The organism is Ruegeria sp. BF10 (assembly GCF_056538725.1).
The window spans coordinates 173,015-230,685 of sequence record NZ_JBQFTR010000002.1 but is presented as its reverse complement, the minus strand read 5'-3'; the positions used below and the strand labels follow the sequence as shown (position 1 = coordinate 230,685).

Annotated in this window: 45 protein-coding genes, 1 tRNA gene and 1 pseudogene (2 of these 47 running past the window's edge); 19 read left to right on the top strand and 28 right to left on the bottom strand. The window is 56.8% G+C overall.

Annotated features, from left to right (window positions below; translation table 11 throughout):
• Window positions 1-904, bottom strand: a pseudogene (locus tag ACR0DJ_RS10830) (GH1 family beta-glucosidase) (its annotated part extends 398 nt beyond the left edge of the window); the annotation flags it as partial.
• Window positions 905-906: 2 nt separating this feature from the next.
• A complete protein-coding gene (locus ACR0DJ_RS10825) occupies window positions 907-1,938 on the bottom strand; it encodes a LacI family DNA-binding transcriptional regulator (RefSeq protein WP_425079639.1) in 1,032 nt (343 codons plus the stop codon).
• A 220-nt stretch (window positions 1,939-2,158) separates the two neighbouring features.
• On the opposite strand from ACR0DJ_RS10825, the gene ACR0DJ_RS10820 reads away from it, so the two are divergent.
• From ACR0DJ_RS10820 to ACR0DJ_RS10755, 14 genes are all read left to right on the top strand, one after another.
• Window positions 2,159-3,517 carry an ABC transporter substrate-binding protein gene (locus ACR0DJ_RS10820; protein WP_257600998.1) on the top strand — a complete coding sequence of 453 codons (1,359 nt, stop codon included), beginning with the start codon at window positions 2,159-2,161 and terminating at the stop codon, window positions 3,515-3,517.
• Between the two features lie 55 nt (window positions 3,518-3,572).
• Window positions 3,573-4,580 carry a carbohydrate ABC transporter permease gene (locus ACR0DJ_RS10815; RefSeq protein ID WP_480684927.1) on the top strand — a complete coding sequence of 336 codons (1,008 nt, stop codon included), beginning with the start codon at window positions 3,573-3,575 and terminating at the stop codon, window positions 4,578-4,580.
• 3 nt (window positions 4,581-4,583) lie between these two features.
• The gene (locus tag ACR0DJ_RS10810) at window positions 4,584-5,732 is read left to right on the top strand and encodes a carbohydrate ABC transporter permease (RefSeq protein WP_152460245.1); all 1,149 of its coding nucleotides are present in this window, start codon (window positions 4,584-4,586) and stop codon (window positions 5,730-5,732) included.
• 9 nt (window positions 5,733-5,741) lie between these two features.
• A complete protein-coding gene (locus tag ACR0DJ_RS10805) occupies window positions 5,742-7,397 on the top strand; it encodes an alpha-glucosidase (RefSeq protein ID WP_480684926.1) in 1,656 nt (551 codons plus the stop codon).
• A 3-nt stretch (window positions 7,398-7,400) separates the two neighbouring features.
• Window positions 7,401-8,483 (top strand): ABC transporter ATP-binding protein, encoded by a 1,083-nt coding sequence (locus tag ACR0DJ_RS10800; protein ID WP_480684925.1) that lies wholly within the window; start codon window positions 7,401-7,403, stop codon window positions 8,481-8,483.
• A 71-nt stretch (window positions 8,484-8,554) separates the two neighbouring features.
• Entirely contained in the window at window positions 8,555-9,304 is a 750-nt protein-coding gene (locus tag ACR0DJ_RS10795; RefSeq protein ID WP_480684924.1) for a sugar phosphate isomerase/epimerase family protein, read from the top strand.
• Entirely contained in the window at window positions 9,304-10,350 is a 1,047-nt protein-coding gene (locus tag ACR0DJ_RS10790; protein ID WP_480684923.1) for a LacI family DNA-binding transcriptional regulator, read from the top strand. Before ACR0DJ_RS10795 ends, ACR0DJ_RS10790 begins: the two co-directional genes overlap by 1 nt.
• Before the next feature lie 22 nt (window positions 10,351-10,372).
• On the top strand, window positions 10,373-11,122 hold the full coding sequence (locus tag ACR0DJ_RS10785; RefSeq protein ID WP_257600993.1) for a basic amino acid ABC transporter substrate-binding protein: 750 nt from the start codon (window positions 10,373-10,375) through the stop codon (window positions 11,120-11,122).
• A gap of 64 nt (window positions 11,123-11,186) precedes the next feature.
• Window positions 11,187-12,833, top strand: a complete 1,647-nt coding sequence (locus ACR0DJ_RS10780) for an amino acid ABC transporter permease (protein ID WP_425079634.1) — start codon at window positions 11,187-11,189, stop codon at window positions 12,831-12,833.
• On the top strand, window positions 12,830-14,794 hold the full coding sequence (locus tag ACR0DJ_RS10775) for a beta-galactosidase (protein ID WP_480684922.1): 1,965 nt from the start codon (window positions 12,830-12,832) through the stop codon (window positions 14,792-14,794). The genes ACR0DJ_RS10780 and ACR0DJ_RS10775 overlap by 4 nt, the downstream gene beginning before the upstream one ends.
• 146 nt (window positions 14,795-14,940) lie before the next feature.
• Window positions 14,941-16,065, top strand: coding sequence for an extracellular solute-binding protein (locus ACR0DJ_RS10770; protein ID WP_170345339.1), 1,125 nt, complete (start codon window positions 14,941-14,943; stop codon window positions 16,063-16,065).
• A 116-nt stretch (window positions 16,066-16,181) separates the two neighbouring features.
• The gene (locus tag ACR0DJ_RS10765) at window positions 16,182-17,294 is read left to right on the top strand and encodes an ABC transporter ATP-binding protein (RefSeq protein WP_170345340.1); all 1,113 of its coding nucleotides are present in this window, start codon (window positions 16,182-16,184) and stop codon (window positions 17,292-17,294) included.
• 12 nt (window positions 17,295-17,306) lie between these two features.
• Window positions 17,307-18,227, top strand: coding sequence for an ABC transporter permease (locus ACR0DJ_RS10760; RefSeq protein WP_171615186.1), 921 nt, complete (start codon window positions 17,307-17,309; stop codon window positions 18,225-18,227).
• Window positions 18,224-19,495: an ABC transporter permease gene (locus ACR0DJ_RS10755; RefSeq protein WP_170345342.1), complete on the top strand. Its 1,272-nt coding sequence runs from the start codon at window positions 18,224-18,226 to the stop codon at window positions 19,493-19,495. Before ACR0DJ_RS10760 ends, ACR0DJ_RS10755 begins: the two co-directional genes overlap by 4 nt.
• 40 nt (window positions 19,496-19,535) lie before the next feature.
• Here the strand turns inward: ACR0DJ_RS10755 and ACR0DJ_RS10750 are convergent, their stop codons facing one another.
• From ACR0DJ_RS10750 to ACR0DJ_RS10705, 10 genes are all read right to left on the bottom strand, one after another.
• Window positions 19,536-21,452, bottom strand: coding sequence for a beta-galactosidase (locus ACR0DJ_RS10750; protein WP_480684919.1), 1,917 nt, complete (start codon window positions 21,450-21,452; stop codon window positions 19,536-19,538).
• On the bottom strand, window positions 21,449-22,309 hold the full coding sequence (locus ACR0DJ_RS10745; protein WP_480684918.1) for an SMP-30/gluconolactonase/LRE family protein: 861 nt from the start codon (window positions 22,307-22,309) through the stop codon (window positions 21,449-21,451). Before ACR0DJ_RS10745 ends, ACR0DJ_RS10750 begins: the two co-directional genes overlap by 4 nt.
• Window positions 22,306-22,911, bottom strand: coding sequence for a 2-dehydro-3-deoxy-6-phosphogalactonate aldolase (locus tag ACR0DJ_RS10740; protein WP_480684917.1), 606 nt, complete (start codon window positions 22,909-22,911; stop codon window positions 22,306-22,308). The genes ACR0DJ_RS10745 and ACR0DJ_RS10740 overlap by 4 nt, the downstream gene beginning before the upstream one ends.
• Window positions 22,908-23,801 carry a 2-dehydro-3-deoxygalactonokinase gene (locus tag ACR0DJ_RS10735; RefSeq protein ID WP_170345346.1) on the bottom strand — a complete coding sequence of 298 codons (894 nt, stop codon included), beginning with the start codon at window positions 23,799-23,801 and terminating at the stop codon, window positions 22,908-22,910. The genes ACR0DJ_RS10740 and ACR0DJ_RS10735 overlap by 4 nt, the downstream gene beginning before the upstream one ends.
• 4 nt (window positions 23,802-23,805) lie before the next feature.
• Window positions 23,806-24,570 (bottom strand): SDR family NAD(P)-dependent oxidoreductase, encoded by a 765-nt coding sequence (locus tag ACR0DJ_RS10730; protein ID WP_425079626.1) that lies wholly within the window; start codon window positions 24,568-24,570, stop codon window positions 23,806-23,808.
• Window positions 24,570-26,276 (bottom strand): IlvD/Edd family dehydratase, encoded by a 1,707-nt coding sequence (locus ACR0DJ_RS10725; protein WP_170345348.1) that lies wholly within the window; start codon window positions 26,274-26,276, stop codon window positions 24,570-24,572. Before ACR0DJ_RS10725 ends, ACR0DJ_RS10730 begins: the two co-directional genes overlap by 1 nt.
• A gap of 58 nt (window positions 26,277-26,334) precedes the next feature.
• Window positions 26,335-27,675, bottom strand: coding sequence for an alpha-galactosidase (gene melA, locus ACR0DJ_RS10720; protein WP_480684916.1), 1,341 nt, complete (start codon window positions 27,673-27,675; stop codon window positions 26,335-26,337).
• Window positions 27,672-28,520, bottom strand: coding sequence for a carbohydrate ABC transporter permease (locus ACR0DJ_RS10715; RefSeq protein WP_170345350.1), 849 nt, complete (start codon window positions 28,518-28,520; stop codon window positions 27,672-27,674). Before ACR0DJ_RS10715 ends, melA begins: the two co-directional genes overlap by 4 nt.
• A 1-nt stretch (window position 28,521) precedes the next feature.
• On the bottom strand, window positions 28,522-29,448 hold the full coding sequence (locus ACR0DJ_RS10710) for a carbohydrate ABC transporter permease (RefSeq protein WP_171119269.1): 927 nt from the start codon (window positions 29,446-29,448) through the stop codon (window positions 28,522-28,524).
• Between the two features lie 92 nt (window positions 29,449-29,540).
• The gene (locus ACR0DJ_RS10705) at window positions 29,541-30,800 is read right to left on the bottom strand and encodes an ABC transporter substrate-binding protein (protein WP_480684914.1); all 1,260 of its coding nucleotides are present in this window, start codon (window positions 30,798-30,800) and stop codon (window positions 29,541-29,543) included.
• Between the two features lie 141 nt (window positions 30,801-30,941).
• On the opposite strand from ACR0DJ_RS10705, the gene ACR0DJ_RS10700 reads away from it, so the two are divergent.
• The 3 genes from ACR0DJ_RS10700 (at window position 30,942) to ACR0DJ_RS10690 (ending at window position 35,334) form a co-directional block, all read left to right on the top strand.
• Complete coding sequence (locus tag ACR0DJ_RS10700) at window positions 30,942-31,748, top strand: IclR family transcriptional regulator (RefSeq protein ID WP_257600981.1); 807 nt, start codon at window positions 30,942-30,944, stop codon at window positions 31,746-31,748.
• The gene (locus ACR0DJ_RS10695; protein ID WP_170345354.1) at window positions 31,745-32,803 is read left to right on the top strand and encodes an ABC transporter ATP-binding protein; all 1,059 of its coding nucleotides are present in this window, start codon (window positions 31,745-31,747) and stop codon (window positions 32,801-32,803) included. Before ACR0DJ_RS10700 ends, ACR0DJ_RS10695 begins: the two co-directional genes overlap by 4 nt.
• 317 nt (window positions 32,804-33,120) lie before the next feature.
• Window positions 33,121-35,334, top strand: coding sequence for an NADP-dependent isocitrate dehydrogenase (locus ACR0DJ_RS10690; RefSeq protein ID WP_170345355.1), 2,214 nt, complete (start codon window positions 33,121-33,123; stop codon window positions 35,332-35,334).
• A 574-nt stretch (window positions 35,335-35,908) separates the two neighbouring features.
• On the opposite strand, the gene ACR0DJ_RS10685 is transcribed toward ACR0DJ_RS10690, so the two are convergent.
• The 13 genes from ACR0DJ_RS10685 to ACR0DJ_RS10625 form a co-directional block, all read right to left on the bottom strand.
• Complete coding sequence (locus ACR0DJ_RS10685) at window positions 35,909-36,943, bottom strand: glycosyltransferase family 2 protein (protein WP_480685235.1); 1,035 nt, start codon at window positions 36,941-36,943, stop codon at window positions 35,909-35,911.
• A gap of 194 nt (window positions 36,944-37,137) precedes the next feature.
• Entirely contained in the window at window positions 37,138-38,247 is a 1,110-nt protein-coding gene (locus ACR0DJ_RS10680; RefSeq protein WP_152460270.1) for a LysM peptidoglycan-binding domain-containing protein, read from the bottom strand.
• Between the two features lie 44 nt (window positions 38,248-38,291).
• Window positions 38,292-39,554, bottom strand: a complete 1,263-nt coding sequence (locus tag ACR0DJ_RS10675; RefSeq protein WP_480684913.1) for a substrate-binding periplasmic protein — start codon at window positions 39,552-39,554, stop codon at window positions 38,292-38,294.
• Between the two features lie 21 nt (window positions 39,555-39,575).
• Window positions 39,576-40,358 (bottom strand): PP2C family protein-serine/threonine phosphatase, encoded by a 783-nt coding sequence (locus tag ACR0DJ_RS10670; RefSeq protein ID WP_480684912.1) that lies wholly within the window; start codon window positions 40,356-40,358, stop codon window positions 39,576-39,578.
• 3 nt (window positions 40,359-40,361) lie between these two features.
• Window positions 40,362-41,402, bottom strand: coding sequence for an FHA domain-containing protein (locus tag ACR0DJ_RS10665; protein ID WP_480684910.1), 1,041 nt, complete (start codon window positions 41,400-41,402; stop codon window positions 40,362-40,364).
• A gap of 201 nt (window positions 41,403-41,603) precedes the next feature.
• Complete coding sequence (locus tag ACR0DJ_RS10660) at window positions 41,604-43,784, bottom strand: serine/threonine-protein kinase (RefSeq protein WP_480684908.1); 2,181 nt, start codon at window positions 43,782-43,784, stop codon at window positions 41,604-41,606.
• A gap of 341 nt (window positions 43,785-44,125) precedes the next feature.
• On the bottom strand, window positions 44,126-45,412 hold the full coding sequence (locus ACR0DJ_RS10655; protein WP_480684906.1) for a dynamin family protein: 1,287 nt from the start codon (window positions 45,410-45,412) through the stop codon (window positions 44,126-44,128).
• Entirely contained in the window at window positions 45,409-47,451 is a 2,043-nt protein-coding gene (locus ACR0DJ_RS10650; RefSeq protein ID WP_480684905.1) for a dynamin family protein, read from the bottom strand. The genes ACR0DJ_RS10655 and ACR0DJ_RS10650 overlap by 4 nt, the downstream gene beginning before the upstream one ends.
• Window positions 47,452-47,519: 68 nt before the next feature.
• Window positions 47,520-48,392: a hypothetical protein gene (locus tag ACR0DJ_RS10645; protein WP_480684904.1), complete on the bottom strand. Its 873-nt coding sequence runs from the start codon at window positions 48,390-48,392 to the stop codon at window positions 47,520-47,522.
• A gap of 23 nt (window positions 48,393-48,415) precedes the next feature.
• Window positions 48,416-48,817, bottom strand: a complete 402-nt coding sequence (locus ACR0DJ_RS10640; RefSeq protein ID WP_170345364.1) for a hypothetical protein — start codon at window positions 48,815-48,817, stop codon at window positions 48,416-48,418.
• Window positions 48,818-48,869: 52 nt separating this feature from the next.
• Entirely contained in the window at window positions 48,870-50,621 is a 1,752-nt protein-coding gene (locus ACR0DJ_RS10635) for a dynamin family protein (protein WP_480684902.1), read from the bottom strand.
• Window positions 50,622-50,629: 8 nt separating this feature from the next.
• Complete coding sequence (locus tag ACR0DJ_RS10630; RefSeq protein WP_480684900.1) at window positions 50,630-52,642, bottom strand: dynamin family protein; 2,013 nt, start codon at window positions 52,640-52,642, stop codon at window positions 50,630-50,632.
• A gap of 2 nt (window positions 52,643-52,644) precedes the next feature.
• Window positions 52,645-53,166, bottom strand: a complete 522-nt coding sequence (locus tag ACR0DJ_RS10625; RefSeq protein WP_254439997.1) for a hypothetical protein — start codon at window positions 53,164-53,166, stop codon at window positions 52,645-52,647.
• Window positions 53,167-53,897: 731 nt separating this feature from the next.
• Here ACR0DJ_RS10625 and ACR0DJ_RS10620 point away from each other — a divergent pair.
• Window positions 53,898-53,982 (top strand) — tRNA-Leu (locus tag ACR0DJ_RS10620).
• A gap of 316 nt (window positions 53,983-54,298) precedes the next feature.
• Window positions 54,299-55,090 (top strand): inositol monophosphatase family protein, encoded by a 792-nt coding sequence (locus ACR0DJ_RS10615; protein ID WP_480684898.1) that lies wholly within the window; start codon window positions 54,299-54,301, stop codon window positions 55,088-55,090.
• A 3-nt stretch (window positions 55,091-55,093) separates the two neighbouring features.
• Here ACR0DJ_RS10615 and ACR0DJ_RS10610 read toward each other — a convergent pair whose 3' ends face one another.
• The 3 genes in view from ACR0DJ_RS10610 to ACR0DJ_RS10600 are tightly spaced (each overlapping or abutting the next) and all read right to left on the bottom strand, a layout consistent with a single transcriptional unit that may run on beyond the window.
• Complete coding sequence (locus tag ACR0DJ_RS10610) at window positions 55,094-55,660, bottom strand: histidine phosphatase family protein (protein ID WP_480684896.1); 567 nt, start codon at window positions 55,658-55,660, stop codon at window positions 55,094-55,096.
• Window positions 55,661-56,731, bottom strand: a complete 1,071-nt coding sequence (locus tag ACR0DJ_RS10605) for an ABC transporter ATP-binding protein (RefSeq protein WP_257600966.1) — start codon at window positions 56,729-56,731, stop codon at window positions 55,661-55,663.
• A protein-coding gene (locus ACR0DJ_RS10600; protein WP_480684895.1) for an ABC transporter permease crosses the window boundary here: on the bottom strand, window positions 56,728-57,671 show its 3' end. The gene runs 1,273 nt beyond the window's last position; 944 of the gene's 2,217 nt are visible here — the last part of the coding sequence; its start codon lies beyond the right edge, outside the window — the gene reads right to left on this strand; the stop codon is at window positions 56,728-56,730. The genes ACR0DJ_RS10605 and ACR0DJ_RS10600 overlap by 4 nt, the downstream gene beginning before the upstream one ends.

Below are 57,671 nucleotides of genomic sequence, written 5' to 3'. Positions count from 1 at the left end.
CCGGGGCAATCAGTTTTCGGGTATAATAGTTCAACCCGCACCAATCGACCTGTGTACCGATGGTTTCAAAGTCGTTCTGCCAGCCTTTGGGCAGGTGCGGCTCCAACCCCTCCAAGGCTGTCTGGGGATATTCTTTGTTGAAAACCCCGCCCAGGAAAAACCGGTTGTAGATTGCATCGTAGCGATCTGCCGCAAGCCGCGCTTCCGCGCTGCCATCTGCTGGCTCGGACCATTCGAGGTTGAACACGGCACCTAGGTTGCTCATGCCAAGACCGCGCATGGCCTGAATGGCCCGCCCGTGGGCCAACAAAACGTGATGCATCGCCCGGGCCGCGGCGCGGATGTCGCGCAGACCGGGCGCATGGTGGCCTTCAAAATGGCTCAGCCAGCTGACACACCAGGGTTCGTTGATCGGTGCCGCACTGAACATCCGGTCGCCGATCCGACCCATAATGACCTGGGTATAATCCGCGAACCAATCCGCGATATCGCGATTGCACCATCCCCCCTGATCCGCAAGCGCTGACGGCAATTCCCAATGATAAAGCGTCACACAGGGGCGGATACCGCGTTCCAGCAGGGCGTCAGCCAGCCGATCATAATAATCCAGCCCTGCCTGATTGACCTGACCACGCCCGTCCGGCAATACACGTGCCCAACTGGTCGAAAAGCGATAACAGTCGAACCCGGCTTCGCGTACCAGATCGAAATCCTGCTCGAACCGGTTCAGGTGATCACAGGCCACGTCTCCGTTTTCCCCGCGCACCACGTTGCCCGGTGACGCCGCAAAGGTATCCCAATGAGTCTGCCCCGCACCGCCCTGTGCGTGGCCTTCAATCTGGTACGCAGAGGTGGCGACACCAAAGAGGAAATTTTTGGGGAAATCAGCGCGTGCTTGTTTCATGGTTACAACCTGTTGGGCGCAGGGCCGGTTGACCTGCCAACGACCAACTCGGCCTCCAGCAGCCTCGTTTTGACGGGATCATTCGGAGATTTGATGCGCTGGATCAACATGTCAGCCGCCATTTCACCTGCCTGCCGGACGGACGAGCGCGTTGCGGTGAAAATCGGAACATCCTGTCCGTTCTTCAAATAGGACAGGTCGTCGTCATGGGCGATCACTGATACATCCGCACCCATCTCAAGCCCGTTTTCGGACAGAGCGCGCCGCACACCGATGGCGGATATCATCGACGAACACAGAATCGCAGTCGGAGGGGTGTCCAGGCGCAACATGTTCTGCGTTTCGTGATGGCCGTAAACCTCTGTCATTTCAGCGCTGCGCATCAGATTTGCATCGGGCGCCAGCCCGGCCTGCCCAAGCGCCTCAAGATATCCGTCGCGACGACGTTGGGCGAAGTCCATATCTTCCAGACCGTTGATCAGAGCGATACGGCGATGGCCAAGGTCAATCAGAAAGCGCGTGGCGCGCAGGAACGAACTTTTGTTGTTCACGTCGATCCAGTCATACTGAGCGTCGACGCCGGTCGACCGTCCATGCACGATGAATGGGACGCTCATACGGGTCAGGACTTCGATACGTGGTTCGTTCACTTTGGGGCCTTGCAGCACGACTCCGTCCACCGCGCCGCGCTGAAAAAGACTCCGATACGCTTCCTCAATCGAGGTGTCGTCGGCGTTGGTGAACATCATGTCATAGCCATGTTCGGCATATTTTTTTGCGGCACCGGCGACGAAATCCCCGAAGATCGGGTTGACCATTTCATGTTGGGACGAGCTGGGAATGACGTGGCCGATCACCATCGATCGTCCGGTCGCAAGCCCTTTGGCGCGACTGTTCGGCCGGTACCCGTGTTTGTGCGCCGCGGCTTGAACGCGCGCACGTGTGTCCTCGCTCACTTCGGGGTACCCGTTCAGCGCCCGGCTGACCGTAGTTTGCGAAAGGCCCAGAACTTCCGAGAGCTGCTTCAGGTTCATTTTACGATTCAAAGCGCCTTCAATTGAGTGGCTCTTTCTTGTTTTGTGAGCAAATGCAGCATCCGTCAACTTGTTTTGCGTGGAAAGCAGAAAATCTAAATAATTCTGGCTCCGGAAAGCAAAACATTGACAGGGTGCCAATGTTAGCGGATAACACGGGCTATCCAAAGCGCTTTGAAAGCGAGTCTTTGAATACATGAAAGCTTGGGAGGAGGATTTGATGAAACACGGGCTTTACGCAGGTGCGGCGGCACTCGCCCTGATGGCCGGATCAGTTCAGGCAGAGGGTGAGATGATCCATGCCGTCGGCGAGGGCAGTTTTGACTGGGATGGGTTTCAGGCCTTTGCCGAAGCAAATGATCTGTCCGGCGAAAGCCTGACCATTTTCGGCCCCTGGCTGGCTGGCGAGGGCAAGTCTTTCGAGAACCTCGTGGCCTATTTCGACGAAGCAACAGGTGCGAATTCCAGCTATGTGGGCTCGGACTCTCTGGAACAGCAAATCCTTATTGATGCAGCCGCAGGTTCCGCTCCGAACCTGACTGTTTTCCCGCAGCCCGGTCTGGCGGCAAACCTCGCCAAGCAGGGGTATCTGACACCTTTGGCCGAAGGTACTGCGGACTGGATCAGGGAGAACTTCGCTGCCGGTCAGTCCTGGGTGGATCTGGGAACGTTTGAGAACGCTGAAGGGGCTGACGATTTTTACGGGTTCTTCTTCAATGTGAACGTCAAATCTCTGGTTTGGTACGTGCCCGAAAACTTCGAAGACTTTGGGTATGAAGTGCCCGAAACCATGGAAGAGTTCAAAGCTCTGATGGATCAGATGGTCGAAGACGGTGAGACGCCCTTGTGCGTTGGTCTGGCCTCGGGTGGCGCAACGGGTTGGCCCGCAACGGATTGGGTCGAGGATCTTATGCTGCGCACGCAACCGCCAGAAGTCTATGACCAATGGGTTTCCAACGAGATCAAGTTCGATGATCCCCGCGTCATAGCCGCGATTGAGGAATATGGCAGCTTTACCCGCAATGACGACTATGTGGTGGGTGATGCAGACGACACGGCGGCAATTGATTTCCGTGACAGCCCCAAAGGTCTTTTCGATAGCCCGCCGGCCTGCATGATGCATCGTCAGGCTTCGTTTATTCCCGCCTATTTTCCGGAGGGCACGGAATTGGGGGTGGATGCTGACTTCTTCTATTTCCCGGCTTACGCCGAAAAAGACCTGGGTACACCGGTGCTTGGGGCCGGGACATTGTTCACGATCACCAACCCAAATCCCGCGGCCGAAGCCTTTCTTGAGTTCCTCAAGACACCTTTCGCTCATGAGATCATGATGTCGCAGGATGGTTTCCTGACGCCCCACCTTGGTGCAAACCCGGATAACTACTCGAATGATTCACAGCGCGGACAGGGCGAAATTCTGACCAACGCTACGACCTTCCGCTTTGACGGGTCCGACCTGATGCCGGGTGCGGTTGGGGCAGGTACTTTCTGGACCGGGATGGTCGACTACTCTTCGGGTGCAAAAGATGCAGCCACCGTGGCCAGTGAAATCCAGGCATCCTGGGACGCAGCCAAGTGACCAACTTATGGGGCGGTCCCAGGGCCGCCCCACTTGCCAAACGGATGGGCGCACCATGACACCCGCACTTCAAGGCCTGCTGACGATCGCCATCGGCGTGTCGGGTTGCGTGGGCTACTTCTATCTTTCCAACCAGTTTCTGGACAAAATCCTGTTTCCGCCGCGCGGTCCGAATGCGGGCCGAAACATCAACCGCGCGAACTTGATCCGTCCATGGTTGTTCCTGTTCCCGGCGCTTGCCGCGCTGGGGCTTTATCTGGCGTATCCGGTGGTCGAAACCTTGCGCCTTTCACTGACGGAGCGCGTGCCCGGTGGCGGATACCGATGGGTTGGCCTGGACAATTATACCCAAATGGCGGCTGAGCCGAAGTTTTGGGAAGCCATGCGCAACAACATGTTCTGGCTGATCGTCGTGCCGGCCATGTCAACGGCTTTTGGTCTTCTCGTGGCGCAACTGACCGACCGAATCCGTTGGGGGAACTTTGCGAAATCCTTGATTTTCATGCCGATGGCTATTTCATTTGTTGGTGCATCGGTGATCTGGAAACTGGTTTATGACGCGCGACCAGCTGAACAAGACCAGATAGGAATCCTGAACGCGCTGTACATCTTCTTCGGCGGCAGTGAACCCAACACGTGGTTAACAATTCCATTCTGGAACAGTTTCTTTCTGATGGTTGTCCTGATCTGGATTCAGACGGGTTTCGCCATGGTGATCCTGTCGGCGGCCTTGCGCGGTATTCCCGAAGAAACCATCGAGGCGGCCATCTTGGACGGGGCCAATCCCTTTCAGATCTTTTTCAAGATCAAGGTGCCGCAGATCAAAACCACAATCCTTGTTGTTTGGACGACGATCACGATCACCGTTCTCAAAGTGTTCGACATCGTCTTTGCAATGACCAATGGCCAGTGGGAGACGCAGGTGCTGGCAAACTACATGTATGACAAGCTTTTCCGCGCCAATGACTGGGGTGTCGGATCGGCCTCGGCCATGGTGATCATGCTGCTTGTTGCACCGATCCTCGTCTGGAACGTGCGCAACGCGCGCAAAGAGATGGAGTAAGCCATGAGCGATATCGCCGGAACCAAACCCGCGCTCAGATGGGTGGTGCATCTGTCAGTCGTCTTTCTTGTGACCCTTTGGGTCATCCCCACGCTTGGCTTGCTGATTTCGTCTTTTCGGACGGCAGATCAGATATCGTCCAGCGGCTGGTGGCGGTCGCTGTTTCCCTCCGAGCAAAATTTGACCCTTCGCAGTGCCGCGCCCGATACGCAGGTGCTGGAAAACGGAGTGTATGTCATTCAGGGGGCGTTGTTCGGCGAAGATGAGCAAGCAACGATTTCCAGATGGGGTATCAGTTCGCGCGAGGTAGATGCATTTGAACCGGGCCAAACAGCAGAACTGCGCCGAGGTGGTACGATCACGGTGGATGCGGCCGGCAACTACCGGATGGAAAACACCGAGGAGTTCACCGGAAAACGTGGCGTGCGCATCTTTGTTACGGCCGAATTGCCGCCCGAGTTCACCTTGGAAAACTACCAAAAGGTTCTTCTGGATCAAAGCAGTACGGACAGCATGGCCAAGGCGTTCTTCAACACGCTGACCGTAACCATCCCGGCGACCATAATTCCGATTTTGGTTGCCGCCTTTGCAGCTTATGCACTGGCGTGGATGGATTTCCCCGGACGCGCCTTGCTGATCGCGGCTGTTGTTGGCCTTTTGGTCGTGCCGCTTCAATTGGCCTTGATCCCGTTGCTGAAATTTCACCTCAATATCGGGATCGGCAAGGGCTATCTGGGTGTCTGGCTTGCGCATACAGGGTTTGGGATGCCCCTGGCGATTTACCTGCTGCGCAACTACATGGCCGGATTGCCACGAGATCTGATCGAAAACGCCCGCGTCGACGGTGCCACCGAGTTTCAGATCTTCACCAAACTGATCCTGCCACTCAGCTTCCCGGCGCTGGCGTCTTTCGCGATCTTCCAGTTCCTGTGGACATGGAATGACCTGCTTGTCGCCAAGGTTTTCCTGATCGACGCGACCGGCCAGACAACCGTGATGACGAACCGCATCGTCGAGCTGCTGGGTACGCGTGGCGGCAACTGGGAAATCCTTGCGACCGCTGCCTTTGTCTCGATCTTCGTGCCGCTGGTCGTCTTCTTCGCAATGCAAAAATACCTGGTCCGCGGCCTGTTGGCCGGATCTGTCAAATAGAGGCGTCTGATGAACGTGCAGAACAACCTTGAACAATGCAAAGCAACGAAACTGTCTTCGGACTGGTGGCGCGGGGGGGTGATCTATCAGATCTACCCACGCAGTTTTCAGGACAGCAACGGGGATGGGATCGGCGATCTGAGGGGCATCACTGCGCGACTGGATTACATCACCTCGCTGGGCGTTGATGCGATCTGGATCTCGCCGTTTTTCAAATCGCCGATGAAGGATTTTGGCTACGATGTCAGTGATTACCGCGATGTCGATCCCATGTTCGGGTCGTTGGCGGATTTCAAAGCGCTTCTGGATCAGGCCCATGCGAAGGGTCTGAGGATCATGATTGATCTGGTTCTGTCGCATACATCCGATCAGCACCCTTGGTTCAGCGAAAGCCGCAGCAGTCGGGAGAACCCGAAATCCGACTGGTATGTTTGGGCGGACCCCAAACCGGATGGCACGCCCCCGAACAACTGGCTTTCGATCTTCGGCGGCTCGGCCTGGCAATGGGATGCCCGACGCCTGCAATATTATCTGCACAATTTCCTTACATCGCAGCCGGATCTGAATTTCCACTGTCCGGCTGTTCAGGATGCGTTGCTGGACGTGGCGCGGTTCTGGCTTGATCTGGGGGTGGATGGCTTTCGGCTGGATACCATCAATTTCTATTTCCACGACAAGGCGCTGCGCGACAATCCCGCGCTGCCGATGGATCAACGCAACGCCACGATCGCGCCGGCCGTGAACCCCTACAACCATCAGGACCACCTGTTTTCGAAAAGCCAGCCCGAGAACATCGCCTTCCTCGAAAGATTGCGGGCTTTGACGGATGAATATGAAGACCGGGCTTGCCTGGGAGAGGTCGGAGATGCGCAGCGTGGGCTCGAGATTATGGGGGAATACACATCCGGGGATAAGCGGATGCACATGTGCTATGCCTTCGAGTTCCTGGAAAAACGTGCTTTGACTGCCACTTACACCAAGCACGTTTTCGACCAGCTGGAAGCGAAGGCAGGGGACGCGTGGCCATGTTGGGCATTTTCCAACCACGACGTGCAGCGTCACGTCTCGCGCTGGAATTTGGATGACGCGGCAGCCCGACAGCTCGCGGTTCTGATGATGTGCCTGCGTGGCTCGGCCTGCCTCTATCAGGGCGAAGAGCTGGGCCTGCACGAAGCGGATGTGCCGTGCGAGAAACTGCAAGACCCCTATGGCATCGAGTTCTGGCCCGAGTACAAGGGCCGCGACGGCTGCCGCACACCGATGGTTTGGGCGGCACAAGATGAACAATCGGGTTTCAGCACCGCAGAACCCTGGCTGCCGGTAAGCGCACAGCAGGCCGGGCAAGCGGTAGACCGATTGGAGGTGGATCCAAACTCGATGCTGAACCACTACCGTCGCGCCATTGCCTTGCGGCATGCGCATCCTGCTTTGGCATTGGGGGCGCAGACCGGCATGGCAGAAACGGGCTCGGTTCTGTCTTTTGTACGTGAGGATTCGCACGAGCAGATTTTCTGCGCGTTCAATCTGGGTGCGGATACTGCCGCGTTGAAGCTGCCCGAAGGCAGTTGGCAGGTCATGGGTCAGGACCTGGGCGGTGTCGAAGGAAGCGGCAACGTTGTCCTGAACGCGGCGCAGTTCATCCTGATGTATAGGAAAAAGGGATAACGCATGTCTGAACTCAACCTAACGGATGTCGCCAAATCCTATGGCCCTGTCGATGTTTTGAAGAACATCAACCTCGACATCGAACAAGGCGAACTGATCGTTTTTGTCGGTCCTTCCGGATGCGGCAAGTCCACCCTGTTGCGGATGATCGCCGGATTGGAGAAGATTACAGGCGGCACGCTGGAAATAGAAGGGCAGGTCATGAACGATGTTCCGCCTGCACAGCGGGGCATCGCGATGGTGTTTCAAAGCTACGCCTTGTATCCCCACATGACCGTACGCGAGAACATGGCCTTTGCCCTGAAAATTGCAAAAATGCCCGCGGCCGAGATTGATGCTGCCGTAGATCGTGCCGCTCAGATCCTTCAGTTGGAACCATTCCTGGACCGCCTGCCAAAAGCTCTTTCCGGGGGGCAACGTCAACGGGTTGCCATCGGGCGCGCGATTGTACGTGACCCAAAGGTGTATCTGTTCGACGAACCGCTCTCGAACCTCGACGCGGCACTTCGGGTGGCCACGCGGATCGAGATCGCGCGTCTGAAAGAGGCCATGCCTGACAGCACCATGATCTACGTGACCCACGATCAGGTCGAGGCCATGACCCTGGCCAGTCGGATCGTGGTGTTGGCCAACAAGGGCATCGCGCAGGTCGGGACACCGCTTGAACTGTATGAGGCGCCTGACAACGAGTTTGTTGCGCAGTTCATCGGTTCGCCGTCCATGAACCTGTTGTCCGGCACAATCACCGGAACCGGCGAAACGACCACCGTTGAACTGTCATCAGGCGGGATTGCAAGATCCGCGGTTCCAACTGAAGACAATGACCTTGGGAAAAAGGTCAATATCGGGGTGCGCCCCGAAGATTTGGCGATGACGGAAGACTCCGCGATTCTGTCCGGCAAGGTGGATTTCACCGAAGCCCTGGGCGAAGTCACGCTGCTGTATTTTGAGAAAACCGATGGTGCGGATGCAGTCATTGCAAAGCTGCCGGGGGTTCAGCGGAACCTGCGCGGCCAGACGGTCTCGGTCACGGCCTCACCGGACAAGGTGCATCTGTTCCACAATGGATTGTCCATGCGCAAATAGCAGCGAAACGCAGTTCTTGACAGAATTGCGTTTTGTGTTTCACCATAATTGAAACGTTTCAATGGTGAAAAATGCGGGTATCGGCGCAGCTTTACACGGTTCGGCAATACGGTGACCTCTCGGACCAACTGAAGTTGGTTTCCGCTTGCGGGTTTTCGGATATCGAAACTACCGGTCTGCATGACATGACACCACAAGAGATGGCACGCATCGTCCATCAATCAGGTCTTAACCTTCGTTCTGCACATTTTGATTGGGAGGAGTTCAACGAGCGTTTCGACGACATCGTTGAAGTACTGCACCTTTTGGAATGCCAGGTGGCGGTCATGCCTTGGCTGGCGCCACAGGCGCGGCCCGGCACTGTCGAGGGATGGAAGGCAGTGTCGGGCCAGTTGTCCGATTGGGCAGATCAACTTGGAGATCACGGCGTCAGTTTGGCCTATCACAACCACGACTTTGATCTGTTCGGCGCGCCGGGAAAAACACCTCTTGAACTGATTCTGGCGCAAGAAAACATCTATTGGCAGCCCGATATCGGTTGGATTGTCGCGGCCGGTCAGGACGTGGCTGACCTGCTGGTGCGCCATGCGGATCGCATCCTGTCGGTTCACGCAAAGGACGTGGATCCGCAGGGCGGATCAGGCGACAGGCGCTGGCGCAATCCGGGTGAGGGTGTTGTCGATTGGGACGCCACGATACGAGCCCTTTCAAGCACCAAGTGCACCGACCTTTTCGTCGAGCATGATGAAACCGTCGATCACAGGCGCACCTTGCAAATGGGGCGGTTGTTTTTGACTGAACGGCTTGGGGGTATCGGCTGATGGCGCGGGCAACGATCAAATCGATCGCCCGTATGACAGGCTATTCAGTAGGCACGGTTTCAAACGCCCTGCGCGGCGCTTCGTCGGTTAAACGGGAAACGCGGGAAGAGATCCAAAAGGCGGCGTCCGAGCTTGGGTATCGGGTCAATCTGGACGGCCTGAAACTGCGCACCAATAAATCCTACAGGATTGCTGTATTGGTCAGTGTTTCGGGCAGTGCCGCTGAAGAGTGGGAAGGTGTGGAGTTTACCCGGATTCTGGCCGGAATATCCGACGCGGTTCAAGGGTCACGTTATGAGTTGAGTGTCTTCAGCGTACGAGATGTTGAAGCCGCATTGCAGACCCTACATTCCATTGTGCAGGAAGGGTTGGCAGACGGTGTGGTCTTTTCCGGTACACGGGTGAATGACCCGCGTATCGCCTATCTGCAAGATGAGGGTTTTCCGTTTGTCACGTACGGGATGAGTGACAGTGCCCAACCACATCCTTACGTGGATCTCGACAGTCAGGCCGCTGCTTTTGATGCAACCGCTCGACTGCTGGCATTGGGGCACAGGCGGATCGCGCTTATCAATCCGCCGGATGGCCTGATCTACGCCCGTCAACGTCTCCAGGGATACTCAGACGCTCTGTCGGCAGGTGGCATGGAGTTTGATCCGGCCCTTGTTTTTCCCGGCCCGACCACGGCGAAGACCGGGCAAAGGGCGTTTGCGGCGCTGATGCGAATGCACAACCGGCCAAGCGCCATTATTTGCGCGAACGAGGCGATGACCCTTGGCGCCTTGTCCGCCGCCGCCGACATGGGCGTTAAAATCGGCAGGGATGTCGTCGTCATTTCCAATGACGATCTGAAACTCAGCCAGTATTTCGTCCCCCCGCCCAGCACCTATTATTTGCCGATAGGCGAGACCAGCCGCCTGCTGGGGGAATTCATGCTAAAAGCATTGAACGGCGTTGATCCGTCCGAAACGCAAAAAAAGATCAGGGCCAGATTGATCGAGCGGCAACCTGACACCCCGGCGCCGGGTATGGCGCAGACCAACTGAGCCAACAGAGGAGAAACCGAACATGTTCAAAAACCTATTTGCCGCTGCAACGCTTGCAATGCTGACAGCGCCTGCGGCTTTTGCCGCCGATCTGGAAGGTCGCGTGCTCAAGATCGGAACGGATGCAACCTATCCCCCGATGGAAACCGTCGACGAAGCAACCGGTGAAATCGTAGGCTTTGATGTCGACGTGATGAACGCAATCTGTGAAAAGATCAATTGCGTTCCGAATTTCGTAAATACCGCCTGGGACGGCATCTTTGCGGCGCTTCAGCAGGGTGAATTCGATCTGGTCATCTCGGGCGTATCGATCACGCCCGAGCGTGAACAGACTATGGACTTCTCCGAACCTTACATCGTTGTCAGTCAGGCCATTTTGCTGCAAGTCGACAACGCGGATATGACGCTTGAGGATTTCAAAGCGGGTGGCCAGAAACTGGCGGCACAAACCGCGACGACCAACGCCCAACTGGCGGAAGAGCTTGTGGGGCGCGAGAATGTCAGCCTCTACGACAACTTCTCGGCGGCTATTCTGGCGCTTCAGAACGCAGACGTGCAAGGGGTGATCATCGATGGCACCTCTGCCGCGGCCTACGAGCAGGAGTTTGCCGGAGAACTGACCGTGGGCATCACAGGCCTGCAATCGGATCCATTGGGTATCGTGTTTCAGGAAGGTGACCCGACGGTGGATGCAATCAATGCCGGTCTCGCCGCCATTCAGGAAGACGGCACGCTGGACACGCTGAAAGCCAAATACTGGGGCACAAACTGATCCTTCAAGCCCTTCTGGGCCCGGCGGCTGACGTTGCCGGGCCATGTTTCAGCGGAGAAGTTCCATGTCGCGTCTCAGCACGATCCGCCCGAGCAACCTTGTGTTGCTCGCAGCCGCCCCTTTCATCATCTATCTGTTCGCCACGTCCTCGAAATACCTGCGATCTCTGATTGCAATTCTGGGGATCGGCAACAATGCAGGGCCTGTTTTCGTCGGATTTCTGCTGATCGTCTCGGTTGCAATCCTTGGATATCTCTGCGCCCGGCACGCACGTTTTACCAATCATGCCCCCGGCTGGTTGCGGGTTTCGGCCCTTGCGGCGCTGCCTGCATCAATTGCGCTTTTGGTCTCAAGCTTCGTATCTCCACAGCTTTTGATGCCCTTCGCGGAATCCGTTTTCTTTCATGCACTCAGCGAGAACACATCAACCCTGATCGACCGGTCCAGTCAGACCTGGGTGTTGTATCCCGAAGTCGTGACCCAGGTTCAAACAGGTCTGCAAGTTCTTCTGGCCGCATACACAGCCGTTGTCGCCTTGAGCCTGATGTCAGCGGGTTTGCAACCCCCTTGGCGCGGGCACGTTCTACTGGGGCTGGAATGCCTTACAGGTGCGGTTTTGTTTTATCTGATGTTCATGGCCCACTGGCAGTTCGCGACCGGCGTTGCCATTACGTTCCGCGCAGCCATCTTCGCTTATATCTTCTCGGCCATTCTGGGTCTGATCTGGGTGGGGCTGCAATCGTTCAAACCACGAGCGCGTACCACGATACTGTATGGTTCCATCAGCCTGACATTGCTTGCAATATCCGCCTTTTTCTTCATGCAGCCACAGGTCAGTTACGTTCTGGTCGGAAGCACCGAAGGGCGCATCGCCATTGTGCGCGGCACGCCACAGGCGCAGGCTGACATCATCCGGTTCGGCGAGTTCGACGGTGCCGGCGACCAGCAATACCGCATACGCAGCGCCACTGATCCTGCCGCAGCTTTGGAGCAGATAGAAACCGTCGAAAGCGTGTCCGGAGCGTTTGTTCCCGTGGATTCTCATTCACAAGGCTATCCGGTTCTGTGGCAGACCAGTTTCTTGCCTGACAAATACCGGAATCCCGCGCTGGCCTTCGCCGTTTTTGGCTTTTTGCTGCTGACGCTGACCATCGGCGGCGCACAGCACAAGCTGCATCCCTTGGCGGTCGGGGCTGAATTCTTCGTGGACACGATACGCGGTATTCCGATGCTGGTGATCATCCTTTACATCGGCCTGCCCTTGGCGGGCGCGGTCAAAGAGGCCACTGGGGGCGGCATTGATATGACCAACATGACACGCGGGATCATCGCGATTTCCGTCGGGTACTCGGCCTATATGGCCGAAATCTTCCGATCGGGGATTGAGGCTATTCCTAAAGGGCAACTGGAAGCCGGCAGTTCCCTGGGTTTGACCCGCTGGCAGACAGCGCGGTTGATCGTTCTGCCTCAGGCCTTGCGGATCGTAACTCCACCTCTGGGAAATGAGTTTATCGCGATGATCAAGGATACCTCGTTGCTGTCCATCCTGTCCGTTCGCGACATGACCCAAAGGATGCGAGAGTTTCAGGCAGCAAGCTTTCTGCCCTTTGCGCCGTTCAACACGGCGGCAATTTTGTACGTGGTGCTCACCCTCGGTTGCGCAAGCTTCCTGAAGTGGATCGAACGGCGCACGGCAAAGGACAACCGATGAGCAAGCTGGAGCTTGGGGTTTGTTACTACCCCGAACAATGGGACCCGTCCCAGTGGCGCAGTGACGCCGCGCGGATGGCCGAGATGGGTTTGGATTGGGTTCGGATCGCCGAGTTCTCCTGGGGTCTGATTGAACCGGCACGCGGTCGGTTTCGCTGGGACTGGCTGGATGACGTCATCGAGATTCTGGGGCAGGCCGGCCTGCGGGTCATGATGTCGACTCCAACGGCTGCGCCACCCAAATGGCTGATTGATGAGCACCCCGAAATTCTGCCGGTTGGCCCGGACGGCCGGGTCCGGGGCTATGGGTCGCGCAGGCATTATTGTTTTGCCAGTGACGTATACCTGGCCGAGGCGCAAAGGATCGCGACGGAATATGCCAGCCGATATGGCCAGAACCCGCATGTCCATGCCTGGCAAATCGACAATGAGTACAACGACCACGACACCGTTCTCAGCTATTCCGATGCTGCGCGGTCTGGCTTTCGGCGCTGGCTGGCACAACGATACGGCACAATCGACGCACTGAACGAGGTCTGGGGGACCGTGTTTTGGGGGACCTGCTATTCCGGCTTTGACCAGATTGAACTGCCCAACGGTTTGGTCGCCACACCCAACCCCACTCATGCCCTTGATTTCAGACGCTATTCCTCGGATCGGGTGCGGTTGTTCAACAAGGCTCAGGTGGACGTGCTGCGAAAACATGCGCCGGGTCGAGATATCACGCACAACTTCATGGCCGGCAGTTTCGAATTCGATCACCACGCAGTGGCCGCCGATCTGGATATCGTCGGCTTTGACAGCTACCCGCTGGGCAATCTGATGGGATCAACCCTGTCAGAGACAGAAAAGCGCCGCTATCTGCGAACCGGCGCGCCTGACTATCAGGGGTTTCATTGCGACCTGTATCGCAGTCAGGGGCGGGGGCGGGTATGGGTGTTGGAACAGCAGCCGGGGCCGGTGGACTGGGCGGCTCAGAATCCTTCTCCGGCCGAAGGGATGGTTCGGCTTTGGACCTGGGCCGCTTATGCCCACGGCGCGCAAGCTGTGATGTTCTTTCGATGGCGACAGGCAAAGTTCGCGCAGGAACAATACCATACGGCCTTGCTGCGCTCGGATGACAGTGTGGATCAAGCCGCGCTTGAGCTGGTTCAGGTCGTGAAGGAACGCGAAAACCTCCCGCCGACGACGCGCGGAAAAGCCTCGGTGGCGATGATGCTGGATTACGCTTCGATCTGGGCGGCCGATATCCTGCCGCATGATGATGACTTCCCCAATTCCCAAATCTTCCGCGAATGGTACACCGCCTTGCGCAGTCTGGGGGTGGACATTGATTTTGTTGGTCCCAAGGATGGTTTGGAAGGTTACGCCCTGATCGTGCTGCCGCAAAGCATGATCGTGACCCCGGATCTGGCCGCAAGACTTGATGCTTCGGGGGCAAAGCTATTGATTGGTGCCCGGTCCGGCAGCAAGACAGCTCAAATGCACACCCCTTCAAATCTGGCGCCGGGTGTGTTGGCGGATCTGACCGGCGTCCGAGTTGCCCGTGTCGAATCGCTCCCGGATATTGCGAGAGATTCTGTGCAGTTGCAAAACGGTCAGATTTTTGGCTTTGGTGGGTGGCGCGAAATCGTCGAGACCGAGGCAAATGTCCTGGCGCGCTTCAATAGTGCCTATTGCGACGGCAGCCCAGCGGTCGTCCGGTCGGATCGTGCAACATATCTGGCCATGGTCCCCAGCGGTGCGCTCTTGCACGAGATTATGCGCGATGTCCTGGAATGGGCAGGGCTGAAACCTCTGGACTGCGATCCAGACTTACGCGTAACCCGGCGCGGTACGTTGCATTTTGCCTTCAATTTTGGTGACATGTCCAAACCCCTGCCTGGCGGTGGATCACGACGCATGCTGCTTGGCTCCGATCCGGTCTGTGCATACGATTTCACTGTCTGGGAGGAAAACTAACGCCTTGAAATTCAACCAAAACGTGTCAAGACTCAAAACTGGACATAAGAATTCCGCAAACTGTCACTTTTGGACTGACGTACGGGCACAGAAAGTCCTATGAATAAAAAACAATAACAAACTAATCCAACAACGGGAGAACACTTATGACTAAACATTCGACTCTTTCGAGACGCTCTGTGCTGAAAAGCGCGGGCGCCGCAGCACTTGCGGCACCCCTGTACAGCAAGAGCGCTCTGGCTTCGTCGGGCGAAATCAACATTCTGATGTGGTCGGATTACCTGCCGCCCAGCTTCATTGAAGAGTTTGAGACCCTTACGGGAATCAAGGTGAATTACACCGGCATCGGCTCGAACGAAGAAATCATCAACAAGATGAAGGCCACCAAGGGCCAGGGCTTTGATATCGTTTCACCGACCAACAACCGTTCGTTGCAGTGGGAACCGCTGGAATTGTTGCAGCCCTTCGACATGAACAAGGTTCCGATCGACAAGGTCAACCCGGCGATGGCCAAGATCGGTACCGATGCCTGGAACTTTGGTGACAGCGGTGCGCATTGGCTGCCGCATATCTGGGGTACCGAAGGCATTGCCTATCGCACCGACTTGTGGCTGCCCGAAGGCGACGCACCATCCTATGGCGACGTCTGGTCGGAAGAAAACGCCGGCAAGACCATGGGTCGCGCGCATTCGATGATGCTGGGCGCGGGTCTGTACATGGAGCGCGCTGGCGAGATGGAGCCGGGTTCGGTTTGGGCCGCGTACGGTGATGAAGACACCATGCGCAAGGTTTGGGGCCAGATCACCGACTGGTGCATTGCACGCAAGGACCGCATCAAACTGATCTGGAACGACGCCGATACGCAGAAGAACGGTCTTCTGAACGAAGGCGTTGTCGTTGGCCAAACCTGGGACGGCCCACCCCTTGCACTGAAATCCGCAGGCGAGCCGGTGCACTATCAGGCGCCCGTCGAAGGTGCGATGGCTTGGGTGGACGGTATGTCCATGCCGACTGGCGCCGCGAATATCGATCAGGTTTACGCTTTCATCGACTTCGCCTATCAGGCCAAGCCGGCCGGTGTTGCCATTGACAGTCACGGCTACAACTCGCCGGTTCTGGGAGCCGACCAGTATTCCGGCGACACCTACAAGAAGAACTTTGCCGAAGCCTATCCGGGCGACTCGCTGGCCAACCTCAATCCGTGGCCGGCCGAAGCACCTTGGTATGCCGAAACCCGGACCGAGTTCGTCAACAAGTTCAAGAGCGCTTAAGCGTTCCGAACCTTCGCCCCCTGCTTTTTGCGGGGGGCACCCATCTGCGCGCCGTCCCGGCGTGACGGACACAAATACAGTGTGGTGAAAACACGCACTTCAGGGAGAAACCAAAAATGAGTGCAGGGGTCGGAGTCGATCTGGAAAACCTGTGGATCCGTTTCGGTGACTTCGTCGCCGTGCGCGATGCAAACGTCAGCATCAACGGGGGCGATTTCTTTTCGTTCCTCGGGCCTTCCGGCTGCGGTAAAACAACCATTCTAAGGGCTGTTTCGGGCTTTCTTGAACCAAGCGAAGGCAATGTTCTGATTGGTGGCAACAATATGCGCGGTATCGGGCCCAACAAGCGTCCGACAGCGCTGATCTTTCAGAATCTCGCTTTGTTCCCGCTGATGAAAGTCTGGGAAAACATTACGTTTTCCATGGAAATCAAAGGGGCCAGTGCTGCCGAGCGCCGCAGGCGTGCCGATGAGCTTCTGGACATGATTGCGTTGCCGGGGCAGGGGGACAAACTGCCAAGCGAATTGTCGGGCGGTCAGCGTCAGCGTGTGGCGATCGCCCGCGCACTCTGCGCCGAACCCGACGTGCTGTTGCTGGACGAACCCCTATCGGCACTTGACCTGAAGCTGCGCCAGCACATGCGGACCGAACTCCGTGAGATTCAGCAACGGGTCGGTATTACCTTTATCTACATCACGCACGATCAAGGCGAAGCGCTGACGATGTCAGACAATATCGCCGTCATGCGTGCCGGTGTGATTGACCAGATTGCCGACGGGAAAACGATCTACAACGATCCCAACACGGCTTTTGCTGCCTCTTTTGTCGGCGAAAACAATGTGTTCCGAGGAAAAGTCAAACAGGTGATGGGCACCGAAGCTTTGATCTCGACCAACCGCTCGGGTGATCTGGTGGCACGGATTTCGACGGCCAATCAGGGCAAGATGAAAGAAGGTGATGACGCGATGATGTTCATCCGTCCCGAGGCCTTTGCAATTGCCCCCGATGGCGCAACGGGTGATCACTTCGTCACTGCCCGGGTCAATCATGAAGAGTTCGAAGGAAACGCATTCAATATCTTTACCGAGGGTGAAGGCGGCAAGGAAATCAAGGTCTCGATCCCCAACCACGGGCAGTCTTTCGACGATCACACCGGGCAGAACATCACGCTGGAATACGAAACGCACAATGCCGTCGTTGTTCCTGCCGGTGAACTGGCCGCAGAATAAGGGGATGAACTCATGCCCCATTTTCTGAAGGAATTCTTCAACCGCAACGGAACCGGTATGGGTTTGGCGATCCTGGGCCTGGTTCTGTTCTGGACCATCGGCCTGATCATCCTGCCGCAGCTTTCGATGCTGGATTTCTCGTTCCGTCCGAACCTTCCGCCGCCAGAGATTGGTGGGCCGAAGGACGTCTATACGCTGGAGAACTACAAGTATCTGATATACGGCCCCGAAGGTGGCAGCCAGGATTACAACACGGTTGACCTGCGGGTGTTCTTCCGCACCCTCGTGGCGGCGGTTTGCGTCACGATTTTCAACCTGATCATCTGCTATCCGATCGCCTACTATCTGGGGCAATCCGAAGGCAGCCATATCCGCATCTTCGCGATCATGCTGATCATTCCTTACTGGATCAACGAGATTCTGCGCGCCTTTGCGTTGCGCATTATCTTTGGTGAAACCGGCGTTTTGAACACGCTGTTCGTGGGACTGGGGATCTGGGATGTGCCGTTCGACTTCATCCGGAACGATATCGCGCTCTATGCCGGTTTGGGCTATGCCTATATCCTGCTGATGATCTTCCCGATGTACAACGTCATAGAAAGCTTGGACAAAAATCAGATCGAAGCAGCGCGCGACCTTGGTGCGCCATGGTGGCGGATACATTGGCGTGTGGTCATTCCCTATGCCAAGCCGGGTATCAGTTCGGGCTGTACCATGGTGTTCATGCTGTCTGCCGGTGCGTTGGCTGCACCGCAAATTCTGGGCGGGCCGTCGTCGCTGTGGTTCACACAGCTGATCTATCAGCAGTTCAACGATAACAACGACTGGCCGCAAGGGGCTGCTTACGCGATCGTCCTGCTGGTGACCTGTATCCTGTTCGTGCTGGCCATGATGCGCCTGTTCAAAGTGAACATGGGGGATATCGGGAAATGAACAATTCCTTCCTCCGTATAAGCATCTGGGTCTATCTGGCGCTCTTCTTCCTGTATCTGCTGGGTCCGCTTGTGATCATGTCGATCACCGCGTTCAACTCGTCCGGCTTCCCACGGATGAGCCCGTGGGAATGCCTGACCTTCCAGTGGTTTGGTGAGTTGTTTCAGGATCAGCGAATCCTGAACGGTATCAAGAACTCACTGATCATCGGGATCGGCACGGTCATCCTGTCAGTCGCCATGGGTCTGGCGGGCGCACTGATGCTGACCCAGATCTGGCCAAAGCTGCGGGCGACTTACTACACGATCATCATCGCTCCGATCCTGATCCCCGGCGTGGTTCTGGGTATCTCGACGCTGGTGTTCTGGGACCGGATCAACCGGATGTTGGGACTGGGGGCGGACAGCTTCCTGTCGAATGGCATCTTCCTGACGGTGATCGGCCAATCCACCTTTATCGCCAGCTACTGCATGCTGGTGTTGGTGGCACGCTTGCAGCGCTACGACATGGCGCTGACCGAAGCGGCGCTGGACCTTGGGGCCAGCCACGCACAGGCCTTCCGCAAGATCCTGTTGCCGTTCATGCGCCCGGCGATTGCATCGGCAGCGGTTTTGGCGTTCCTCGCATCGTTCGAGAATTACAACACCACAACCTTTACCTTCGGTGAATACCCGACGTTGACGATCGAGCTGGCCCAAAAGGTCCGTTATGGCATCACACCCGCGATCTCGGCACTGGCCTTCATCATCGTGGCGCTGACGGTGTTCTTCGCTCTGCTGAACGAAGCCAAGCTGAAGCGTCAGGAACTGGTGGCAGCGGCGCGCAAGAACGCGACGGTTGAGGAACTGGCCGGCAAGATCAAATTGCCCAGCTTCTTTTCCGGCAACATGGCAGCGGTTCTGTTGGTTGTATTTGCCGTCGCGACGATCACGGTTGTCGGCACTGCGGCCACCTACAATCCGGCGCAGTGTATTGCCGATATCCGCGAGCAGAAGAAGTTGGAAGCGGAACAGCGTATTCAGGAGTTGCGCAAACAGCGTGAGGAACGCCGCAAACAACGCGAAGCTGAAGAAGCGGAACAGGGCGGTGCGCAATCCACTCCAAAACCGACGAACAACAGCGGCTTTGGCAATGTATTCGCGCCGAACTCTTTAGGGGGCGAGGAAAGCGAAGGCGCAGATGGTGGGTCTGAATCTGAAAGCGCTCCGTCCAACAACAGTGGTTTCGGCGGGGTGTTTGACCCCAACAGCCTGCAAAGCGACGAATAGCGGCGCAGGTTCGTAACCTCGGCACCCGCCCGGACTGACCTCAGGTCTGTTCGGGCGGTTTGCGTTTCAGGATTTTGACGTCACAGCCTTCGACGGTGAGCCCGTTCCATTCCACCGGTCCTGCGTTGTAGTTGATCAGGAAGTCATGATTGGCCGTCTCGCGCAGTCGCAGGCCTTGCGGCATCGTGCGCAATGTCAAATCGGCTTTTTCCGCGGCCATGGCTATCACACGGTCCCAAAGGTCCTCATCCGGGAAACCTGCCAAGTACCAAATATCGGCCCCTGCCTTGAGGGCAGATGTTCCGTCTTCAAAACTCAGCAGGTCTTTGGCCGTTCCTGACAATCGGTCGATCCAATGCCTCGCCGCGCCGCCACCCTTGACCGCGCGTTCAACCGTGGGCGGCAGAGTTTCGACCAGATCAACATCGCAATCGATCCTGCTCAGACCGGGTCTGCCCTTTTCAGGAATTTGAAAATCACGGGTGATCGCACCACTGCGTGGCCCCAGAATGGCAAGATCGCATCTCTCTGCCAGGCGGTGTTCCAATTCAGGATCCATTGTGGCCAAACCAGGTGCAAGGATCACCGTGTAATCGGCGGGAATGTCCTTCGCCGAAACAAAGTCTACCGACAGACCGGCCCGTCGCAGTGCGCGATAAGCTGAAAAAACCAATCGGAAATAGTCAAATCCCGCGCCTTGTGGTTCTGTTGCCCACGCCCAGTCCGAGGCATAATCGAACAAAATGGCCACTTTGGCCTGTATCTGTTGCACCGCACCCAAATTGTTCAGGTCATCTGCGGTCTGGCGGGCCTCTGCCAGTGCAGCAGCAGGGTGATTGTTCGACGTCAGCAAGCCGGCATGCATTTGCTCTTGCGCAAACGGGGCTTGCCGCCATCGGAAATAACTCACCACCTCGGCACCATGAGCCACGGCTTCCACAGACCAAAGCCGCACCATTCCGGGCAGGGGTGCCGGATTATACGGTGCCCAATTCACCGGTCCGGGTTGTTGTTCCATCACCCACCAACGGCCGCGTCCGACCGCCCGGTAAAGATCATGATGAAACGCCTGCATGTCCGGGTCGCCCTGTTGCAAAAAGGCGGTCTTGTGCGCGTCGTCGCCTTCCAGCCGGTCCGACAGAAAACCGATCGGATAACTGTCCCAGGTGGCGATATCCAGGTCCGCGCCAACCTTGAAATGGTCGAAGTCCAGAATACGGCCCATGTAATTGTGCAAAAGCGGCGCATCGGTCAGCGGCCGCAGCACATCCACCTGTGATTTGTTGAATGCCGCGACCTGATCCGAACTGAAGCGCCGGAATGCCAGTACATGAGCCGGGTTCGGCTCGGTCACGGTTTGATTGGGCAGGTCGATTTCGTTGAAGTCGCGATATTCCATCGACCAGAATACGTTGCCCCACGCCTGGTTCAGCGTTTCAATCGTTCCATACCGTTCGGCCAACCAATCGCGAAACGCCTGTTGGGCAGCTGCGCTGTAACTGAGAGTGGTGTCATGACACCCGTATTCATTGTCAATCTGCCACGCGACCACATGCGGGTTCTTACCGTACCGTTCACCCAATATCCGGGCGAGGCGGGTACATTCGTCGATATAGCCTTGATGGCTAAAGCAGTAATGCCGCCGGGATCCGAACTTGCGCGGGTTGCCATTTTCATCGGTGGCCAGCATGTCCGGGTGTTTGTCCAACATCCAGCGCGGCGGCGTTGCGGTTGGCGTGCCCAGTACGACCTTCAATCCGGCTGCACCGAGTGTCTCGATCGCGCGATCGAGCCATTCGAATTGTAAAACGCCGGATTGCGGCTCGATGCGGCTCCACGCGAACTCGCCAATGCGCACCCATGTCAGGCCTGTTTCGACCATTTGCACGGCATCGTCGGCCCACATCGCCTCTGGCCAATGTTCAGGATAATAACAAACGCCCAGTTCCGGCTTCATAAGATGACCTTGTGTTCTGCCTGACCCTGACCTGCATTTCGCGCGGCAAAGGTCATGCCGTTGGTCGGTTGGCTGTCTATTGCTTCTGCGCTCAACCCCTGACGGGCCGTTGTGCAGAAAAGCGTATTCAGTTCATCGCCCCCGAAAGCGGGGCAGGACGTATGGGATGCGTCAAATGCAACGGCCTTCAGAAATGTGCCGTCGGCCGTGTACGCCGCGATCCGGCTGGCGCCCCATTGTGCGATCCAGATATTCCCCTGGGCATCAATGACCGCACCATCCGGGTTCAGACCTTCTTTGCGCAAGTCCAGAAAAACTGCGCTGTCGCCTTCCGGCCAACCGGTTTCGGCGTTCAGACGCCAGCGTCTGACCTGTTTCGTTGCGGTGTCGCAGAAATAGGCCACCGAACGATCGGGGGCAAAACAGATCGCGTTGGAGATTGTTACATCCGGAACCAACCGTCTCAACTCACCTTTCCAGAAGCGATAGATTGATCCGGCCCCGGGTTCCGCTTGCTTGCCCATTGTTCCGATCCAAAACCCACCCCAAGGATCAGCGCGGCCATCGTTTGAACGGGTGATGGGGTTGTCGGCTTCCAGAGGCGTGATCAAGTTCCGCTTTCCGGATTGCAAATCAAAACGCCAAAGACCGGTTTCAGAAGCCATCAGAAGCGTATCGCGGTCCACCCAGCCCGCGGCCGAGACATGTTCATCGAAGCTCCAGCTTTTTGGCGTGCCCCGCTCGCGGGTCATCAGACGTTTGCCGATGATATCGAACCAGAAAAGCTGACGTCTTTCAGGATGCCACAACGGGCCTTCGCCCAACTCGCAGGGGCGGTCGTCAAAGAGGGTGCTCATCCGGCGACCTCGTCATAGGCCGTTACGATGTGTCGGGTGCGCTCGGCGATTTCGGCGACATCCATCCCGGGTTTGTAAAGTGCAGAGCCTATCCCAAAGCCATCTGCGCCCGCTTTGATCCATTGCCCGAAATTGTCGGGCCCGGCACCTCCAACGGCAAAAACAAGCGAGCCTATGGGCAAAACCGGGCGCAACGCGGCCAAACCCGCCGGACCAGCCATCACCCCCGGGAACAGCTTCAACCCGGTGGCCCCGGCCTTGAGGGCCGCAAAAGCTTCGGTCGGGGTGTAAACCCCCGGCCAGCTTTGCAAGCCCAACGCGACTGAACGCTTGATGACCTCGGCGTCATAGTTGGGCGATACGATCAACTTGCCTCCGGCAGCCGACACAGCGTCCACCTGATCGACTGTCAAAACAGTACCCGCGCCGATCAGGGCCTGGTTTCCAAACGCATCAACCAAAATCCCGATACTGTCGAGCGGGTCCGGAGAATTGAGCGGTACTTCGATCCGGTCAATGCCGGCATCGATAATGGCGCGGCCAACGGCTTTGGCTTCGTGCGGTTGCAAGCCCCGCAATATGGCGATGATGGGACGGCTCATGCGGTTTGCCTTGTCATGTTTCGGGCCAGCGCAAGCCCGGCCAGAGTTGCCTCGGTGGCATTCGCGGTTTCTACGAATGCACCCTGCCGTTGCAGGGCTGTTGCATATGTCTGCGACACGCCTTCTGCTCCGATAATGGCCAGTTGCTGCCCCAGCCAATAGGGCCGTGTCGCGGCCAGTTCGGCCCCGATCAACATTCCGGAAAGGCGCGCGCGTGCGGTGGCTTTGGCCTGGCCTTGCAGCAAGTCCGCCGCTCGGAGGTTGAAAAGACGGGCAGCCAATTGTTCGGGTTTTGACAACGTATCCGCAACCGCCTCGGCGAAGGCGTTTTCGTCCCAGCCCGGACCTACAGAGTGTCGCAGCACGGACTGACCACACAGCAGGTCGAACAACTCACCCGTCATGAAGGTACGAAAGCTTACAACCTCGCCAGCGCTTACCTGAACCCATTTCGTATGGGTTCCGGGCAGGCAGATGACGCCGTCCCAATTCTGACGCGCGCCCAGAAATCCGGCAATCTGGGTTTCCTCACCCCGCATCACATCCGGTGGGGTTGTCTGTTTCAGACCGGGTATGACAAAGGCCCGAATGCGCGGGTCTGATCCGGGAACGCGGATCGGGACATCCGGCAAGGGGTCCGACGGCACCGTCGAATATGGGGCTTCCACCCAGCCCTGTCGTGCGCCGACCATTCCGCAGGCGACCACATCCACCGGCGCGCCGGGCAACCAGTTTTCGATCAAGTCCAGCAGGGCGGCTTGAAACCCGTCAGGTCCGACATGCGCCATGCCCTTGTCGGATTGCGCATGGTCCAGCGCAGTCGCACCCTGCATGGCCCAGGCCCGTAAATGAGATGTTCCCCAGTCGACGGCGATCCATTCAGTATTCATAACATCACCCCGAAACCACGACGCCGCCATCAACAGCCATACATTGCCCGGTCATCGCATGGCTGGCACTGGACGCCAGAAAAAGTGTTGGTGCTATCATATCCTCGGGCTTCAGGTGCTCTTTCAGACATTGCCGGTCCAAATGGGCCGCCAGATCCTCGGGTGTGGCCCATTTATCCAACTGTTTTTGCGTCAGAACCCAGCCGGGGGCCAGAGCGTTTACCCGGATTTTCCTCGGCCCCAGTTCTCGTGCCAATGACCGTGTCATCCCTGTAATCCCGGCATTCGAGGTCGTATAGATCGGATAGCCAGCATTGCCCATCATGTAACTGATCGAGCTGAAATTGATGATTGCCCCGCCATCTTTCATTTGCCGGGCGGCTTCCTGACACGCGAAATAATAGGCTTTCAGGTTCACCTCGATCATCCAGTCCCAGAACTCCGTCGTGGTTTCCTCAAGCGTATGACGTTGGTCGTTGGCTGCGTTGTTTACCAAGACGTTCAAAGGGCCATGAGCCTCGGCAGCTTTGGCCATCGTCGCGTGCAGCAGTTCGGTATCCGTCATGTCGCCTTGCAGGAACAGCGGCGCGCGGCCGTGCTTGTCACGCATCTCTTCGACAAACCCGCTGGCATCCGACCGACCAATGAAGGCCACATTGGCCCCCTGTGCCATGAATCCATCTGTCAGCGCCGCACCGACGCCCGAGCCGCCGCCGGTGATATAGACCGAGGCCCCGTTCAGATCATGGAATGTAGCTGGTTGGGTCATCAGTGGCTCTCTCTGGTCACGAGGCGGGTGTCTTTGCCCACAAGGAAATCCAGATCCGCCCCCTGATCCGCTTGCAGCACGTGGTCGATGTAAAGCTTCGCATAGCCGCGGGTATAGTGCGGATCATCCGGTTGCCACGCGGCGCGACGGGCGTCCAGTTCGTTTTCGTCCACAAGCAGTTCCAGTTCGCCGCTTCTGGCTGAAACACGGATGCGGTCTCCGGTTTTGACCAGCGCCAGCGTGCCACCCGCTTGCGCTTCGGGGCTGACATGCAAAATGACGGTGCCATATGCTGTTCCCGACATGCGGGCGTCCGAGATCCGGATCATGTCTCGTACACCCTCTTTCACCAGTTTCGCCGGAATTGGCATGTTGCCGACCTCGGGCATACCCGGATACCCCTTGGGGCCACACCCCTTGAGCACCAGAATGCTCTTGGCCGTGACTGGCAGGTCTTCACGGTCGATATTGGCCTTCAGGTCTTCGATGTTGTCGAACACGAAAGCCTCGCCCTCGGTTTCAAGAAGCGCGTCAGTGGCCGCCGAAGGTTTGACGATTGCCCCATTCGGCGCAAGGTTGCCGCGCAGAACGCGCAAACCTGCGGCGGGCTTCACAGGGTCGTTGAAGGGGCGGATCACATCCGTATTGAAACACTCGGCCCCTTCGAAATGGGCCGAGATGTCCTTGTTCAGCACCGTTTTTGCCGGGCGCAGAAAGGGTTTGAGTTCGTTCAGCACGACCGGCACGCCGCCTGCATAGCAGAAGTCTTCCATCAGGTACTTGCCGGAAGGCATGCAGTTGACCAGAAGTGGAATTTCAGACCCGATTTCAAAGTCTTTCAGGGTCAGGTCAACCCCGACACGTCCCGCCAGCGCCAGCAGGTGAACTACCGCATTGGTCGATCCGCCAACGGCGGCATTGGCGAGGATGGCGTTTTCAAACGCCTCTTTGGTCAGGATGTCCGATGGTTTGAGGTCTTCATCCACCATCTCGACGATGCGCCGGCCGGTCATGTGCGCCAGCGCCATGCGGCGGGCGTCGACCGCCGGAAGCGCGGCGTTGGTGGGCAGGCTCATGCCCATCGCTTCGACCAGCGACGCCATGGTGGACGCGGTGCCCATGGTCATGCACACGCCCGCGCTGCGCGACATGCCGGATTCGGCGTTCATGAAGTCCTGCAGGGTCATTTCGCCAGCCCGCACCGCTTCGGAAAACTTCCAGACATCGGTGCCGGACCCGATATCCTGTCCGCGGTATTTACCGTTCAGCATCGGGCCTGAACTGACGACGATCGAAGGCAGATCGACTGAAGCGGCCCCCATCAGCTGACCCGGTGTGGTCTTGTCGCAGCCACCCAGAAGTACCACGCCATCGATTCCATAGGCGCGGATCGATTCTTCGACATCCATGGCCAGCAGGTTGCGGAACAGCATCGCGGTGGGTTTCATCTGGGTTTCGCCCAGAGACATGACAGGGAACTCTACCGGAAAGCCGCCCGCCTCCCATACGCCGCGTTTTACGCCCTCGGCCAGGTCGCGCAGGCCCGAGTTGCAGGGGGTCAGTTCCGACCAGGTGTTGCAGATGCCAATTATGGGTCGTCCGTCAAAAGCGTGGTCGGGAAAGCCCTGGTTTTTCATCCACGACCGGTGGATGAAGCCATCCTTGTCGAGTTTTCCATACCAATGCTGTGAGCGGCGTTTTGTCATGTCTGGCTTTGTTTTTCTTGGCTGAAGTTGGATCTGAGTATTTGTGAAAAGATGAAGATCAGGCGGCACGGGCCGGGCGGCACCAGTCGGGCAGCCAATCGTTATGGGCCGTCAGCAGATCCGTGACAAGGTTGCGGATCTGGCGCAGGTCCAGTTCGGCGGCGGTGTGCGGATCCATCATCGCGGCGTGGTAAATATATTCGGGGTTCTGTTCTGTCAGGGCCCGAACAGTCAGTTCCTGTACATTGATCTGCGTGCGCATCAGGGCAATCAACTGCGGCGGGATGTCGGACACGACAGAAGGCTGCACGCCGTTGCTGTCGACCAGGCAGGGGGTTTCGACCGCCGCGCCGATGGGCAGTTGCGGGATCTGGCCGGTGTTGGGCAGGTTGCCATAGGCCATGTAAGGCGTGTTCGTAACGATCGCGTTCATCAGGTCGGCGGCGAATTCGTGGCTGCGGGTCACATCGATTTTGCGCCCGTCGGTCAGGGTCTTGGCCTGTTCCTTCCACGTCTCTACCTGCTCGACACAGCGGGTGGGGTATTCGTCCAGCGGGATGGAGAATTCCTCGATCAGGTCCTGCCGCCCGTCCTTGATGAACCACGGCACGTATTCGGCCAGGTGTTCCGAGCTTTCTGTGCAGAAATAGCCCAGGTGATCCATCACCTCGTAGCGCACCTTGTTGGGGCAGCGCGGCATCAGCAGCGGCGCCTTGGGGAATTTCCCCGCGTGATAGCCCTGCCGCAGTGCGGGATACAGGTTGCGGCCCTGATGTTCCAGTTTCAGAAAGAATGCGACGTGATTGACGCCCGCGACTTTGTAGCGGAACTCATCCTTTGGCAGATCCAGATCGTGGGCCAGTTCCTCGACCGTGTTTTGAACCGAGTGGCAAAGGCCCACATGTTTCAGGGTCGGGAAGCGTTCGGCCAGTGCCCAGGTGTTGATGGCCATCGGATTTACGTATTGCAGCAACGTCGCGTTGGGGCAGAGTTGCATCATGTCCCCTGCGACATCCCAAAGCACCGGAACCGTGCGCAGACCTCGCATGATCCCTCCGACACCCAGCGTATCAGCGATGGTTTGACGCAAGCCATACTGTTTGGGGATCTCGAAATCGGTGATTGTGCAGGGCTTGTATCCCCCGACCTGAAACGCGGTGATGACGAAATCGGCCCCGTCCAGCGCCGCGCGGCGGTCGGTATGGGTCGAGACGGTCGCCCCGGCCCCGACCGAGCGGATCATGGAGCGCGCAACGGTTTCGCTTTCCGCCAGGCGCTCGGGATCGATATCCATAAGCGCAAAGTGACTGTCGGCCAGCGCAGGGGTCAACAGAGCATCCCCAACGATGTTCTGCATGAATATTGTGGACCCGGCACCGATAAAGGTAATTTTGGTCATTTCACAGCTCCGAGAGTCAAACCTGCAATGAAGTGTTTCTGCATCAGGAAGAACATGGCCACCGGTGGCAGAGCCGCCACTATGGAGCCTGCGCTCATCAATTGATAAGCGGCGCGGAATTGGGCGTTGAAACTGGTGATGCCGGCAGTGACAGGCTGGCTTTCTGCGCCTTGCGTCAGGACGACGGCCCAGAAATAATCGTTCCAGATGAAGGTGAATATCAGCACGCTGAGCGCGGCGATCGCGGGCTTCATCAGGGGTAGGACCACATACCAGAAGATGCGCCATTCGCTGATGCCTTCGACCCGTGCGGCCTCGATCAGTTCAAAGGGCAGGGCGCGGATGAAGTTGCGCATGAACAGGGTGCAAAACCCGGTCTGAAACGCGATGTGGAACAGGACCAGCCCGGTCTTGGTGTTGTAAAGCCCAAGTTGCAGGGTCAGGTCGCGTACCGGCACCATCAGGATCTGGAAGGGGACGAAATTCCCGGCCACGAACATAAAAAAGATCCAGAGGTTCGACTTGAACTTGTAGATGCCAAGCGCGAAGCCGGTCATGCAGCTGAGGGCCACCGCTCCGATCACGGTAGGGACGGTGATCATGAATGAATTCAGCAGGTATCGCGGCATGTCCGAATTGAAGAACACCTGCCCATAGTTGAAGGCGCCCTCAAAGCTGGACGGCATCCCCCAGTAATTCGCGTTGGTGAAGTCAGCAGCGGGTTTCACCGAGAAAAGAGCAACCGCCAGCAGGGGGCCCAGCCACAACAGAAGGGCCAATGGAAGCATGGCTTGATACGTGATCTGCGCCGCGCGGGGTTGTTTTTCGATGGGTTTGGGAAACATCTCAGCGCCCCTTCTCTTCACGGTACATCGACCACAGGAAATAGGCGATGAAGCACAGCATGATCAGGAAAAGGATCACGGCGATGGCCGCGCCATAACCCATGCGGAAGCCGTATTCGGACAGGGCGACCTCGAACATGTAATAGGCCAGCACTCGGGAGGATCCGAAGGGGCCGCCTTGTGTCATGATCGAGATCAGGTCGAAAGATCGCAATGCGCCGATGATGGTCACGACGAACGCGATGAAGGTTGCAGGCCGCAGTTGCGGGATAATGATGTGCCAGAGCATCTTCCAACCCTTGGCCCCGTCCAGGCGTCCTGCTTCGATCTGCTCCGGGTCCACAGCGTTCAGACCGGTCAGGTACAGGATCATGCAATAGGCGGTTTGTGGCCAGAGGCCGGCGAAGATGATGCCATAGGTCACGAAACGCTCATCGCCCAACACGTTTACCGGGCCGAGGCCGAAGAAGCCGAGGAATTCGTTCAGCAACCCGAAGGTCGGATCGTAGAACCAGGTGAACACCAGCCCCACCACGACCTGAGAAATCACGAAAGGAAAGAAAAACAGGGACTTGTACAGGCGGATGCCCCAAACTGTCTGATTCAGGAACAGGGCGATGAACAAACCTGCCGGAATCGCTGCCAGGTACAGGATCAGCCAGATCAGATTGTTCTTCATCGAGATGTAGAACGCATCTCGGTCTACCCATTCCCAATAGAGGTCCTCGTAATTGCGAAAGCCGACATATTCCGCAGCGCCCAGGCCGTCCCACTCGTAAAGTGACAGGTTGAAGGACTGGAATACCGGGATAATCACATAGACCAAAAAGAACAGCATCCCGGGGGCTAGAAACAGCCAGGGTGCGATACGTTGTTGGTTGCGATGGAACCAGCTTTCCTGTTCCGAGGCGTCGGCTGCAACTGTCATGGGAAACTCGGATCTGTTGGAGCAAGGCGGGTCGGAACCCGCCCTACGATTCAAGGGAGCGTGGGCCAGGCTTTGGCCCGACCCTTGCCTGGTCAGTTATCGAAAATACGCTCGCGCGCGCGTTCGAGCTTGGCCAGTATCCGGTCCAAGTTGTCGGGTTTGACCATGAATTCCTGGAAACCTTCCATGGACACTTTGGCCATTTCCGCAGGCGCGTCGCGGTCCCAGAACTGGGCTACCCCACCGGGGCTGTTGGACGAAAGCATTTCAAAGCCCTGTTGCAGGAACTTGTCGTCATCCACAGTAGATTGCGCGTTGACCGGCAATTGGCCGAGATTCGCGCCGTTGTTGATTTCGGTCTGTTCGTCAGCAGAGACCACAAAACGCAGGAATTCGCGCGCAGCTTCCTTGTTCGAAGCATTGGCCGGGATGTGGAACGTGTCGGTCGGGGCGTCTTCGGCCAGCTCAACATCGGAATTGATCGCGACGAACTGGTAGAAATCCAGCTGGTCATCTGTCAGGCCCGCATCGCGAAGCGGTGCCACTGCGAAGTTGCCCATCAGATAGGCCGCTGCCTCACCATTGACCATGAAGGGCAGGGCTTCCTGCCAGCTATATGTCTGGTGATTGTCGATGAAGGCGCCCATGTCGATCAACTGTTTCCAGTTGGCGAAAGTCTGTTTTACCCGGTCATCTTCCCAGCTGACTTCGCCGTTGGCAAGCTGCTGGTGGAAGTCGAAACCATTCGTTCGCATGTTCAGATAGTCAAACCAGCCACCGGCGGTCCAAAGGAACTTGGTGCCAATGGTATAGCAGGCGCGTCCCGAATCGACGATTTTCTGGCAGTTGGACAGTTCTTCTTCCCAGGTTGTCGGCTCGCTCAAACCCAGTTCATCAAAGATATCTTTGCGGTAGTAAACACCCCACTGATAGTAGGTATAGGGTACGCCCCATTGCTTGCCGTCTATTGTCAACGCGCCCTTGGTCGAAGCGAGGTTTTCGGCGATCTCAGGCTCTGCCCACAAGTCCGACACATCCTCGAACAGACCCGCCTCGACATATGGTTTCATGCGGTTGGCCGCGTACCATGTGGCCACGTCCGGGGTGTCGGCCGTCAGGAAATTCCGGATCTGCGTCTTGTATGCTTCGCGGTCGATGACCGTTGTTTCGATCTCCAGCCCCGGATGCTGTGCTCCGAACCGCTCGATCATCGCTTCCATCGTCGCGCGGGGCGCCGGGTTTGATGTGTCGAGAAAGATCCGCAGCTCTCCGGTGAGTTCCGCAGCTGCCGGTGCCGCCATCGCGACACCGATCGCCAGCGCAGCCGTCGTGCGCTTGAAAGTTGAATACATGGTCTCCTCCCTGTTTTTCCCATGAAAGGTTCCATATAGTGAAACCTTGTTTTATATATTGAAAACTACACATCGACTCGGTTACTGTTGTCAAGACCCTCGTGAGGATGGCGGGGGACAATCGGAGGAGAATGATGGCCCGTGTCAGGTGACGGAACTATAGGCAAAGCATGTGATGTGCTGGATCATGTAGCGTCGTTCGAGCGCCCAGTTCGATTCGCTGAACTTTTGGAAAACAGCGATTTTCCAAAGGCGACCCTGTACCGATTTCTGCAATCCCTGACCAACCAGGGAATGCTGTCTTATGACCGCGACAGGCAGACCTATGCGCCCGGGATGCGGTTGGTTCGGTTGGCCCATGCGGCATGGACGCAAAGCTCATTGGCCCCGATAGCGCGGCCTTTTCTGGATGCCCTCAGCCAAGAAACCGGTGAAACCGTGCACCTGGCGCAACTTGATTCCAGTCAGGTTCTTTACGTCGACAAACGCAACGCCGCACAACCGATCGAGATGTACTCTCAGGCTGGAAAAGTTGGCCCGGCCTACTGCACGGGGGTCGGCAAGGCGATGCTGGCCTTCTTGGACGAAGATGCGCTGAACAGGGCGGTGTCGCAGCAAAGCTATCACCGCTTCACCGACAAAACTCTGACATCCGAAAAGATGTTGCGGGCTGATCTTGACAGAATTCGCAGCCGGGGATTTGCCGTCGATGATGAAGAGCACGAGCCTGGCATCATTTGCATCGCCTGCCCAGTTCTGACGTCGAACGGGCGGATGCTTGGGGCGATTTCGATAACCGGGTCCACCGAACGAATGGATTTCGATCAACTCGAAGCCTGGGTGCCGCGCCTGCGGCGTGTGGCTGAACAAATCGGAACCGAGGCACAAGCCTGGCGGTTTCCCGAAACAGGCCCAGGTTCGAAAAACGACAGGATGCTAATGACATGACAGGTGTAACTCTGAATCGGGCAATCAAACGGTACGGTCAGACACAGGTCATTCATGGGATCGACCTGCAAATCGAAGATGGCGAGTTCTGCGTTTTCGTAGGGCCTTCGGGGTGCGGAAAATCCACGTTGTTGCGGATGATTGCCGGGTTGGAAGAAACCTCGGAAGGTGAGATTCACATCGGATCGCGCGAGGTGACACATATGGACCCGGCCAAGCGCGGCGTGGCCATGGTGTTCCAGACCTATGCGCTCTACCCGCATATGTCAGTGGCCGAAAATATGGGATTTGGCCTGCGCATGAATGGTGTCCCAAAAGCCGAGATCGACCAGAAGGTGCAGGAGGCTTCGAGCATTCTGAAGCTTGATCCCTATCTCAAGCGCAAACCTAAGGCCCTGTCCGGGGGGCAACGGCAAAGGGTTGCAATCGGGCGGGCGATTGTACGCGGGCCCGAGGTTTTTCTGTTCGACGAACCCCTGTCCAACCTGGACGCCGAATTGCGTGTCGAGATGCGCGTCGAAATCGCGCGTCTGCATCAGGAAATCGGCGCAACCATGATCTATGTGACCCATGATCAGGTCGAAGCCATGACGATGGCTGACAAAATTGTCGTACTGCGCGATGGCCGGATTGAACAGGTCGGCGCCCCGATGGATCTGTACCGTGACCCCGACAACCGGTTTGTTGCAGGTTTCATCGGTTCGCCTGCGATGAACTTTCTCGATTGCGATTATGCCGACGGCCATGTCACCCATCCCGCTTTGGGCCAGCCATTGCCGATCTCGGCAACTGTTCCTGCCGGAACGGACAAGGTGACGTTGGGGATGCGCCCCGAACATATCCACATCGACCGGTCTGCGGACACCTGCACAGTGGATTTGACCGAAGCGCTTGGGGGTGTTTCCTACTCCTATCTGCTGACGCCAAATGGTGACAAACTGATTGTGGAAGAGCGGGATGACCAGCGCAGCAAAACCGGCGACCGGATTGGCATATCCATTCAACCTGACCGTGCCATGGTATTTGATCCCGAGACAGGGCAGAGATTTCGGTAATCCTTGGCCGCAACCCGAAGAATTTCGTGGGACCAGCCGTGCAGCATCATGGAAAACATGTGGCGTGACCTGAAGGGAACGCCCGAGACAGGCGGGCGATACGTTGAGCTGATAGCATCAAAGGCCATCCACGCCCAGCCCGTGGCAAAACGCGCGGGCACAGATGATTGATTCCCAGCCCAACGTGATTTAAGGGAGGCCCTGTCAAAACAGAGTCACCCAGGGGCGGTATCATGATCGCGCCCCTCCCGCGCCACGCATATGTGGCTTCAACTCTTAGATCGCACGCCCCGAAAGGCTTAAAAAGGTAAAAGAATATGGCAGATAAATCGAACTTCGACATATTGTATACCATTGTAGACGAAGCGCCCGAACTGGCCAGCGCATCGTTCCTGCCCATCATTCGCAAGTTCGCTTCGGCAGCTGGCGTTAGCGTTGGTACAAAGGACATTTCACTGGCCGGGCGCATTCTGGCAGCCTTCCCCGAGAACCTGACGGATGAGCAGCGTGTCTCGGACGATCTGGCGGCGTTGGGTGAACTGGTAAAGACCCCGGATGCAAATGTGATCAAGCTGCCGAACATCTCGGCATCGGTTCCGCAACTGGTGGCCGCCATAGAAGAGTTGCAATCGCAAGGCTATGATATCCCGGCCTATCCGGAAGAACCTTCGACCGACGAGGAAAAGGCCATCCGCGCGCGTTATGATGCCATCAAGGGTTCGGCCGTGAACCCGGTTCTGCGAGAAGGTAACAGTGACCGCCGCGCAGCCCGGGCAGTCAAAAACTATGCTCGGAAGAACCCGCATTCCATGGGTGAATGGGCCTCGGACAGCAAAACCAAAGTGTCGTCCATGTCGGGCAACGATTTTTACGCCAACGAGAAATCGGCTACCATCACCGCTGCCCAGGCGGGTGATGCAAGGATCGAGTTTGTCGGCAAAGACGGCAGTGTGACTGTTCTGAAGGACGCGTGGCCGTTGGAGGAGGGCACGGTGACTGATGCGACGTTCATGTCGGTCAAAGCGCTGTCGTCCTTCCTGGCAGAGGCCATCGAGGACACCAAGAAAGACGGCACAATGTTCTCGCTGCACCTGAAAGCCACGATGATGAAGGTCTCGGACCCGATCATTTTTGGCTATGCGGTCAAGGCCTGGCTGGCGCCGGTTTTTGAAAAATTCGGAGCGGAACTGGATGCGCTGGGTGTGAATCCGAACTCGGGTCTTGGCGACTTGCTTGAGCGGGTTCAAGACAATGCCGAGATCGTCGCCGCAATAAATGCGATCAAGGCTGATCGTCCATCCATGTACATGGTGGATAGCGACAAGGGCATCACCAACCTGCACGTGCCTTCCGACGTGATCATTGATGCTTCGATGCCGGCTGTGATCCGCGCGGGCGGCAAGGGTTGGGATGAAACCGGTGCCAAGGGCGATACCAATTGCGTCATCCCCGACCGGTGTTATGCAACTGTTTATGATGAAAGCATCAAGTTCTTCAAAGCCAATGGTGCATTGAATCCGGCCACTGCCGGTGCGGTCGCAAACGTTGGCCTTATGGCGCAGAAGGCCGAGGAGTACGGCAGCCACCCGACCACCTTCGAGGCACCCGCCGACGGCACGATCCGCATCGTTCTGGCCAATGGCGAGACCCTGCACTCGCACGAGGTCGAAAAGGGCGACATCTGGCGGGCCTGCACCGTCAAGAAGGCGCCGATCGAGAACTGGATCCAGTTGGCGATGGACCGTCAGCGCCTGACCGGATCCGAGGCGATATTCTGGCTGGACGCGAACCGCGCCCATGACGCCGAGCTGATCAAATACGTTCAACCGGCGCTCGAGGCTGCGGGCGTGGCCGACAAGTTCCAGATCATGGCCCCGCGCGAGGCAACTCGTCAGACGCTGGAAACCATCACCGCCGGAAAGGACAGCATCGCCATCACCGGCAACGTGCTGCGTGACTATCTGACCGACCTGTTCCCGATCCTCGAACTGGGCACCTCGGCCAAGATGCTGTCGATCGTCAAGCTGATGAATGGTGGTGGCCTGTTCGAAACCGGGGCAGGGGGCTCGGCGCCGAAACACGTGCAGCAACTGGTCGAGGAAAACCATCTGCGCTGGGATTCGATGGGTGAATTCTGCGCGCTTGGGGAATCCCTGAACTTCCTGGCTGACGCCAAAGGAAACGCGAAGGCAGGTGTTCTTGGCGCTGCGGCAGAGGCGGCAACTCAGGGCATTCTGGACAACAACCGGTCGCCAAGTCGAAAAGTTGGCGAACCGGACAACCGCGACAGCCACTACTGGTTCGCGCGCTATTGGGCCGAAGCCTTGGCTGCCCAATCTGACGATGCCGATCTGGCAGCTGAAATGGCACCCCTTGCAAAAGAGCTGGCAGACAAAGAAGAGCAGATCTTGTCGGAATTGGCCGCAGTCCAAGGACCGGCGGTGGATTTGGGCGGATACTATCACACTGACCCGGTCAAAACCGCCGCTGTGATGCGCCCCAGCGCTACGCTGAACGCAATCATCGGCTGATCGCCGTCGAACATGCGGGCGAGTTTCGTCCGACATCAAAACACGAAGGGACCGCCTTTGCGCGGTCCTTTTCATGGACCGCGGGATTGCCAAAAGACCCGCCCCGAACCCTGTGCCTGACGATCTTTAGCATGCCGTGGCTGCGCCGTTAAAACCAACCTTGTCAGGTTCCATGAACGACTTGCGCAGTGTGTGCCGGGAAGACAGCTGCGCGTCACGTTGGTATTCAACACTTGTCCGTCCGCTCGTCGGGCACAAATTTCGATCGCTGTCCTGAAACTGCAAACAGCGCGGTTGGCGCGGATCGAAACATCCGGATCCTCGGAAAAACTCAGGATTTACGGGATTCCCCCAATAGCGCCGGTTTTCTGTCCGCGTTAGTGTTGTGGGGACAAAGAATTTCACTGGTGAGGCCTTAGGGCCATATCACTCACTCAGAAAAATGGCCAGCATTTGGGGTGCTGGCCATTTGCTTATTGGATTAAGTAAATTCTTGAACACGTCAGCGTATTCAGGCGCTTACGCGGGATCAGGCTGACCATTCGCCTAACTGGGAACCGGGGGATGGTTTTAATCAGCCAAATCGACGGGTCTCAGCCTCGACAAGTGTTGGCTTGAATTGATCATCGCCTGACGCAGCTACACCTTTGTGCTGCAAATAGGAAAGACGACGTGCTTCCCTCCGGGCAAGAGCCAGAGATTCCAGAATCAAAGCACAGACGATGGACAGCATTGTTGCAACAAAACCGGATACTGCAACGACAACAGACGGAATTCTATCAACAAGCCCCGTTTCCAAGAATTCCCGGAATACGGACACAAACACAAAGAGCGAAGGCAAAAACATCATCACGGCCAAAGACAGGAAAAATGCAACGGGCTTTTCATCTTTGATCAACAAACCGATCATTTTGAGAATCCGCCACCCGTCAGAGAACGTTGCCAGCTTGGAGTTCGAATCTGGCAGGCGTGACGAATATCTTGTTTGAACCTCACCGATCGGCATGCGCATCTGCATCGCATGAACTGTCAGCTCTGTTTCAATCTCGAACCCGTTTGATACTGCGGGGAAGCTTTTGACAAAGCGCCTGCTGAAAACGCGGTAACCCGAAAGCAAATCGTTGATTTTGCTGTTGAAGAAAAATTTCACAAGCCAACTGAACAACGCGTTGCCAAATTTGTGGCCGCGCCGATAGGCTTCGGTTTCTTCATTCACCCGAGCCCCGTTGACCATATCCAGATTCTGCGAAACGAGCAGGTCGATCAATTCCGGTGCCGCCGCGCTGTCATAGGTCGCATCCCCGTCAGCCATAACGTAGACATCCGCATCAACGTCGGCAAACATTCGACGGACCACGTTGCCTTTGCCCTGGTATGTTTCGGAATAGACCCGCGCGCCTGCCTCAAGCGCGACCTTGACGGAGTCGTCGGTGGAATTGTTGTCATATACGTAAATCGTCGCGTCGGGCAGGGCCGCACGGAATTGCCGAACGGTTTCACCTATGGCAACGGCCTCGTTGTAGCAGGGCAAGATCACTGCAACGTCCAAATCCGATCTGGTCGCGGACGACGGTGAGTTATTCTGAATATTGAAGGCGCCCTGTATCATATGAAAATCACGCTCTTTCATTGGCATCAATTGAATGATGATCGTGCTTGGGGTTAGAAGGTGCTGCGCATTTGAGGCTGTTATGAAGCAGATAAGAGGCCAAAATTTGTCATTCTGAAAAACCTCGTGTTTAACGCTGACAAAAAAGGGGCCGATTGAAGAACCGGCCCCAAAGTTTCAGCTGAACCGAGGGATCAGTTCGACGCTGCCATCAGTTTCTCGTTGTGCTCGCGCAGCGTGTCAGAGACGATCGCATACCATTCCCCGGTTTCGCGCATCTCGTTCAGGCCTTTGTTCAACATCGCCAGGTATTGCTTGCCGAACGGATTGCTGCGGTGGCTGATAAAGCGCAGCGAGGACAGCGAGGTCACGTACGGGTTCTCAACCAGGTCGTTCTGGTTCAGTCCCATTTCAACCATTGTGTCCGAGAACAGCTGAACTTCAAAAGTTGCAACATCTGCGGTGCCGGTAAGGACCGCGTCCAGGCATTCACGTGCGGTGATCGGCTGCATCAGCGTAATGGTTTCACCATTGTGCAGACCTTCCTGTTCCAGATCATGGATGAACCAGCCATCCATACGGCAGATGGTGGCGCCCTTCAGTTCTTCAAAGGTTGTCGCATTCGCATACTGGCTTTCCGGAATGGTGTAGAACCCGACGACAATGTCATAGACCGGAACAGATGAATCGAACTGTGTGCAGCGCACCTCGGTTTCCCAGGACCATTCGTAAGTGCGGTTGGTGCAATCCGGCATGTTCCACGCCATGGACACGTCAAAGGCGCCAAGAGGCAGAAGAGTTTCCAGGTGCGAGTTCCAGTCATCCACGAAGCTTACGGAATAGTCGCGCGCGTTGCCGCCGCGCTGCAAAGCCGTGGTGCCCAGACGGGTGATTGCTCCGCCACCGTTCAGCGATTCATCTGCGAAAGGTGCCCAGCCATTGCCGGTCACCAGCTTGATCGGCGGCTGGTAGACGCTCGAACGTTTGACGCTGGCTGCACGTTGTTCTTCAGCTGCGATGATTTCCTGCGCGCTCTGACCATTGGGCAGGCTGCCGTCTTCACAGGGAAGGGCCAGAACCAGACCTGGCTCCAGAGCGTTGGGGTTGGTGATTTCGTTCCGGTTCGCGTTGAAGATCGGCTGATAGTTCGACGTGCCATAAGCTGCGATTGCAATGGTCGCCATGGTGTCGCCGTCTTGGACGGTATAGTTGGTACAAGCTTCCTGCGCCGCAGCGGCGCCCGCACTCAGAGCAGTGATCGCGGTTGCTGAAAGCGCTACCTTCTTTATCTTCTCGTTAAACATGTCCACTTCCTCCAGACTTTAGTTTGTCAGGCCAGATCGGGGCCTTATCCATTTTCCATTTGATGACGCAGGGCGGTTGACACGATGTCGCGCCATTCGCCCGATTGCTGCATGATTGCCAGACCCTGATTCAGCGTCTCAAGGATCGCTTCCCCATCAGGATTATCTTTGTGGGTCATGACGTTAAGCGACTTGATGGCCGCAAGGTTGGGGTTTTCGATAATCCGGTGCTTGTACCCAAGCCGATCTATTGCCTCGGCTGCCAGATGTGCTTCGATGGCAACGATATCTGCGGTGCCTTCCATCAGAGAGTGAAAGCAATCATCCGGTGACGTTGGGCGCAGAAGTTTGATGACCGGTTCGTACAGGCTTACCGCGTCCATGTGAGACAGGGACCAACCTTCCGGCCGGCAGATCGTTGCACCGGCAAAGTCGGCATAGGTTAATGTCTCTTCATAGCCGGAACCTTCCCGGGCGAAGAACGTATCCACAACCTCGTAGAACGGGTTTGAGAAATTGTAGGTCTCGCACCGGTTGCGATCATCTTCCGACAGCGCAACGGCCTCTTCGCAATTGGGGCGCGACCAGGGGAAGGTGGCGTCAAATGCAAGCGTCGGCATCAACAGGTCCAGATGGGATGACCAGTCATTGACGAACTGAATCTTGTAGGCCTGTTCGGGAGCGGCACGAAACATCGCTGTCTCAACCAGATGGGTATAGAGCCCCCTATTGGGCAGAGATTCATCGGTGAACGGAGCGTAGTTCCCGCCAGTGATCAACAGCAATTGCCGGTCCCGGATTTCGGGCCGTTCACCCGTTCCGGCATTCCGGATCAAAGCGGCAGCTTCCGCACGGGCGGCTTCGATCTCTTCCTTGGCAGCAGCCCGCGCTGCAACGACGGCCTCTTCACTCGCCTTCTTTGCCTCGGCTTCCGCTTCGGCAACGCGGGCTTCCGCTTCGGCCACGGCTTTCTCGGCGCGCTCTTCTGCGGCTTTTACCAGCTCTGCCGCCATTTCGGCAGCCAGCCGCTCTGCCTCGGTGTCAGCCAGCGCCGGAGCCCGCCCGACATCTTCCAGACATGGCAGTTCCAGAACGTCGCCGACGCGGATGATATTGGGGTTGGAACCGATAATATCCCGGTTCGCGTCGAAAATGATGCGAAAGTCTTCGGTCGCATACACTTCGATTGCCAATTCCCGTAAGCTATCGCCGCGTTGAATTTCATAACTTGAACATGCCTCTTGCGCAGATGCCGCGCCCGTGGCGGCAGCAAGGGCAAGGCTTGATATGAGTAAGTGCTTTTTCATGGGTCCTGTTGCTTTGCCTGTTTAGGTGCTTGTAAGTTTCGCCACTGCGATAGAAAGATTGTCCTGATCAGGGTCACCCTTGGCCTGCACGGCCCTCAGCAATGCTTCGGCAATGTCTTGTGCCAGCCCCTGTTGGTGATCCCGCAGAATGTCCTGAATTTCGGCGTCGCTGATGTACTGCAACCCATCACTTCCAAGGATCAGGACATCGGCAGGCGAGACGATCAATGGATCTTCCGGGCAATCCACTTTGGGAATGGCCCCGCCCATGACCACGGACGTCAATTGATTGCGGTCCATTTCCCGGGCTTCCGCTTCAGTAATCTTGCCTGAAGCCAATTTCGAAGCAATCACGGGTGCCATCGAGTGGTCTTCGTTGACCTGCGTCAACGCTCCATCTCGGAACAGGTAAAGAGGGCTGTCGCCGATCGAAATCCAGAACACACGCCGCCCCAGAAAAAGGACGCCCAGCATGGTTGACCCCATGTTGAACCCCTGGCCCCGGGCCTCGGTGTAGTTGGCGATCGCGGCATTGGCTTGCATGGCGGCCAAAGGAAGCGAATCCATCGCGGATCCTTCGTTGAGGTTTTCTGCCTCAAGTTCTGCGTCCAGCGCGTCGCGCCATGCGGCCACTACCATTTCCGACGCTATTTCGCCCGCTTCATGGCCACCCATGCCGTCTGCAATCACAACATAACCCGCGTCCGACGCATCAAACATGCGGGCCGCAATCGCGTCTTCCTGCGTTTCCCGCTGACCCTGGTTCAGGATCAGCGCAACATCATATGCCGGAGTTGCCAGCATCAATCAGGAATCCCGCCAATCAAAACCGTCGTCACAGAAGGCCATGAACCGGATCGAGGTTTCGCTGATGCGGATCAGGTCTCCGCTGGACAGGGCCACGGTGCTGAGAACGGGCTTGCCGTTCAGACGAACGAGATTGGCCTTGCCGCCATGGCCCAGATAGCACTTCCGGTCCTCGGGGTCGTAGGCGATCACGGCATGGTTCGAGCGCGAAATGCCGGTATCGCCGAAATCCAACTGAATGGCCTGGTCATCGTTGCGCCCGATTTGCATCAGGCCTTCGGTCAGCGTAATGCTTGAACCCCGTCCCGGACCTGCTGTTACCACCAGCCAACCCACCGGGAACGTCGCTTGTGCCGCTTCTGCTTTTGCCAGGGGTTCGGAGGATTCGATCAGGTCCTGAACATGCGTATCGGCGCGCTCAAATCCAAGAAATGTCGTCTTGACCCGTGAGCGGCGATCCTCGACCGGGGCTGGGGCTGGTGCAACCTGTTCAATCACCGGCTCAGCGGTCTCTTCGACCTGTTGCGCTTCTGGGGCCGGAGCTTCCGCGACCTCAACCTCGACGACTTCCGGTTCGGCAGGTTCGGACACGACCTCGGCCGTTGTTTCCTCTGGCGGTGTTTCAGCGGGTGTTTCCGTCACATGCAGGGTGACAACCTGCTCGACCTCAACCGGTTCTTCGACAGGCTCTTCCGCCAGAACGTTTTTCAGAGCGTCTTCTTCTTCCGGCGTGTCTTCCTCCTCCGAACTGTCCTCGGCAAAGATCGACTCCTCGGGTTCGGTCACTGCCTCCGGCTCGGCCTCGTCGAACTCGGGCATCTTTTCCTCGGGGATCAGCTCATCCGTTTCCTCATAGGAATCGGATGTCATGTTTCCACCGGCCAATGCGGCGCGCAGCGCGTTGAAATCCGCAATGGGTTCCTGCTTTGCTTCTTCGCTTTCTGCGGCATCTACCGCAGTCGTGTTCTCGGCAACGTCTTCTTCTTTGGATTTGCCGGCACCTTCGAGAAGCCGGCTCAGAGGGCTTTTGTATTTGAACATGGTGTCGACACCTTCAAGTTGGTGACGCAGACAATCCGCGTCGTAAGCTGCTACTGTTCCCTGCACGTCAGCGCAGAGCCACTCAATGGATACCCATGGGAACTGGTACATTCTGCGGCGGGCCGGTTCCCGCCAGGGTGGCAAAGCTGGATGCCACCCTCAGCAAACACACACTGGCAGATCACTTTCGAACCGGTCAGATTACTCCTGTGCAAGCTGCATGGTGGCGGCCGTCTCGGCCCCATTGCGCAACACTGTCAGTTTTGCCTCAGACTGCTCGCTTGAAACGAGTGCGGCCAGCATCTCATCAAGGCTTTCCGAGCCGTCAAATGTAATGCCGGAAAGGCTTTCATTCAGCAGGACATCGCCTTTTTGCAGGTTTCCTGCCGCTTCAGCCGGAACTGCGTTCACCCTTGTTTGCCATCCGGCGTCGCCATCGGCGCTGACGGTAAAGGTGTAACCATTTTCCAAGCCAACGGATCGTATGGCGGGAAGGGCCAACAAGCCGTTTTGCGCCCGGGTCTGACCCAGCGGGCGATAGCGGGCTGCAACCCTTGTGTACCCATCGGTGTCGACTTTCAGGTTATCCAGAACCTGCGCCGCAAAAGAAACATCCTGACGGACCGGGCGGCCATTCAGGGTATAGATGACAGCGCCACGCTGTACCCAATCGCCGATCACGCTCATGTCCTGATCGGCGTCCACCCCCGTAACTGCAATCGTGGCTCCGGTCGAGCCGCGGCGTCGGGATGTCTGGAAGGGGATATCGACATCCCAATGCGCAAACGCCACCTGCTGTTCCGCCGGAACACCGGCGTTGGCAATTGCATCAGTCGCAGGTGTCTCAATCTCAGACACTGCTGCAATTTCAGTCGCTTCTTCCGACTGTGACGGAACCTCGGAACGTTCAGTGTCTGCGGAGGCTGTTTCTGTGGCAGCTGGCTCCGCAGGTACTGGTTGTGCCTGCTCGACAGGCTCTTCCGGTTTGGGTTCGGGGGCGACGGCCACTTCGGGTTCGGTGGCCTCCGTGACAGAAGGATCGGTAGCGGGTGACTCTGCCTCAGCGGATTGTACGTCTGCCGTGGGCTGCGTGACCGGTGATTCTGCCTGGTCTTCTGTCTTGTCGCCGGACATCACGAAGAAACCGCCTGCGGCCAAAGCAACTGCAACAACAGCCGCGCCTGCAATCAGCTTGCCGCTGCCGCCGGACCCGCTCTGAACCACTGTATCGACAGCGACCGGGGTTTCCTCTTTCTTTGAAATCTTGGACAGATCGCCATCTTTTTTGTCTTCGGTGCCAAGAACGATGTCCGAGTTTCCGGCCAGCAGGGCCGTAACTACGGCTTCGGCGTTTTCGCTTTCGGCCTTGATCCGAGCCTTTTCTGCCTCTTTGTCTTTGCGATCCATGCCGACAATCACGGACACGGGACGATAAGCGAAAGTGTCAAACATGACACCGGGGCCGCGGAACATGCGCAACCAATCCAATGCGGATTGAAGACGATCCGTGGCGTGAACTTCCATCGCCTTGTCAATCGCCTCAAGGAACCCGTCTGGGTATCCTTCGAACCGACCGGTCAGTGGCGTGTAGGGGTCATCCTGCCCGTTGTTGAAAGCGTTCAGGCGGCTCTGGCCGTCGATGGGGCGTTCACCGCTGATCGCGTGATAAAGCGTGGCGGCCAGAACATAGAGGTCGCTGCTGGGCCCTTGATCCGCGCCCCGGACATAGAATTCGTGCGGAGAATATCCATCCTTGATGACGCGCAGGGTCAACAATGCTGCCGACTTGTTCGCCGCTTGCTCACGTGCGGCGCCAAAATCAATCAGGACGGGGTCTCCGTTTTCATCAATCAGAATGTTGTCCGGTGAAATGTCCCGATGCAACATGCCGCTCTGGTGAATGAAAGATACCGCGGACAGCATTTTTTCGGTGACCTGAACGATGAAATCCGGGCCGCCGTCATTTTCCGGGTTTTCCACGTAATCCAGCAGGTCGCACCCACGGATGAGATCCATTGCGATATATGCGGTGTCGTTGTCTTCGAACACCTGGTGTACGTCCACGATATTGGGATGTACCAGGCGCGCATGATTGCGCGCTTCCTGAATAAAGAGGTCAATGATCGAGCGCAGGTCGTCCTTGTAGGATGGATCATTGGGCTCAACCAGATCACCGTTGCGTCGGCACAGCGCTCCGGGGAAGCACTCTTTGATTACGACGTCGCGCTCCAGGCTGTCGCGCGCCAGGTAAGTGATCCCAAATCCACCGTTGCTGAGATAGCGGAGAATTTCATACTGCCCGCGCAACAGCTTTGCGCCTGGCTGCAATCCCTCAATTTTTGGTTCGTCGTGCGTCGCACCGACAGCCTGGTTGTGGCTCATTTCAATCCGCCCGTTCTATTCATTTTGCGGCTTAGAAAAACCGGGCCGACAGCCCACGAACTCACAACCAAAAACAACCGCAGGACACTTGAGAACGGTTAGACGTTTCAAATTTGACTTTATTGGGGCCGCCTGATGGCTTCACTATGGATCGTTTTCTGTGAGATGGCAGATATTGTTCACAGATGGGTTGCGGCCACTACATATAGATCTGCGATATGGATTAATTGAAAACTGAAACCCCAAATCAAGCGTGTTGGTCCACGAATTCGAAACAATAAAGGGCCGATTCCTCGGCCCTTCGAATCGCTGCAATGCAGCTCAATCTTGACGGGAAGACGTCAGGTTCCGGTCTTCGGTTGTGCCACCGCAACCGAGCTACCAGCCCAGGCAAGGTTGTCGCCCAGCTGCGCCAGAATGCTGATTGCGTCCTTCAACGGCGCGTCTCCGCTTTCGAATTGCAGCAACAAAAGCAAATCTGTCGCCTTTTCAAATTCTGCAGGAATCCAATCAGCTTCGGGGTCGATTTCACCACCTTGCTCCAGCCGTTCCGCAAAATCTTCGACGATCTCCTGACAGCTGTTCAGAAACGCGGCCGGTTCGATGTCAGAGGTTTCACGTAAATCTTCATAGATGCTTGCTATTGCGGCCAGCCAGTCCTCGAGAATGGGATTGTTCAACGGGGGCAGGGCAGATTCCAGCGTTGACTGCATCGATGCGGTATCATTCGACACAGGCTCTGGTTCTGCGCCCTTCAGCGCCTCAAGATAAGGCAGGAAGTCCTGCTGCAAATCTTTCCGCGCAGCCTCGAGATCGCCGCGACGCCGGTCGGAGGCCGCTTCCAGCACGTGTTCCGCAAGGTTCTGTCCGCCGCAGGTTTCCCAAAGCGCAAAGTCGGGCTCGGGCTCCTGCGCCATGGCACGCACCGCAACCGGCGTACCAATTGGGACAACAGCGCGGAACATTCCTTCCTTTTCCTTGTTCAAACGCGCAAGGACGCGGTCCAGGGCACCCTGAACCGGTGGAAGATCAGCATGTGTAACGGCCAGCAGGCTGTTGGCCCGCAATTCGGGGGGCACCTGGGACCACAGGTGGCGCTCGGTCTCGCGCCAGGCATTGGTTCCATTTGTGCACCAGATGGCACAATCGACGAATTTCAGCAGATCCAAAGTCGGCTTGTAGGTATCATCGAGAGCACCCGAGCCCGGAAGATCAAACAGCGATATTTCCTTGAGAGCCGGTGTATTGATACCGACCGATATGAAATCGGGCTTTTCCTGGGCGGCTTTTTCCAGCACTATGCCTGAATAGGTCTTTGGCTCCCTGTTCCACCAACCGACAGTCGTTTCAGGCGCTTCCGCGTAGGCGACGATCACCAGAGGCAATTTCAGATGCTGCGGGCCAGTTGGCAGAATGTCCGCGCCAGCCAGCATGTTCGCCAGACTTGACTTGCCTGCGCCGAATTCCCCGGCGAAACCGATATTGACCGCATTTGACAGACGTTCGGCGTGGGACAGAGCCCGCGCGCGCATATCCTCCAACGCCGCGTCCTGCGTCAGGTTTTCAGTTGCGGTCAGGAAGCGCTCCAGTTGGCGTACTTCCTTTTCAGTTCCGGGAAACTCAATCATTCCGCAGCCTTTGCTTGTCTTTCATCCGCATCGGGTGTTCCAAAAACCGTCTCCAGCTCGGCTGCAATGCGACGCGCCCTGTCGAATGCACCTTGCGCCTCCGCCTGGGCGTTCAGTTCTCCTGAGTTGGAACGGTGTTCAAGATGACCGGCCAGAAGGGCCATATAGTGGTCCAGAACCGTGTTCAGCCGTTCCAACAGATCGTCGCGAGTCGTGTCGATCAGGTCATCCCCGATCAGCTCGAATTCCTGCACGATCAGCCGTTCTGCACGCGCCACAACGCTATTGCGCGAGATCAGACGCGACAACCAGTTTACACGCAATTCAACGGTAATGCCACGGGTCAGGGCGGTGGTGTCCGGCCGGAACCAACGTACAGCACTGGTGTTCATGCGATTGTCGACCGGCTCTTGCCATCCCGGCAATGCCCGCAAGGCGGCATTGCAATGCATGTCGATCGCGTAAAGCTCGCTGAGCATGCGCTGCCGAACAACTTGCGATGCCCCCTGTACCAGTTCACGCATACGTTCGCGCAATGGTGTAAAATTGAGCTCGGTCTCTCCACCTTTTGCCAGCAGAGGCGACTGGCCGTCCGGCCCGCGCACAACGATAGCCACCGATTCCGAGACAGTGTCATCCATGACCCCGCGCAGATTCGACAGGACATCATCCATGTCACGCGTGATCTCCTGCGTTTTTTCAGCAATCAGCTTGCGCAGGTCGCCAAGTGTCTTGTCGCTTTCATCGGCATTTCGAACATCCAAGCCGTCTTCATCTTGAAGCGCCCGCAAACGAACCTGAGAGCGCTCAAGCTCTCCGCGCGCGAAGCTGTCGAGATGTTGCCAGGCCATCCGCAACTGTTCGTTGATCGGTCCGTCCGTCAAAGCCTGGGTGACATGACGGCGCAGATCGGGCAGGCCGGACGCGATCATTGCGGCAAAGCGCAGAACCGCTTCGCGGCTGATCGGTCCGGGGCCTTGTTTGATCTCGGCCACACCCTTGAGGTATTGCTGCATCTGTTCCGGGTGGGCGCGCAGCCATGCCAGAACGTGGTCGTGGTTCACCCCTGTTTCATCACCGGTCAAAGCATAGTGCGCCCATTGCGCGCTGCCCATCAGGACATCGATGTTCGAGTTGCCGAGCGCCTTTTCCAACCCGTCCAATACGTCCAGACGAACCTTGGCAGCGTCTTCGGCGCCGCCGCCCAGTTCATCCACTCGGTTGATAAACACGACGATCTGCCCAAGTTCCAGTGCTTGCATCAACCGGAACAGTTTCAGATCCGCGCGCGACAATGCCTGATGCGCGGACAGAACCACCACAAAGAAATCGGATTCCTTCAGATACTGTCGTGAAATTTCTTCGCGGATCAGCAGAGGGTCATTCACGCCGGGCGTGTCAGTAACCGTCAGTGGAAACGGAAAATGGCCCAATTCAAAATAGACCTCGGCCTTGCGGGTGATGTCGCTGTAAAGCCCGCGATCACTGCCCGGATCCAAAGCCCCGTCCTCGGACGGATCATCCCCGGCACAGACATATCTGGCCAGGTCATCTGACGTCAGTTCGTCCAGATCGTGCTGTTGGCCCAGCAGCTGCTCATAGCTGTCACCCAGACGCCGACGCGCCCGGACCTTCATGGCCTCGACCTGTTCCTCGATCATCTCGCGCTTGTAACTGTCCTCGTCATCGGGAAACATGTTGCGCAGTTCTTCACCTTCGGCGATCAGCGATTGCCATTGGTAATTGTCGAAGAAATGGAATTCGGCACCTTGCGTCCTGCCGGACGGGTGCCCGAAGTGCATATCGGTGATAACAGTTGTCCACGGGTTGACATCCGAAGGCAAATACTCTGCCTGACCGGTGAAGCCGTTGATCAGACGCGACTTTCCAGCCTTGATTTGCCCGACAAACGCAATTGACGGTTTCAGATTGCTAAGATCACCAATGATGCGGGAAATGAACTGGCGCGTTTCATCGTTGCTGATCCCGTTCATTTCTTCTGCTATGCGAATAAGTTCGCGGCGATGTGTTTCACTCATTACTCATTACCCTGGCTACAATAAAAAACAGATTGAAGTAGTCGAAAATTTGAATTCAACGGAGGCAATCATTTCTCTGCCTCCTGCAAAGAGGTCCACAGATTGACGACCGCCCCCAGTTTGCGGGCTTCGTGGATGGCGACCGCGATCTGACCACCGTCGCTCAAGACGGCCAGACCGGCCCCTTTACCGCCCGATGGCCGCATGACAATCAGTTGCGGGTCTTCACTCTCATGCTGAGAATCACCATCCCAGCCGGCAAGATCAGCCACAAAACGGGCCAGCGTTTCCTGGTCGGGATACATCGGCTCAGATGGCTTGCATACGCCTTCCAAAAGCGGTGCGGCTTCGTCCGACCTGTCCACGAACACACGCCCCGAGGCGAAGCGGCTCGACGCTTCAAAAAAACGTTGGGGAAGTGTTTCCGCTGCATCAGGAGTTGCCTCGGCGGGCGGAAAGTCATCAACAGGTTTCTCAGTGCTCGGGACGACGGATACAATCGGTTCGGACGGAAGCTCGATGGCGGCGCAGGCGTTCTCGATTTCGCTGAAGGTGATACCTACCTCATCCACTTCAAGCGCTGTGTCCGGCCTGCCCGACGTCAACTCAAGCGGGGCAGGCGAGGCCGAGATCTCCGACACCAATCCAGCCAGCTTCTCGATCAGTTCGGCGCGTGGTTCCGTTTCAAAGTCCGGAACCTCACCTGCCGGTACCTTGAAGACATCCGTGATCCGAGAGCTGTTCACCTCGATTGCCAGACAATCCCCGTTTGCGGCGGTAAATTCCAACCGGCGTGGCAATACTGTGCCGCGGATTGCCCGCAATACCGCAGACCGGCGCGCGGCCGCTGTTTCCCCTGCGATCCTTACGGTCGGAGACAGCCGTGCGACCGAGGTCCGCCTGATATCTTCAAGCAGGTCGAGAATGTCCGTGTCCATCATGCCGTGACCCCCTCTGGTCCCGTTCAAACCGCAGCCGCGACCGGCCCCAGACTGAGATGTGATTTGGTAAGCGCCAGTCCGACATTCGCACTGTTGCGACAGATGTAGCAGACCACATGATCAGGATATTCCTTGGTCCGCAAAAAGATGTTCAGCCTATCCTTGAAAAAAACGGCGACTTCCCCGAAACCAGCGTTTTCTTCGTCCGCACTGCCAGCCTGACGCAAGAGCGCTTCAAAGGCTGCAACCCCTTGCCCCTGAAACAGATTGGCCACAGCCACCGCCAAAACATCCAACGAATCCGCGCAGTCAGGATCAGAAACAGAGCTGCCCAAAAGCATCCCTGTCTCCATGTCGATATACCCGGCTGCAATACAGTCGGGTATCGTTTCCATGGCGGAGTTCAGTGCGGTTTGAATAGACATCTAAGCCATTGTTTTCATTTATTAGTTTCTCACTACTTCGATTCGGGCGCCCTTACAATACATGCCATTCAGCGCCGCTGTTTTCTTTGGCTTTCGGAATGGCTCGAAGTGCCTCTTTGGTCTGCTTTTCGTTGTGTTCTATGGCGATCTGATCGAACTCGGCCAGAAAAGCCTTGAATACGTTCTTCAGCCCTTCTGCATCCTGCGGCAGGTCTTCATTTCTCGAAACCTCCTGCCACATATCCGACGCGCTGAGGGGCGATCCAACCGCAACTTCGGGTAAGCCACCCAGCGTGGCAACGTTTCTTTCAACTGCATCAACCTGTTCGGTGGTGGCCGCTTCGATCAAACCGCTGGTTTCGGGTTCCGGCTCATAGTCATCCGCATTGTTGCCGGTTTGCGCGGCCATCAATGCCGTGATCGAGGATACGGAAACCTCTATGCCGCGATCTTCCGCCAAATCGGCCTGCTTGGATTCCTCGTCTTCCCCATCCGGCACGATCGAGGTCTCTTGCATCGAAGTGTTCAGCGAGGCGAGCACATCATCGGACTCGTCAACAGCCGCAAGAGGCGCGGGGCTGATTTCAGCATCCTCCAGGGCGCTCGGGGCATCATCCAATGAGTCTTCCAGATCGGCGTCAACGGACAGCTCGAATTCGTCTTCGTCATCCTCAAGGCCCGCGACATTCGTCAATTCCAGCGGATCGTTCGACGTGTCCTTGAACAAGGAACGCAGATCATCGCTTGTGTCGGGTTCAACGGGCAACGGTACCGGCTCTGACGTCATCTCTGCGCGCAGCCGTTCAGCCTCTTCCGCATCGATCCGAACCCGCTCGGCCTCATCCGAGCGCCGCTCGACCCGGGCAGGCCGTACCGGGAAGCTGGTAACAACTGTTTCGCCTTCAGCGTTCGACTGCCCGGCGGCCTCAAGCGGGTTTACCAACCTCAAGGGTGTGGCTTCGTCTTTGGCTGTCGGCTCGTTTGATGAACGGGCAGGGCGCAAAGGTTTGACTTTGGGTGCGTCGGCCTGGCTCTTGTCGATCTGGTACCGAGCCAGCTGGTCGGCGCGGTTGTCCATAATCTGTTCCGTGATCTCCAGGAAGCTGTCGATCATCTTGCCTCCGCCGCTGCGTGACCACATCTCGGCATCGCCTGTCTTGTCCCGGGCAGTGATCGCGTCGCGAGCCGAGAACAGAATGGACCGACTGAACAGGTGACCCGCCTCGCGGTTAACGCGGCGCAGTACTTTTTGGCGGTCTTTGAGGCTCAGGGCATCTGCCCGCGTCACCAGAAGCAAAGAATTGTGCTGCAACCGTTCGGGCAGGGAAACCCATGTCGCGCGTTCGGTTTCGCGCCAGGCTTGCGTCGCGTGGGTACACCACAAGACGCCGTTTGCCTGACCCACCGCACGTTGCCATACATCCGTCGAGATCTTGGGATCCGAAATGCCGGGCGTGTCGATCAGGTCCACTGCTTCCAGAATATCGGCCTCAAGATAGATACGGATGAACTGTGCGTCATTGACACCAACGGTTTCAAGCTGATCCAGCTCGATCAGTTCGATACTTCCATCATGACGTTTGATATAGGGCGCCTGATTGCCCCAGCTAAACCAAACCGGTGGCAACTGGGTTGCCGTCACCTGCGTCGGCAAGGTCTGCGTCCGCAGCAAAAAGTTCATCAACGTGGACTTCCCGGCGCTGAATTCGCCCATCAGGGCGAAAACCGGCTTGCGGCGGGACCACTGCTCGATGCGTTCCCATGCCTTCGGTGAAACAAAGCGTGTTTGTGTATCTTTTGCCATTTTTCTACTTATGCCGCTTCGTTGCTTAGATCTTTCAGTATGTCGCCCAGAATCTCGTCCTTGGATTTCTGAGGCTGCAAACCCGCCATCGCTGCCGCAGTCTTACCCGGATTCTTGTCGGCAGCAGACGAGATGCTCAGCAGGGTTTCCTTCTGCTCACGCAAGAAATCCGTAAGAATCGCACGGACGTTTTCCAGCACCGCTGCAATCTGGTTTTCCTCGATATCCTTGGTGATCGAATTTGCCTCGGACGCGATCAGCCGCGTGTAATCCGCCGCGTATGCCTCAAACCCCTTTCGGCGTTGCCACCAACGTCGCCACCAAGTGCTTTGCAAGTCCAGTGCAATCGTCCGGCCGATACCCAGAGGTGGCGGAACACGGGGAACAATGGGTGCTTCGATGCTGAATTCGCCCAGATGGTTGCCAAGTATTTTGTGATAAAGCGCCTCAACATCCGCAGCGGCGGTTGCATACAACGCCCCGGCGTCTTTTCGCATGGCGCGGGCAAAACTGAAATAGGCAGCCTTTTGCAACGTCCGCAAACCTGCGGGATCGTATTGCCACGTGCCTTGTTCGCCATTTTTTTCAAGATGCGCGATCAGAGAGTCCGTCGCGCGTTTGACGAAATTGTCCTCGGCTGACTTCAGACGCTCCAACACTTTGCCGCGCAACGCATTTGTCAACTCGGCTGCTTTCTTTTCGTATTCAGCTGACACCGTGTTTATCGCTTCTTCGGGCGACACGCCGTCAAGATCCCGTGCAACGCCTTCGCCTTCCGACAGATTCTTGGCAACCGCAGTCGCGCGGATCTGACTGGCAATGTTACGGGCCCGATGGCGGACGCGGTCCATCAGGCGCGCTCCGGCACCTTCCGCAATGCGCTCATTCATGGCCAGCAGCAGATCGGGCAGACCGGAAAGCGCCCAGATTTTGTCGAGCGAGGCCGCCTGATCACCGAAACCGGCCGCCAGGTAGAACGTATTCAAAGCCTGGCGCGACTCTTCTGTCAGAATATCCGGGTTCCCGGTCAACGCCGCTTCGGCCCACAACGCGCTGCCAAAAACGACGCTGGTATTGGTGTCGATATTGTTCTGTTTCAGCGTGTCCTGAATGCGGTCACGGATCTCTGGCACCTGTTTCACAGGATCGGAAAGTTCGTCGATCCGGTTGACGAACAGGATGATCTGCCGGTTCTCGAACTGCGCGATAATGCGCATCAGGGCCATGTCCATCGTCGTCAGGGCCTGGCTTGCCGCCAACACCACAACGCAGACTTCAGATCCGCGCAGGCTGCGCAGCGTGATTTGTTCGCGCACCATGAACGTATCGTTCACACCGGGTGTGTCGCACAGTTTCAGCGCGATGGGGTATTGCGGAATGTCCATATACAGTTCGGCTGATTTGGTAACATCGGCAAACCGGCCCGTTTTTGGATCAATATCGGGATCATCTTCATCGCCCAGGCAGACATAGCGCTGAATCAGTTCCTCATCGAAATGATCATACTGATGACTTTGGCCCAGGATCAGGTCGAAATGCTTGCCAAGACGTTCCTCTGACTTGGCCTTCATTTCACCGATCTGACGGCGGATGTCTTCCATCTCGTCATCTGCGCCGGCGCGATTGGCCAATTCACCAAGACGACCGCCGCCGACCATCAGGTTGTCCCATTCTTCCTGCTCGAAAAACGTGAACTTGGCCTTTGTATCACCGGGCGGGCGCGTGTTGATGTTCAGGGTCGTAACCACTGACGTCCACGGGTTGACGTCTGACGGAAGCAGGCCAGGGCGCCCGGCAAGAATATTGACGATCGAGGATTTTCCGGCCTTGACCTGGCCCACCATCGTGACGCTGGCGGTAAAATTTTCCATCCGGGTCTTGAGGGTCGCCAGCCGTGCCGAGGAGCGCGCATCAGCCACCTCAGTCAGTTGATCAATCTGAGCCGTCAGTGAAGCCATGGTCGCCGTCATCGGTGCCAGTGCTTCGTTGCCTACAGACAAAAGGTGATCGTTGCGCGCCATACTTAACCTCCGGTTCCCGTTGCAGCAATTTGGGGTTCGTGTGCAACACGCCCCGCCGGAACGCTTGTCAGAGTGTCGATTCGCGCGATCAGGTCCAATGCATTGCCCAGTATTTCGGCTTCGGCCCGGGGTGAAATGGTCTCGTACGATTTGGAATCGGCCAGAACTTCGATCGAGCTGAAGCGGTCGCCGTTTTCGAGGCATGCAACGCGGCGCCCGGTCGGGAAACCTTCGGATTTTGCGGCGGGTAACGGCATGCGGGCGTTCGCAAGCAGATAATGTTCACCCGAATGCGTTCGAAGGGAAATGCCAAAGCCTGTGGTCGGATGGTCGCGATTCAGAGTCTTGAGCTCACCAAGGAAACTCTCACGAGCGAAGAAGACGGCTTCTTGCTCGGCGGCAGCGGAGGGATTCAAATCGGTCACAGCAGAAAGCCTTGTATTGGAGTTGAGCAAAAATACTCGTACCGGTGCCAAAGTGGCAAAAAGACTCATTAACTCCTGATAAACAACAAGTACCTTCAAGGCGGTGTTATTTTGGCGCGAATAAGATTTTTTAGCGGTTGAATTGTGGCGGCAATGTGGTCGACCTCGCATAAGAATGCCTCAACCGACGCGAGTATTTCAAAGCGGCAGAACAGACAGTGAAACGTCTGGCAAGCTTGTATGCAGGCATAGTCGGCACAGTCAAAAGGGCAAAGCTGATGTCTTTTCAGGTCCACTCGAATGAATTGAGGGTTGAAAGCCTGTTGGCTTCATACTTTCAAATAAAAACAAATATTTAAGTTGCGCTGCTTTTCTGAAAGCACCGAATCTGGCGGATGGAGCCATGTGCCCGGGCAGATCCAGCATCACAGTCTGCGACGGTTTTCCGGATCAGACTGCACCAACTCTGGTCCGTTGAACTCTGATTCTCCACCACTTTTGGCGGCACAAGTTTCGACCGGTAGTTCTGGCGTTTATTCAACGTTAGCGCGTTTTTGACCGGCTTAACTGTGCCGAGCGTCAACCTGTGACCCAAAAGCGGAAAAGCAACGTCATACAGCTGCTTGCAATCCAGTTGCAGGGGGGGTCAGACGCCTCTGGTTTCGCGGCCGTTTTGTTGCTTGCTGTATCAACAAGGTCGAAAACAGGTTGCAGTTTTCGACCAGGCAGCTTGGCAAGTCACAAACTTTGAACTCCTCGAATTTTCCCTCTCGCACTCCGATGCAAGCTTTGTTATTGACCGCTTCAATTCAGCGCTAATGCGCTTGGATGCGGGTGTGGCGAAATTGGTAGACGCACCAGATTTAGGTTCTGGCGCCGCAAGGCGTGGGGGTTCAAGTCCCTCCACCCGCACCATATAGAATTACCATAATCATCATTATACGTATTTTAGATGCAAAAATAATGGGATCGAGTTATTGAGACTCGTCCCCCGTTGAATTCAACACCCTGAGATTTTTGCGCTTTTTGAATGCTTCGACGGTTCAAGCGCTTCAAGTCTACGTCAAACGGAAAACCAGTGAGCCTTTTCGCAACCTGGAAACCGGCGTAGTGTATCTTACTGGAGCATAGTTGATCAGCAGAATGCCCTGCCCCAGCACTCTGGGCGCGGAAGAGATCGGATACGCCAGAAAATGTTGCTGGCAACTCTCCAACCGAAAAAGGAGCACTTATGTCTCGACTTTCAGAACGCAGAGATTTTGCCACCGAAGTCTGCCAGCAGGCCGGGGTAATGGCCAAAAAGCTCTTTGCAGATCGGGTCAATCTTGTCGTTGATCAAAAAGGCGCTCAGGACTGGGTTAGCGAGGCAGACAGGAACGTCGAGACTTTCATTCGTCAAAGGATCGCGGAGGCTTGGCCCAAAGATGGCGTTTACGGTGAAGAACATGGCGCGGCAACGGGAGAGAGTGGCTTTGACTGGGTTATTGATCCAATCGATGGAACCACGAATTTCGTGAATGGTATTCCAGCATGGACCATTGTTCTGGCTGGTGTCACCAACGGCCAAACGGAGATTGGTGTGATCCATGATCCGAACATGGATGAAACATTTGTCGCAACGCGCGGGGAAACAGCGACACTCAACGGATCACCGATACGCGTCGCATCAGGAGTGGCGTTGCGCGACGGAACTGTGGCCGTAGGGTACTCGAACCGGATTGAAAGCCGTCATGTTTTACCCGTGATCGAGGATCTGATCGAGCACGGGGCGATGTTTCACAGAAATGCCAGCGGAGCGCTTTCGTTGGCCTACGTCGCTGCCGGACGCCTTTTGGGTTACGTCGAGGAGCACATGAATGCTTGGGATTGTCTGGCTGGGCAATTGTTGGTCGCGGAAGCGGGCGGCGTTGTCGAGGATCAGAACGCCGATGCGATGATCCGAGACGGCGGACGCGTGATCGCAGGCACGCCAGATGTGTTCGAGACGTTGCGTGAGATCGCAGAGAACGCTTGGAGCGCTTAACGTCTAAGTAAAAGAGACCCAACCTGAATCAGGTTTGAGTGTCGTTAGATCAGCCTGCCAGAAATGGCCTTGCGAGGGCTGGTCATACTTGCGGTCTATCGAACAATCCGAAAGTGCGCACCAAAGCAATGTGCCTACTGCCCCGTGTGTCGCGATTGCAAGATCCCCGGCATGATGCGTCTGGGTTATCTCTGTTACTGCGCGATGAATGCGTCTCTGCGCCTCGACAGCTGTTTCCCAACCACGATAGCTCTTATCCGGCTGAGCAAAGAAAGCATCGGCTGCGGCCTCGAAATCGTCCCGAGGCAAGTAACCGGTTGCGCTGCGGTCGTTCTCACCAAGGCCCAAGTTGCAATTCACGGGTAGCGCTCGTGGTGCAGCAAGAATCTCAGCTGTTTCGCGGGCCTTCCGCTCGCTGCTGGTCCATACTTGCGCCACGTTGGACAAGACTTCGCTGGATGCAAATGCAGTAGCGCGTTTGCGGCCCACAGTGTTCAAGCCCCATTCGGTTATCGGGGCGGCCGGATCGATTGCGACCTCGGGGTGCGAGATGATAATGAGTTTCGGCATTTAATCCGGCAAAAGAACGGGGCCTTTGTCAGCAAAGCCCATTTTGATCTCGGTGCCGGGATCCAGCGGCGCATCGACGTCATCGTGAACGGCAAAAACCTGACCGAATTCACCGGTCAGCGTGTATTCCATCCGAACGCCAACATAGGTCGCCTTGGCCACCGTGGCTGGGATGCCTTGGTCTGAGCCGATGACCAGACGAGAGGGTCGCACGGCGATGGTCGCGGGTCCTTCGGACAATCCACGACGTGGTAGCGTGTGGCGATACCCTTCTATTTCTATCGTTGCCGCGTCGCCATTGATATCGACGATTTGGCATTCCAAAAGGTTTGCCTCGCCTATGAAATCGGCAACAAATCGGTCGTTCGGGGCGTCATAAAGCTGGCGTGGTGTGCCCATTTGGGCGATTGCTGCGTTGCGCATGACAACAATCTCATCCGAGACCGCCAGTGCCTCCTCCTGATCGTGGGTCACGTAGACAACGGTCAAACCAAGATCTTGCTGGATAGCCCGAATATCCTCTCGCACCTGACGGCGAAGCTTGGCATCAAGATTGGACAGCGGCTCGTCGAACAGTAGAACCTGCGGCTCAAGAACCAGCGCGCGGGCGACTGCAACACGCTGTTGTTGACCCCCTGACAGTTCAGAGGGAAGACGGTTGTCGAACCCCTGAAGACCAACAAGTTCCAGCCCGTTCAGAGCGCGGCTGCGGGCTTCATCCTTTGCAAAGCCCGAGAAAGTGAGGCCATACATCACGTTTTCCAGCACGCTCATGTGAGGGAAAAGCGCGTATGACTGGAACACCATGGATACGTCACGGTCGGTGGCAGGCAATTTGGTCACGTCCCGATCACCGATCAGGATCTTGCCCGAGCTTGCCATTTCCAACCCGGCAATCATGCGCAGAGTCGTTGTTTTCCCACAGCCTGACGGGCCAAGCAGCGTGACGAGTTTTCCTGCCTCGACGTGCAGGTCGATGTTGTCGACGGCGACGACATCCTTGCCGAACACTTTCGACACGTTCTCAAAGCGTACTGGGGCAGCCTTGGAACCGATTTTGGTGTCGGTCATGGCGATGTCTCCGTTCCGTGCTGCGTGCGTCGGCCAATCTGGACCCGACCGACGAGAAGTTGCAATAAGCCGACCGCCGCGAGCATCACGAAGATCAGCGTCGTCGAATAGGCGATCGCAAGGCCATAGTCGTTGTTCTCGACCCGACCGATGATGTAGCTGGTCGCCATGTCATATTCTGCACTGACCAGAAAGATGACGGCCGAGATCGCCGTCATGGCGCGCACAAAGCTGTAAACGAGCGCAGCAAGTATCGCAGGGCGCAACAGCGGCAGAATGATGTTTCGGAACGTCTGCCACGAGTTTGCACCAAGGGTCAGCGAGGATTCATCCAGGCTGCGGTCAAGCTGCGACATGCTCGCGATCCCCGCACGAACGCCAACCGGCATGTTGCGGAAGATGAAGCTGACAACGAGAATGACACCCGTACCCGTGATTTCAATTGGCGGAACGTTGAAGGCCAGGATGTAGCTGACGCCGATCACTGTCCCGGGGATGGCGAAGGACAGCATTGTTCCAAATTCGAAAGCGTTCTTGCCTGCAAAACTTTGTCTTGTCAGCAGGTAAGCGGTCACCAGACCAACGGCGGCAGTCAATGGGGCAGCAATGGCCGCGATGGTTATGGTGGTCCAGAAACTGTCCCAAGCGGCTCCGGTCCAGCGAATTCCCTCGTCTTCGAAGCGGACCGAGAATGCAGTGATGTAGTGTTTGATCGTCAGCGAGTTATCGACGCCCCACAGCTCGACAACACTGCCGTAAATGATCATCGCGTAGACAACAATCGTGAACAGCGCCCAGCCCAGAGCGATGAGCAGTACCGGAACAGAAAGGCCAGTCGGCATCAGTGGATGAACGCCGGCATCCCCTTTGCCGGTGACGGTTGTATAGCTTTTCTTTCCCAGCCAGACACGCTGCGCGTAAAAGGCGGAAAGAGTGAAGA

Coding starts and splice junctions, on each gene's coding strand:
- ACR0DJ_RS10825 (WP_425079639.1), bottom strand. CDS start 1,938: ATGAACCTGAAGCAGCTCTCGGAAGTTCTGGGCCTTTCGCAAACTACG.
- ACR0DJ_RS10820 (WP_257600998.1), top strand. CDS start 2,159: ATGAAACACGGGCTTTACGCAGGTGCGGCGGCACTCGCCCTGATGGCC.
- ACR0DJ_RS10815 (WP_480684927.1), top strand. CDS start 3,573: ATGACACCCGCACTTCAAGGCCTGCTGACGATCGCCATCGGCGTGTCG.
- ACR0DJ_RS10810 (WP_152460245.1), top strand. CDS start 4,584: ATGAGCGATATCGCCGGAACCAAACCCGCGCTCAGATGGGTGGTGCAT.
- ACR0DJ_RS10805 (WP_480684926.1), top strand. CDS start 5,742: ATGAACGTGCAGAACAACCTTGAACAATGCAAAGCAACGAAACTGTCT.
- ACR0DJ_RS10800 (WP_480684925.1), top strand. CDS start 7,401: ATGTCTGAACTCAACCTAACGGATGTCGCCAAATCCTATGGCCCTGTC.
- ACR0DJ_RS10795 (WP_480684924.1), top strand. CDS start 8,555: ATGCGGGTATCGGCGCAGCTTTACACGGTTCGGCAATACGGTGACCTC.
- ACR0DJ_RS10790 (WP_480684923.1), top strand. CDS start 9,304: ATGGCGCGGGCAACGATCAAATCGATCGCCCGTATGACAGGCTATTCA.
- ACR0DJ_RS10785 (WP_257600993.1), top strand. CDS start 10,373: ATGTTCAAAAACCTATTTGCCGCTGCAACGCTTGCAATGCTGACAGCG.
- ACR0DJ_RS10780 (WP_425079634.1), top strand. CDS start 11,187: ATGTCGCGTCTCAGCACGATCCGCCCGAGCAACCTTGTGTTGCTCGCA.
- ACR0DJ_RS10775 (WP_480684922.1), top strand. CDS start 12,830: ATGAGCAAGCTGGAGCTTGGGGTTTGTTACTACCCCGAACAATGGGAC.
- ACR0DJ_RS10770 (WP_170345339.1), top strand. CDS start 14,941: ATGACTAAACATTCGACTCTTTCGAGACGCTCTGTGCTGAAAAGCGCG.
- ACR0DJ_RS10765 (WP_170345340.1), top strand. CDS start 16,182: ATGAGTGCAGGGGTCGGAGTCGATCTGGAAAACCTGTGGATCCGTTTC.
- ACR0DJ_RS10760 (WP_171615186.1), top strand. CDS start 17,307: ATGCCCCATTTTCTGAAGGAATTCTTCAACCGCAACGGAACCGGTATG.
- ACR0DJ_RS10755 (WP_170345342.1), top strand. CDS start 18,224: ATGAACAATTCCTTCCTCCGTATAAGCATCTGGGTCTATCTGGCGCTC.
- ACR0DJ_RS10750 (WP_480684919.1), bottom strand. CDS start 21,452: ATGAAGCCGGAACTGGGCGTTTGTTATTATCCTGAACATTGGCCAGAG.
- ACR0DJ_RS10745 (WP_480684918.1), bottom strand. CDS start 22,309: ATGAGCACCCTCTTTGACGACCGCCCCTGCGAGTTGGGCGAAGGCCCG.
- ACR0DJ_RS10740 (WP_480684917.1), bottom strand. CDS start 22,911: ATGAGCCGTCCCATCATCGCCATATTGCGGGGCTTGCAACCGCACGAA.
- ACR0DJ_RS10735 (WP_170345346.1), bottom strand. CDS start 23,801: ATGAATACTGAATGGATCGCCGTCGACTGGGGAACATCTCATTTACGG.
- ACR0DJ_RS10730 (WP_425079626.1), bottom strand. CDS start 24,570: ATGACCCAACCAGCTACATTCCATGATCTGAACGGGGCCTCGGTCTAT.
- ACR0DJ_RS10725 (WP_170345348.1), bottom strand. CDS start 26,276: ATGACAAAACGCCGCTCACAGCATTGGTATGGAAAACTCGACAAGGAT.
- melA (WP_480684916.1), bottom strand. CDS start 27,675: ATGACCAAAATTACCTTTATCGGTGCCGGGTCCACAATATTCATGCAG.
- ACR0DJ_RS10715 (WP_170345350.1), bottom strand. CDS start 28,520: ATGTTTCCCAAACCCATCGAAAAACAACCCCGCGCGGCGCAGATCACG.
- ACR0DJ_RS10710 (WP_171119269.1), bottom strand. CDS start 29,448: ATGACAGTTGCAGCCGACGCCTCGGAACAGGAAAGCTGGTTCCATCGC.
- ACR0DJ_RS10705 (WP_480684914.1), bottom strand. CDS start 30,800: ATGTATTCAACTTTCAAGCGCACGACGGCTGCGCTGGCGATCGGTGTC.
- ACR0DJ_RS10695 (WP_170345354.1), top strand. CDS start 31,745: ATGACAGGTGTAACTCTGAATCGGGCAATCAAACGGTACGGTCAGACA.
- ACR0DJ_RS10690 (WP_170345355.1), top strand. CDS start 33,121: ATGGCAGATAAATCGAACTTCGACATATTGTATACCATTGTAGACGAA.
- ACR0DJ_RS10685 (WP_480685235.1), bottom strand. CDS start 36,943: ATGATACAGGGCGCCTTCAATATTCAGAATAACTCACCGTCGTCCGCG.
- ACR0DJ_RS10680 (WP_152460270.1), bottom strand. CDS start 38,247: ATGTTTAACGAGAAGATAAAGAAGGTAGCGCTTTCAGCAACCGCGATC.
- ACR0DJ_RS10675 (WP_480684913.1), bottom strand. CDS start 39,554: ATGAAAAAGCACTTACTCATATCAAGCCTTGCCCTTGCTGCCGCCACG.
- ACR0DJ_RS10670 (WP_480684912.1), bottom strand. CDS start 40,358: ATGCTGGCAACTCCGGCATATGATGTTGCGCTGATCCTGAACCAGGGT.
- ACR0DJ_RS10665 (WP_480684910.1), bottom strand. CDS start 41,402: ATGTTCAAATACAAAAGCCCTCTGAGCCGGCTTCTCGAAGGTGCCGGC.
- ACR0DJ_RS10660 (WP_480684908.1), bottom strand. CDS start 43,784: ATGAGCCACAACCAGGCTGTCGGTGCGACGCACGACGAACCAAAAATT.
- ACR0DJ_RS10655 (WP_480684906.1), bottom strand. CDS start 45,412: ATGATTGAGTTTCCCGGAACTGAAAAGGAAGTACGCCAACTGGAGCGC.
- ACR0DJ_RS10650 (WP_480684905.1), bottom strand. CDS start 47,451: ATGAGTGAAACACATCGCCGCGAACTTATTCGCATAGCAGAAGAAATG.
- ACR0DJ_RS10645 (WP_480684904.1), bottom strand. CDS start 48,392: ATGATGGACACGGACATTCTCGACCTGCTTGAAGATATCAGGCGGACC.
- ACR0DJ_RS10640 (WP_170345364.1), bottom strand. CDS start 48,817: ATGTCTATTCAAACCGCACTGAACTCCGCCATGGAAACGATACCCGAC.
- ACR0DJ_RS10635 (WP_480684902.1), bottom strand. CDS start 50,621: ATGGCAAAAGATACACAAACACGCTTTGTTTCACCGAAGGCATGGGAA.
- ACR0DJ_RS10630 (WP_480684900.1), bottom strand. CDS start 52,642: ATGGCGCGCAACGATCACCTTTTGTCTGTAGGCAACGAAGCACTGGCA.
- ACR0DJ_RS10615 (WP_480684898.1), top strand. CDS start 54,299: ATGTCTCGACTTTCAGAACGCAGAGATTTTGCCACCGAAGTCTGCCAG.
- ACR0DJ_RS10610 (WP_480684896.1), bottom strand. CDS start 55,660: ATGCCGAAACTCATTATCATCTCGCACCCCGAGGTCGCAATCGATCCG.
- ACR0DJ_RS10605 (WP_257600966.1), bottom strand. CDS start 56,731: ATGACCGACACCAAAATCGGTTCCAAGGCTGCCCCAGTACGCTTTGAG.